Below are 57,253 nucleotides of genomic sequence, written 5' to 3' on the forward strand. Positions count from 1 at the left end.
AGGAAGGGAAGTCCACCGTGCATTCCAGCAAGTTCTTCAAATTCGGCATCAGCCTGCTGCTCGGTGCCAGCTGCACCCTCGCGGCGGCCCAGGAAACCAGGATCAAGTTCCAGCTCGACTGGCGTTTCGAGGGTCCGTCGGCCCTGTTCCTGGTGGCCAAGTCCAAGGGTTACTTCGCCCAGGAAAAACTGGATGTCACCATCGATGCCGGCAATGGATCGGGCAATGCGGTCAACCGTGTGGCCTCGGGGACCTATGACATGGGCTTCGCCGACATGGCCGCGCTGATGGAATTCACTGCCAACAATCCGGATGCACCGGGCAAGCCAGTAGGCGTGATGATGGTCTACAACGACACGCCGGCGGCGATCTTCTCGCTGAAGAAAACGGGCATCAAGAAACCAGCCGACCTGGTCGGCAAGAAGCTGGGGTCACCGGTATTCGACGCCGGCCGCCGCGCCTATCCCATCTTCGCCAAGGCCAATGGCCTGGACGCCTCCAAGGCGCAGTGGACCAGCATGGACCCGCCGCTGCGCGAAACCATGCTGGCGCGGGGCGACGTGGATGCCATCACCGGTTTCTACTTCACCTCGCTGCTGAACCTCAATGCCCGCGGCATCAAGGATGAAGACGTCAACGTGATGATGTATCCGGACTATGGCGTGCGCCTGTACGGCAATGCCATCATCGCCTCCGATACCATGGTCAAGCAGAAGCCGGAAGCCATCAAGGGCTTCCTGCGCGCCTTCGCCAAGGCCAGCCGGGACGTGATGGCCAATCCGGACGCCGCCATCAAGGTACTCAAGGAGCGCGACGGCCTGATCGACGAGAAACTCGAACTGCGTCGCCTCAAGCTGGCCATCGCCAGCGCCATCGCCACGCCGCACGCCAAGTCGGAAGGCTATGGCCAGGTCTACGGTCCGCGCCTGACGCTGATGGCCTCGCAGGTCTCGGATGCCTACGGCACCAAGACCCGGGTCAACGCGGACAAGATCTGGAATGCCAGCTTCCTGCCTTCCAAGGCCGAACTGGACGTGTTCCCCAAGTAAATCATTTATATTTTTTCCGGTCCCGCCCCTGACTGCCCGCAATGGGCCGGTCAGGATCAAGGCCCCCTTAGCAGACCGTTTCCATGAGCGAACCCTTCGTCGATTTCCGCCACGTCTACCTGGCCTATGATGGCGCCACCGAATTCGCGGTGGAAGACATCGACCTGCAGACCCGCGCGGGCGAATTCATCGCCATCGTCGGCCCCTCCGGCTGCGGCAAGTCGACCTTCATGAAGCTGGCCACGGGCCTCAAGCAGCCCAATCGCGGCAGCGTCGTCATCGATGGCCAGCCGGTGACCGGGCCGCTGAAGTTCGTGGGCATGGCCTTCCAGGCGCCGACCTTGTTGCCGTGGCGCACTACCCTGGATAACGTGCTGTTGCCGCTGGAGATCGTTGAACCCTACCGGCGTGCCTTCAAACAGAAGAAGGCCGAATACACCGAGCGCGCCCTGAAACTGCTCAAGACCGTGGGCCTGGAGGGCTATGCCGACAAGTTTCCCTGGCAACTGTCGGGGGGCATGCAGCAGCGCGCCTCGATCTGTCGGGCATTGATCCACGAACCCAAGATGCTGTTGCTGGACGAGCCCTTCGGCGCGCTTGATGCCTTCACCCGCGAGGAACTGTGGTGCGTGCTGCGCGACCTGTGGGCCGAGCGCCGTTTCAATGTCATCCTGGTCACGCATGACCTGCGCGAGGCAGCCTTCCTGGCCGACACCATCTACGTGATGAGCAAGCGCCCGGGACGCATCGTGGTCCGCCGCGAAAACCCGCTGCCGCGCCCTTGCGAGCTGGAAACCACCTATACCGACGGCTTCAACGCGCTGGTGCATGAACTGCGCGAGCACATCGGCCATGTGCGCAACACCTGACCCTGATCGACCGGCCAAGGACCGACCATGAAAACACCGTTCAACGGCAAGCTCAACAAGGCCGCCACCACCCTCGCGCCGTGGTTCCTGCTGATCGTCATCCTCGGCATCTGGCAGTTCATCTGCAGTGTCTGGCAGGTCTCGGACTTCATCTTCCCCAGTCCGGCATCGATCCTGCAGGCCATGGTGGACTATGCCGGGCCGATCACCGAGCATGCGCTCTCGACCTTCTGGGTCACCATGGTGGGCTTTGCCATTGCGGTGTTCGTAGGAGTGACGCTGGGTCTCCTGATCGGCTCCTCGCCCATGCTGTATGCCGCCGCCTATCCCCTGATGACGGCCTTCAATGCCTTGCCCAAGGCCGCTTTCGTGCCGGTGCTGGTGGTCTGGTTCGGGATCGGGGCGGGGCCGGCGATCCTGACGGCCTTCCTGATTTCCTTCTTCCCCATCATGGTCAACATCGCCACCGGACTGGCCACGCTGGAGCCTGAACTGGAGGACGTGTTGCGCGTGCTGGGCGCGCGCCGCATGGATATCCTGCTGAAGGTGGGCCTGCCGCGCTCGATGCCCTACTTCTTTGCCTCGCTGAAGGTGGCCATCACGCTGGCCTTCGTGGGCTCCACGGTGTCCGAGATGAATGCCTCCAACCAGGGCATCGGCTATCTGCTGGTATCGGCCGGATCGTCGATGAAGATGCCGCTGGCCTTTGCCGGGCTGGTGGTGATCGGTGCCATGGCCATGGCGATGTACGAACTGTTTGCGATCATCGAACGGCGCACCACCGGCTGGGCGCATCGCGGAAAATGAGGCAAATCGGGCTTTGCGCCACGGCGCCGGGGCCAACGCGGCGAAAGCGGTATGCGGCGCGGCCCAATTTGTCTATGATGTCGCGCGTGCGCGCCGGCAGACCGCCGCAGCAGGCAGCTGAAGAAACCGGGGCAGAGGGGCTGCCCGCGACCATCGATGCAACAACGATACGAAACCACAGGGAAATCACGTGAGCGCAGTTCCACTCCGTCTTGAAATCAGCCATGTGCGCAAGTCCTATCCGGGCGTGCTGGCCAACGACGATGTCAGCCTGGCGGTCGCGCCCGGCGAGATCCACGCCGTGCTCGGCGAGAACGGCGCGGGCAAGTCCACCTTGATGAAGATCATCTTCGGCGCGGTCAAGCCCGATGCCGGCGAACTCCGCTGGAACGGCGAGACCGTGCAGATCGCCAATCCGCAGGTGGCGCGCAAGCTGGGCATCGCCATGGTATTCCAGCACTTCTCGCTGTTCGATACGCTCACCGTGACCGAGAACATCGCCCTGGGCCTGGATGCCAAGACCGATCTGAAGGAACTGGCCGAGCGCATCACCCGTACCGGCGACAAATATGGCCTGGAACTGGAACCACAACGCCATGTGCACACCCTGTCGGTGGGCGAGCGCCAGCGCGTGGAAATCGTGCGCGCCCTGCTGACGGAGCCGCAACTGCTGATCCTGGACGAACCGACCTCGGTGCTGACGCCACAGGCGGTGGAAAAACTCTTCGTCACCCTGCGTCGCCTGGCCGACGAGGGTTGCAGCATCCTCTACATCAGCCACAAGCTCGACGAAATCCGCGCCCTGTGCCATAGCGCCACGGTGATGCGCGGCGGTCGCGTGACCGGCAACTGCGATCCGCGCAATGAAAGCAGCGCCAGTCTCTCGCGCATGATGATCGGCGACGAACTGGTACGCCTGCAGCGCGAACGCAATCCCGATTCGCAGCGCAATGAGCGCAAGCTGCACGTCAATCGCCTGTCGCTGCCCAAGGCCCACCTGTTCGCCACCGAACTGAAGGACATCGAATGCGAAGTGCGGGCTGGCGAGATCGTCGGCATCGCCGGGGTGTCCGGCAACGGCCAGCAGGAATTGCTGGCGGCGCTCTCGGGCGAGGACCAGCGCGCCGCACCCAACATGATCATGCTGGGCGGCAAGGCGGTCGGTGATCTGTCGCCCAACCCGCGCCGCGCCGCCGGGCTCGGCCTGGTGCCAGAAGAACGCCTGGGACGCGGTGCCGTCCCCACGCTCTCGCTGACGGCCAACATGCTGCTGTCACACCAGAAGGCGCCTTACGTGAAGCGCGGCATGATCGATTTCGCCTTCACGCGCCGCGCTGCGGCCTCCATCATCGAACGCTTCAAGGTCAAGGCGGCCGGTCCTGATGCGCCGGCCAAGAGCCTCTCGGGCGGCAACCTGCAGAAATTCATCGTCGGCCGCGAGATGGAGCGCAAGCCCGCCGTCTTCGTAGTGGCACAGCCGACCTGGGGCGTGGACGTGGGCGCGGCGGCACAGATCCACGGCGAAATCTTGAAACTGAAACAGGAAGGGTGTGCGGTGCTGGTGATCTCGGAAGAACTGGACGAATTGTTCGCATTATGTGACCGCCTGCACGTCATCGCCAAGGGTCGGCTGTCGCCCTCCATTCCCATCGAGCAGGCCACCCGCGAGCAGGTCGGCGTGTGGATGAGCGGCCTGTGGGATGCCCCCGCCGCCACGGAGGTGGGCCATGGCTGAGCGCATGCGTTTCCCGCTGCGCCTGGAATTGCGCGGCACACCGTCGAAGACGATGACCTACCTCTCGCCGGTGATCGCCATCGTCGCCACGCTGCTGCTGGGCGCGCTGCTGTTCCTGGCGCTGGGCAAGGACCCGTTGGCCGGGTTGAAGGTGTTCCTGATCGATCCCTTCAGTGGCAAGCGCGCCATCAGCGAACTGTTGCTCAAATCGATACCGCTGATCCTGTGCGCACTGGGACTGGCGGTGTGCTTCCGCGCCAGCATCTGGAACATCGGCGCGGAAGGCCAGTTCACCGTCGGCGCGCTGTGCTCGGGCGCCATGCTGGTCTGGCTGGATGTGCCGGGACATGGTATCTCCGGCGGCATGGGTCTGGTCCTCATGATCCTGGCCGGCGTGGTCGGCGGGGCGCTGTGGGCGGCGGTGACGGCCTACCTGCGCGACCAGTTCAATGCCAATGAAATCCTGGTCTCGCTGATGCTGACCTATGTGGCGCAGCTGTTGCTGATGTGGGCCGTCAATGGTCCGCTGAAGGACCCCAATGGCATGAACTTCCCGCAATCGAAGGTGTTTTCCAGCGAGTTCATGCTGCCCATGCTGCTCTCCGGCACACGCCTGCATGTGGGCTTTGCGGTGACCATCGTGCTGGCAGTGCTGATGGCCATCTTCATGATGCGCAGCCTGCGCGGCTTTTCGCTGATGGTGGGCGGGGTGGCGCCGCATGCGGCGCGTTACGCGGGTTTCTCGGCACGCTCGGCGCTGTGGGTGTCGCTCTTGATCTCGGGGGCCTTCGCCGGCCTGGCCGGGGCGTTCGAGATCGCCGGGCCGATCGGCCAGTTGCTGCCGTCGGTATCGCCGGGCTATGGCTTCGCGGCCATCATCGTGGCCTTCATCGGGCGCCTGCATCCGATCGGCGCGATCCTGGGCGGGCTGATCATGTCGCTGCTGTATCTGGGCGGCGAGCTGGCGCAGTCGCGTCTGGGCCTGCCATCGGCCATCACCGGGGTCTTCCAGGGCATGCTGCTGTTCCTGCTGCTGGCCTGCGATACCCTGATCGATTACCGCCTGGCGTGGAACAAGAAAGTCTAAGGAATCAGGACAGGACATGGAACAACTCGCTCCTCTCATCGCAGCCTCCATCAATGCCGGCACACCCTTGCTGCTGGCGGCCATCGGGCTGTTGATCAATGAACGCTCCGGCGTGCTCAACCTGGGCGCCGAGGGCATGATGCTGGTGGCGGCCATCGCCGGCTTCGCTGTCGGCTATGCCACCAAGAGCCCGCTGCTGGGCTTCATGGCCGGGGCCGTGTGCGGCATGCTGATGGCCACGCTGTTCGCCTGGCTGGCGCTGCGCCTGGCCACCAACCAGGTGGCCACCGGCCTGGCACTGTCGATCTTCGGCGCGGGCCTGTCGGCGTTCGTCGGTCAGCGCTTCGTGGGACTGGCGCTGCCGGCCCAACCCAATTCGATTCCCCTGCTGGCAGACATTCCCTTCCTGGGCAAGGCGCTGTTCCACCAGCACTGGATGAGTTACGTGGCACTGGCCCTGTGCCTGGCCAGCATCTGGTTCCTGTATCGCACGCGTGCCGGGCTGGTGCTGCGCGCGGTGGGCGAGTCGCCGGAGTCGGCCCATGCGCTGGGCTATTCGGTACGCGGCATCCGCTATCTGGCGCTGCTGTTCGGCGGTGCGTGCTGCGGACTGGCCGGGGCCTATATGTCGCTGGTCTACACCCCGATGTGGGTGGAGGGCCTGGTGGCCGGACGCGGCTGGATCGCGCTGGCCCTGACCGCATTCGCCACCTGGCGCCCGGCGCGGGTGTTGCTGGGTTCGCTGCTGTTCGGTGGCGTCACCATCGCCCAGTTCTACCTGCAGGGCATGGGTGTGACGGTGCCGTCGCAGATCCTGTCGATGGCGCCCTACCTGGCCACCATCGTGGTGCTGGCGCTGATCTCGCGCAACCCCGACTGGATCCGCCTGAACATGCCGGCCTCCCTGGGCAAGCCCTTCCGTCCGGGGGCGTCCTGATCCACGCCTGTCGTCTTTCCGTCTTTCGCTTTTTCGTTCCGTTTCTGTAGCAGCACCTGTATTTATCCACTGACCTTGAGGGAGAACACAATGAAGATTTCGCGCAGGGCATCCTTGACGATGCTCGCCACCCTGGCGGCAGCAACCCTGATCGGTTGCGGCAAGAAGGAAGAACCCGCTGCCGCCGCGCCCGCTGCTGCGCCGGCCGCCGCCGCTCCCGCCGCCGATCCGCTGAAGGTAGCCTTCGTCTACATCGGCCCGGTGGGCGATGCCGGCTGGACCTTCGCCCACGACAAGGGTCGCAAGGCCGTCGAGGAAAAGTTCGGCGACAAGGTCAAGACCACCTTCGTGGAAAACATTCCCGAATCCGCAGCCGACGCCGAGCGCGTGTTCCGCCAGCTGGCCACCGATGGCAACAAGCTGATCTTCGGCACCACCTTCGGCTACATGGAAGCCATGCTGAAGGTCGCCAAGGAATTCCCGGACGTCAAGTTCGAACACGCCACCGGCTTCAAGACCGCCGACAACCTGGCGCAATACGACGTGCGTACCTATGAAGGTGCTTACCTGGCCGGCGTGGTCGCGGGCAAGATGAGCAAGTCCGGCAAGCTGGGCGTGGTGGCTTCGGTGCCGATCCCGGAAGTGATCCGCAATATCGATTCCTTCACCCTGGGTGCGCGCTCGGTGAACCCCAAGGCGACCACCGCCGTGGTCTGGGTGAACAAGTGGTTCGATCCGGGCAAGGAACGTGAAGCTGCGACCACCCTGATCGGCCAGGGCGTGGACGTGCTGATGCAGAACACCGACTCCGCCGCCGTGGTCCAGACCGCGCAGGAAAAAGGCGTCTATGCCTTCGGTTGGGACAGCGACATGACCAGCTTCGGCCCCAAGGCCCACCTGGCCGCCTCGATGATCAACTGGGGCGTGTACTACACCGCCCGCGTGCAGGCAGTGCTGGATGGTTCGTGGAAGAGCAGCACCAGCTGGATCGGTCTGAAGGAAAACGGCATCGACCTGGCCGCCTTCAATCCGGAACTGCCAGCCGACGTGAAGACCCTGGTGGAAGAGCGCAAGAAGGGCATCGTCGATGGCTCCGCGCCGATCTGGAAGGGTCCGATCAAGGACAACGCCGGCAAGGAAGTGCTGGGCAAGGACGCCGTAGCTGACGACGGCTTCCTGCATGGCATCAAGTTCTACGTCGAAGGCGTGGACGGCAAGGTTCCGGGCTGATCGTCACGGGCGCCACCACTGCGCCCTCTCTGGAATGACCGCAAAAGACCGCTGGCACCGCGAGGTGTCGGCGGCTTTTTTTTGGCAAAGCGGGATTCCACGGGGGCGCTTTCCCGCATATACATTGCTTTCATGCAATTTTTTGATGCGTGATTTCGGCTTCCGGGCGGTCCGGCGGATATCCGCTGAAAGCCGCGATCCACCGCTATCGCAGCCGCATCCTGCCTGTATAATGCACAGCCAGCCCGGGCGGAAAGCTGGCTTTTTCCTTCACTTTCTGCCGCATTGAACTACAGGATTTATGCAAAAAGCCCGCAAACCGATCGAAATCAAAATTTCCACTGTGGTTGCCATTTCGGCAATCCTGCATGAAACTGATCCGACTTCGCTGGAATCCGCTTTGAAGGAAATGACCGGTGGCGTGGCCGACTTCTTCGAGGACGAGTTCGCGGTCCTCGATATCGGCTCCCTGGACGCCGATGCGGCTGCCGGCATCGACTGGAGCGCCGTGGTGGCGCTGTTCAAGCGCTTCCGCCTGAACACGGTGGCGGTGCGCAATGCGCCCGAGCAATTGCACGCCGGCATCGTCGGCCACGGACTGGCCATCGATACCTCGGCGGTGTCTGGCGCCGGCGCGGCCAATGCCCGCGCCCAGGAAGCCGTGGCTGCCCCCGCACCCGCACCTGTCGCTGCTGCACCGGCACCCGCCTCCCCCGCACCGGCCGCCGCGCCTGAAGCGCCCGCCGCTCCCCAGGCCCGTACCGTCGTCATCGATACCCCGGTGCGTGCCGGCCAGCGCATCTATGCGCGTGGCGCCGACCTGGTGGTGCTGGCCGCGGTCAACAACGGCGCCGAACTGATCGCCGACGGCTGCATCCACGTCTACGCGCCGTTGCGCGGACGGGCGCTGGCCGGTGCGTCGGGCAATACCGAAGCGCGCATCTTCGCCGCGTCACTGGAAGCGGAACTGGTTTCCATTGCCGGAGTCTATCGAACCTTCGAGAACGGTCACGCACCGGAGCTCGCGGGCAAGCAGGTGCAGGTGCGCCTGCAGGGCGAACGCATCGACGTGCTGCAGATGTCAGCGTCCTGAGCCGGACTCCGGTGCCCCCCATTTAAACGAATAATCGGGCCGGACCCCACCGGCGTACTGTTCTTCTTAAGGAGTTTTTCGTGGCAAAAATCATCGTTGTGACTTCGGGTAAGGGCGGCGTCGGCAAAACGACGTCCAGCGCCAGTTTCGCATCGGGCCTGGCCATGCGTGGCCACAAGACGGCCGTGATCGACTTCGACGTCGGTCTGCGCAACCTGGACCTGATCATGGGCTGCGAACGCCGCGTGGTCTACGACCTGATCAACGTGATCAACAAGGAAGCCACGCTGAACCAGGCCCTGATCAAGGACAAGCACTGCGACAACCTGTTCATCCTGCCGGCCTCGCAGACCCGCGACAAGGACGCCCTCTCCGAAGAAGGCGTGGAACGCGTCTTGAACGATCTGTCGAAGATGGACTTCGACTACATCATCTGCGATTCGCCGGCCGGCATCGAGCATGGCGCAGTGATGGCGCTGACCTTCGCCGACGAGGCGATCGTGGTGTCCAACCCGGAAGTGTCGTCGGTGCGCGATTCGGACCGCATCCTGGGCATCATCCAGGCCAAGTCGCGTCGTGCTTCCAGCGGCGGCGAGCCGGTCAAGGAACACCTGCTGATCACCCGCTATTCGCCCAAGCGCGTGGAAGATGGCGAGATGCTGTCCTATACCGATGTGCAGGAAATCCTGCGCATCCCCCTGATCGGCATCATCCCCGAGTCGGAATCCGTGCTGCAGGCCTCCAACCAGGGCTCCCCGGCGATTCACCTGAAGGACTCCGACGTGGCGCAGGCCTACCAGGACGTGGTGTCGCGCTTCCTCGGCGAGACCGTCGAGCTGCGTTTCACCACCTACGAAAAGCCGGGTCTGCTGCAGCGCATCTTCGGAGGTAAGTGACATGTCCCTGCTTTCTTTCCTGTTCCCCAACAAGCCCAAGAGCGCGGTGGCGGCGAAGGAGCGGCTGCAGATCATCATCGCCCGCGAGCGCTCCAACGGTCGCCAGGGGCCGGATTTCCTGCCGGCACTGCACAAGGAACTGATCGAGGTCATCTCCAAGTACACCAAGGTCAATGCCGACGACATCAAGATCTCGCTGGACCGCCAGGGCAACCTGGAAGTGCTGGACGTGAACGTGGTGCTGCCCGATAGCGACGTTCCTGCGGCCTGACCTGGTGGTCGCCGCAAGTGCAAGGGCAGCTCCGGCTGCCCTTTCGTCCATCTGATTACCCTTGTCGATATGCTGCCCAACGCCAGCCTGATGCCATGAAGATCGGGATCATTTCCTCCGACGCCGATACCGTCACCCTGGTGACGCAACTGGCCGAACGCCACGACGCCACCGTCTATAGTGGCGCCGACGGCTTTGCCGCGGCCTGCGACGATGGCGCGCAACTGGTCGTGCTGGACATGGACGACGTGCAACGGCAATTCCAGGCCATCACGGTCCTGGTGCAACGCCATCGGCCGCCAGCCGCCGCCAAGGCCCGACCGGTACTGCTGCTGCTGTGCACGCCGGCCCACCAGGCCTGGCTGCGCACCCTGCTGCTGGCCGGCGCCGACGATTTCCTGGTCAAGCCGGTGCGACGCCAGGAGCTGGCCTTGCGGCTGGATCTGCTGTTGCTGGCGGCGCACCCTTACGAAGTGCCGCCCAGCATCATCGAGGCCGGCGGCTTCATGGTCGACCTGGCACGTCTGCGCGTGACCCATCCGGGGCTGCCGCATCTGGATGCCACGCTGACCCGCAAGGAAGCCGAGCTGGCCCTGCTGTTCATGCAGCACCTGGGACGGCCGCTGTCGCGCGCCTTCCTGCAGGAACGCATCTGGGGCAATGAGCCGGAAACCCCGACCCGCACCATCGATACCCACGTCTCGCGCATCCGGACCAAGCTGGGACTGCAACCGGCCAATGGCTACCAGTTGGCGACCGTGTATGGCTACGGCTACCAGCTGGAGCGGCTGGAGTAGCGCAAGCAGCGCGAACCGCAAGCGCGTCTGGCTGCTCGCCCTGTTGTTTTGTCGTTTGCAGTGAACGCCAAACCTGATCCATGTCACAGACATATACCGATTATCCGGGACCGTCCCAACCCGATATTGGCCGAAGAGTATAATTATTCCCAAAACCGGGGCCGAAACTGTTCGAAATTGTCCGTTTCGGGACTCATAGATCGCACCATCCCAGCTCATCGGCACTGCTGCCGCGCTCTCCATGCATTTGCTCGCTGTCGGACTCAACCACACTACCGCGCCTGTCTCGCTGCGCGAGAAAGTGGCCTTCCCCGCTGACCAGATCGGTCAGGCGGTGTCGTCCGCGCGTGCCTGGTTTGGCGGCAATGACAGGATCATCGCGTCTGGCGAAGCGGCCATCCTCTCCACCTGCAACCGCACCGAGCTGTATGCCGCGGCGGCGGCCGGGCGCGACGGGGTGGAGTTCGCCATCGACCGCACCGCGCAGTTCCTGGCCGATTACCATCACATCCCATACGCCGACCTGCGTCCCTATCTGTATTCGCTGCCGCAGGACAATGCCGTACGCCACGCCTTCCGCGTCGCTTCCGGCCTGGATTCCATGGTCCTGGGCGAGCCGCAGATCCTGGGCCAGATGAAGGATGCGGTGCGCCAGGCTGATGCCGCCGGCGGCCTGGGCACCTACCTGCACCAGCTGTTCCAGCGCACCTTTGCAGTGGCCAAGGAAGTGCGCACCACCACCGAGATCGGCGCCCATAGCGTATCGATGGCGGCAGCGGCGGTGCGACTGTCGCAGCGCATCTTCGATTCGATCTCCGGCCAGAACGTGCTCTTCATCGGCGCCGGCGAGATGATCGAACTGTGCGCCACCCACTTCGCCGCACAGAATCCCAAGACCCTGACGGTGGCCAACCGCACCATGGAGCGCGGCGAAACCCTGGCCCATCGCTTCAGCGGCCGCGCCATCCGCCTGGCCGACCTGCCAGCGCAGCTGGCCAGCTTCGACATCGTGGTGTCCTGTACCGCCTCGCAACTGCCCATCATCGGCCTGGGGCTGGTGGAACGGGCCGTCAAGGCGCGCCGCCACAAACCCATCTTCATGGTCGACCTGGCCGTGCCACGCGACATCGAAGCCGAAGTCGGCCGCCTGGATGACGTCTTCCTCTACACCGTGGACGACCTGGCTTCGGTGGTCCAGAGCGGCGTCGAGAACCGCCAGGCGGCGGTGGCGCAGGCCGAGGCCATCATCGAGACCCGCGTGCAGTCCTTCATGCACTGGATCGACAGCCGCGCCATGGTGCCGCTGATCCAGGACCTGCAGGAAACCGGCGAGGCCCTGCGCCTGGCCGAACTGGATCGCGCCCGCCGCATGCTGGCCAAGGGCGACGATGTGGAAGCCGTGCTGGAAGCCCTCTCCAAGGGCCTGACCGCCAAGTTCCTGCACGGCCCGCAACAGGCCCTGCACCACGCCCAGGGCGAACAGCGCAGCCAGCTGGCTTCGCTGCTGCCGCAACTGTTCCGCGCCAAGCGTTAGCGTTCCCCTCTCCCGCCGTCTGCGTCCTTGTCTGATGCAGTCGGCTGATCGTGCTGCCTTTCCCCGGCCGCCGATATCTCCTTCTTCCCCTGTTTTACGTTACCGGATTCGACACCCATGAAACCATCGATGCTCGCCAAACTCGACCAGCTTGCCGAACGGCTGGAAGAGCTCAACAGCCTGCTGGCCCAGGAAGATGCCACCGCCAACATGGACAACTTCCGCAAGATGACCCGCGAACACGCCGAACTGGGGCCGCTGGTGGCGCTGTATCACGACTACGTGCAAGCCGGTGACGACATCCGCACCGCCCAGGAACTGCTGTCGGACCCTGACATGAAGGCCTTCGCCCAGGAAGAGATCGATGGCGCCAAGGCGCGCATGGAAGCACTGGAGCTGGACCTGCAAAAGATGCTGCTGCCGCGTGACCCCAACGACGAGCGCAACATCTTCCTGGAAATCCGCGCCGGCACCGGCGGCGATGAATCAGCCCTGTTTGCCGGCGATCTGCTGCGCATGTACACCCGCTATGCCGAACGCCAGCGCTGGCAGGTGGAGATCGTCTCGTCGTCCGAATCGGAACTGGGCGGCTACAAGGAAGTGATTGCCCGCATCGTCGGCTTCGGCGCCTATTCGCGCCTGAAGTTCGAATCGGGCGGCCACCGCGTGCAGCGTGTGCCAGCCACCGAAACCCAGGGCCGCATCCACACCTCGGCCTGCACGGTGGCGGTGATGCCCGAGGCCGACGAGGTCGAGGATGTGGACATCAACCCGGCCGATATCCGCATCGACACCTACCGGGCCTCCGGTGCCGGCGGCCAGCACATCAACAAGACCGATTCGGCCGTGCGCATCACCCACCTGCCCACCGGCATCGTGGTGGAGTGCCAGGACGACCGCAGCCAGCACAAGAACAAGGCCCAGGCCATGAAGGTGTTGGCCGCGCGCATCAAGGACGTGCAATTGCGGGAACAGCAGTCCAAGGAAGCCGCCACCCGCAAGTCCCTGATCGGCTCGGGCGACCGCAGCGAGCGCATCCGCACCTACAATTTCCCGCAGGGGCGCATGACCGACCATCGCATCAATCTCACGCTCTACAAGCTGGACTTCATCATGGATGGCGACCTGGACGAACTGACCAATGCGCTCATCACCGAACACCAGGCCGAGCTGCTGGCACAGTTGGGGGACGATTGAGCGGAGCGGGAACCAGGTTGCCCCGTACCGGTCCCAGGCTGACCTTGCGTACTGTTCGGGGGAACAGAGTGCAGGGTCCCCGGGATGTCTCTACAATCGCGTCATGGCCGGATCGCCGCAGCCATGAAAATCCCACCAACCAAGACATTTTCGAACAATAACCATGAAATCATCCAAACCGGTTTTCCTGTTGGTGGCGCTGGTGTGCGCCGGCCTGCTGGCCTTTGCCATGTATCTGCAGATCGTCGAGGAAATGCAGCCCTGCCCGCTGTGCGTGATCCAGCGCTACATGTTCGTGCTGGTAGGGGTCTTCGCGCTGATCGGCGCCAGCCTGCCGGCCGGAGCGCGCCGCGGTAGCGCGGCACTGGGCCTGCTGGCCGCACTGGGCGGTGCCGGCACGGCGATCTGGCATCTGTATGTGAAGGCGCATCCGGGCGTCTCCTGCACCACCGACCCGCTGGAAACGGCCCTGAACCAACTGCCCACCGCCAAGCTGCTGCCGCAGATGTTCACCGCCGACGGCTTCTGTTCGGCTCCGTGGCCGCCGGTATTCGGGCTGCAGATCCCGACCTGGTCACTGATCTGGTTCGCCGTGCTGGCCGTGATGCTGGCCGTGCAGGCCTTCAAACGCGCACCACGCACCACGATCTGGAAATGATGGAACCGCTGTCCAGCTACGCCGGCTGCACGCTGGCCACCGTATTGAAGACGGCGCCGCTGGACCCGCTGGAAAACCGTATCCTGCTCTGCCATGCCCTGCGCCTGACGCGGGTGCAACTGATCACGCAATCGGAACGGCGCCTGGACGAGGCCGAGTCCGATGCGCTCAAGACCCTCTACGCACGGCGTCTCCGGGGCGAGCCGATCGCCTACATCGTGGGCCTGCGCGAGTTCTATGGACTGGATTTCCGGGTGACGCCGGATGTACTGATCCCGCGCCCGGATACCGAACTGCTGGTGGAACTGGCCATGGAAAGATTGCCCTCGGGCGGTGCCTTGCTGGACATGGGCACTGGATCGGGTGCGATTGCCGTCTCCATCGCCCATAGCCGGCCCGATGCCCTGGTCACGGCGCTCGACGCCAGCGCGGCGGCGCTCGCCATCGCAGGCGAGAACGCCGCAGCCCACCAGACCCGCGTGACCCTGCTGGAGAGCGACTGGTACAGTGCCCTGGCGAGGGACCAGCGTTTTGCCGTGATCGCCTCCAACCCGCCCTACATCGTCGAAGGTGACCTCCACCTTTCGCAAGGCGACCTGCGCTTCGAGCCGGTCGATGCCCTCACCGACCACGGCGATGGCCTGTCCGACCTGCGCACCATCATCGATGGCGCCCCGGCGCACCTGGTATCGGGAGGCTGGCTGTTGATGGAACACGGCTACGACCAGGCCGCCGCAGTGCGCGCCCTGCTGACCGGCACCGGTTTTGCGGACGTGCAAAGCTGGCGCGACCTGGCCGGCATCGAACGCGTAAGCGGCGGCCGCCTGGCCTGACGCGCTCCCTCCACACGCTCAGTTCACTCCACAGGGGCCGCTCAGGCCGCCTGTTTTCCTCCACTTTGCGGTGATTGCGGTGCTTGCGACGGCCCCTGGCCCAGTTGAGCCAGCAATGAAGCTTCCTTCAGTTGTGCAGCCTGCAAGTGACGCTCCTTGACATGCCCATAGCCCCGAATCCCTTCTGGGACGCGGGCTACGGCAATCACCTGCTCCAGATTGGCCGGTGTCAGTTGTGCAAAAAGGCGCGTGAGGGTGTCACGATAGGCGCCGATCAAGGCGCGCTCCTGCCTGCGTTCCTCGGTATAGCCGAAAGGATCGAAGGCCGTGCCACGCAGGAAGCGCAACCGGGCCAGCACGCCAAAGGCCGGCATCATCCAGCTGCCGAAGGCCTGCTTGCGCAGGTGGCCCTTTTCATCGCGGCGCGCCAGCAGCGGTGGTGCCAGGTGGAAGCGCAGCTTGTAGTCGCCCTCGAACATACCGGCGATCTTGGCCCGGAAGGCCGGTTCGCTATACAGGCGCGCCACCTCGTATTCATCCTTGTAGGCCATCAGCTTGAAGAGGTAGTTCGCCACTGCCCGGCTCAGCTTGAGGCCGCGACCAGCCTCGCCCAGCGCGCTTTCACGCTGGCGCACCTGCTCGACGAAATCGCGGTAGCTGCGGGCATAGGCGGCGTTCTGGTAATCGGTGAGGAAGGCCACGCGACGCTCCACCAACTCATCCAGCGACGGCGTGCGTTTGAACTCAATCACCTGCGCGCTCATGCCGTTGCGGCCGGCCGCATTGAGGACGAACTCGACATCATGCGCCGCCACCCGGCCCCAGGCAAAGGCTTGCTTGTTGAACTCCACCTGCAGCGCGTTGAGCTCGATGGCGCGCAGCAGGGCTCCCTCCGACAAGGGGACCCAGCCCTTTTGCCAGGCATAGCCCAGCATGAACATATTGGTCGCGATGGCGTCGCCCATCAGAGCGGTGGCAATGCGACCAGCGTCGACCAGCGACAGGTTGTCGCGGCCGCAGGCCTGGGCGATCTCGCCCTCGCTGGAAGCGGTGGGGAATTGCCAGTCGGGATTGCGCACGAAGGCCGCCGTCGGCATCTGCGTGGAATTGACGGCGGCATGGGTACGCCCCTCTCCCATACGCGAGAGGGCGTCGCGGCCCGCCGTGACGATCACGTCGCAACCGATGACCAGATCCGCCATGCCGGTACCGACACGGGTGGAATGGATGTGCGCCGCGTCCTCGGCCACGCGCACGTGCGACATCACCGGCCCGCCCTTCTGTGCCAGGCCGCTCATGTCCAGCACCGAGCAGGCGCGTCCTTCCACGTGCGCAGCCATGGCGATGATCTGGCCGATGGTGATCACGCCGGTGCCACCGACGCCAGTGACCAGGATACCGTAGGGCTGAGCCAGCCCCGGCAGCACGGGCTGCGGCAGCGCCGGCAAGCTCGGACCGGCGGAGGCCTTGGCGCGGGCAGGCTTCTTCAACTGCCCGCCTTCCACGGTCACGAAGCTGGGGCAGAAGCCGTTGACGCAGGAATAATCCTTGTTGCAGGACGACTGGTTGATCTGGCGCTTGCGGCCGAACTCGGTTTCCAGCGGCTCCACCGAGAGACAGTTCGATTGCACGCTGCAATCGCCGCAGCCTTCGCACACGGCTTCGTTGATGACGGCGCGCTTGGCCGGGTCCGGGTAGGCATTGCGTTTGCGACGACGACGCTTTTCCGAGGCGCAGGTCTGGTCGTAGATCATGGCCGAAACACCCGGCATCTCGCGCAGCTCGCGCTGGACCGCATCGAGTTCGCTGCGATGGCGGATGGTCACGCCCTCGGCCCAGCGGGTGCCGGCCGGATACTTGTCCGGTTCGTCGGTGACGACGATGATCGGCCCCACGTTCTCGGCGGCCAGCTGGCGCGAGATCATGGCCGGATCGAGCGGGCCGTCGAACTCCTGGCCGCCGGTCATGGCGACCGCATCGTTGTAGAGAATCTTGTAGGTGATATTGACCTTGGCGGCGACCGAGGCGCGTACTGCCAGCAGACCGGAGTGGAAGTAGGTGCCATCGCCCAGATTGGCGAACACGTGCTTCTCGCTGGTGAAGGGTGCCTGCCCGACCCAGGTCACGCCCTCCCCGCCCATGTGGGTGAAGAGATTGGTTTCACGGTCCATCCAGGTCACCATGTAGTGGCAACCGATACCGGCCAGGCCACGGCTGCCATCGGGCAGTTTGGTGGAGGTATTGTGCGGACAACCTGAACAGAAATGCGGGATGCGGTCCTTATCGGGATCGGGCTTGCTGCTGATGTTGAGTGCGGCTTCCTTGGCTTCCAGATAGGCCACGCGGGTACGCACGCGCTGCTCCACGGGATGGCCGGCAAAGTAGCGCGAGATGCGGGTGGCAATGGCGCGCGCGATCTGCGCCGGGTTCAGTTCATAGGTGGCCGGCAGCAGCCAGTTGCCATGGCCTTCACGCTGCGATCCGCTCCATTCGCCGGTGTCGTCGAACTTGCCGACCACGCGCGGGCGCACATCGTCGCGCCAGTTGTAGAGTTCTTCCTTCAACTGGTATTCGAGGATCTGGCGCTTCTCTTCCACCACCAGGATCTCCTCCAGCCCCTGGGCGAATTCGCGCACGCCTTCGGCTTCCAGCGGCCAGGTCATGCCGACCTTGTAGAGGCGGATGCCGATGTCGGCGGCGACCTGTTCATCGATGCCCAGGTCTTCCAGCGCCTGGCGTGTATCGAGATAGGACTTGCCGGCGGTGATGATGCCGATGCGCGCACGCGGGCTGTCCCAGATGATGCGGTTGAGCTTATTCACGCGGGCGTAGGCCAGCGCGGCGTACCACTTATAGTTGATCATCCGCGCTTCCTGACCCAGCACGGTGTCGGGCTGGCGGATGTTGAGGCCATCAGGTGGCAGTGCGAAGTCTTCCGGCAGCTGGATCTTGATGCGATCGGGATCGATCATCACCGACATCCCGGACTCCACCAGGTCGGTCACGCACTTCATGGCCACCCACAGGCCGGTATAGCGGCTCATGGCCCAGCCATGCAGGCCGTAGTCGAGATACTCCTGCACCGAAGACGGATAGAGCACCGGGATGCCGCAGGCCTTGAGGATGTGTTCGCTCTGGTGCGCAGCCGTGGAGGACTTGGCGGCATGGTCGTCGCCGGCGATCACCAGCACGCCGCCATGCCTGGACGTGCCGGCCATGTTGGCATGCTTGAACACGTCGCCACAGCGGTCCACGCCAGGCCCCTTGCCGTACCACAGCGAGAAGACGCCATCGTATTGCGCGTCCTTGAAGAGATTGACCTGCTGCGTGCCCCACACGCTGGTGGCCGCCAGGTCCTCGTTCATGCCGGGATGGAAGCGGACCTGTTTCGCTTCCAGGTATTTGCGGGCCTTCTCGGCGGTCTGATCGACCGCGCCCAGGGGCGAGCCGCGATAGCCGGTGATGAAGCCGGCGGTGTTGAGCCCGGCGCGTTCATCGTATTGCCGCTGCAGCATCGGCAGGCGCACCAGCGCCTGGATACCGGTCATGAAGACGCGGCCGCGCTCCAGCGCATATTTGTCGTCCAGGGATACATCGTCCAGCAGCAGGCGTTGCCCGGCGGGTAGGGGTGCGTTCATGTGGTCTCCGTGCCAAAAATCTTGTTTTTGCCTGCACATGCTCCCGTCAGCAGAATCAGAATCTCGGAATTCGTCGCGCTGTCGGGAAAAGGGAACACCTCGGCCTTGTGGGCCGGGTTTTCTTAATGTTGTGGTATCAAGTTAGCACAAGGATGATCACCCCGCTACGCACGCTGCAGCAGGGTTTCCGGGCTTTTTTGGCATACCGGAAACACTTTCCGCAGGTCCTGCGGCAATCACGGTTTTGTGGAGGAGAAAATGCCGGAAAGGGGGAAACAACAATATTTCCGGCTGAAAAAAAGGAGGGAGAGAAGTTCAGTTGTTACAAGCAAGACGTGAATGTAACAACCAGTAAAAGCCATTGGACCGGGTCCGGCGCTGACGTTTAATAGACCTCACTTGAACAGCGATTGATTGGTTATCCGTTACTGCGCAAGGTTCCTCCCCTCTAGTGTTGAAAGCACCACTAGCTCGCGGATCCGGCTCCCCCTGCCGGATCCGCTTTTTTTTTGCCGGTGCGCCGAAAGGGCTGCTCCCGGCGCCCCGCAATGGTAGGGCTCAGCGATTCGGTGGCAGGTTGGCCTCGCCCGGCAGCAGGGTGTGCGCGGACAGCGCTTCCTGTTGCTTCAGGCTCTCGTAGATAGGCGTGAAGTCCGGTGCGGTGTCATTGAACAGTTGTTCGAAATCGCGGATGACGAAATAGGTTTCCTGATAGGTATCGATCTTGTAGAGCGTGCGCATGATGCGCTCCACCTGGAACGGCACACGGCGTGGCTGCTCGCTGGAGAGGCAATATTCCACCTCGCCGCCGGAAGACAGGATGCCGGCGCCGTAGATGCGCAAGCCCTGTTCGCTCTGGATCAGGCCAAACTCGATGGTGTACCAGTACAGGCGGGCCAGATAGGCCAGGCCGTCGAGCTTGAGCGCCTTCAGGCCGCCCTTGCCGTATTCCTGCAAATGGTTGGCGAAGACCGGATTGAACAGCAGCGGCACGTGACCGAAGAAGTCGTGGAACACGTCGGGCTCGACGATGTAGTCGAATTCGTGTTCTTCGCGCAGCCAGACGGTGACCGGGAAGCGACGGTTGGCCAGATGCTCGAAGAAGGTGTGATCCGGTACCAGGCCCGGCACGGCCACCAGCTGCCAGCCAGTGGCCTTGAAGAGCGCTTCGGTGGTCTGGTCGAAGCGTGGAATGCCTTGCGAAACATCGAGGGCCTTCAGGCTGTCGATGAAGACGTCGCAGGCACGACCGGGGATCAGGCGGGCCTGGCGTTCGTACAGGCGCCGCCACAGCGCGTGCTGGGCTGGCGTATAGGCTTCCCAGTTCTGGGCCACGACGTAGTTGGCGTCGGCCTGGCTATAGTCGCCGCGCAAGGCGCCGCTGTCGGACTTGGTGGCGACGGTGGCAAAGAAATCGTCGGTGTTGGGATTGGTGCTCATGGCATACCCGTTGTCAAAGTGAGGCGCATATTATGCGCCCCCTTGCCGGGATGGTCATGCGCGGCGGCACAGGAGTGAATCTATGCGCCTGGCGGCGGTGTCTGATCCTTCTTGCCGTTGCCAATACCGGTGACGCGGGCGCCCCATTTCAGCAGGGCTTTGAAGTTGGCTTTGATGATGTAGTCGAGCATGGCGACCTGCTCTTCCACCGCCTCCTGGAACACCGTGGCGGAGTTGGCCGGCTTGATCTTGAGGTAGGCATCGGCTTCGCCGTAGTCACGGTGGATTTCCATGCCGGCCTTCTTGGCGATGTGCATCATGACCTTGTTGGAGGAGAGGCAGTGCATGTACAGCGTATCAACGTCGGCATTGCGGCAGCGCATGGAGGCCCGCATGAACAGACGCGTTCCCACGCCCAGGCCGCGGGCTGCGGCCGTGACGGAGACCCCGAACTCGGCTACCACTGGCTTGATGGTGGCGCCGCTGATGCGCGTGCTTTCCTTGGGCGCGAAGGCCAGGTGCCCCACGCCCAGCAGGCGCAGACGGCGGTCGTAGACGCCGAAGACGGTGTCGCGTTCGAAGTTGATGCCCTCGACATAGCGCGTCACCATCTCGTCGGAGAGCTTGGAGCCGAAGCGCAGCAGGCGGTCCTTTTCTTCCAGCGCCAGGAAATGGCGCAACAGGTGGCGTCGCGAGCGGGGCGACAATTCCTTGACGAAGACATGCGGCTTCTCATGCCGGTCGCCAGCGGCTGCGGAGGCGCCGCGCAGTCGTTGCATCCAGCGGGAGAACGGGTTGCTCATGGTCCGCTCCGGGTTCAGGACGGCATTGGCCGGTACTGCGCGACGAACGCCTCGACCTGTGCGGTACGGGCCGCCAGTATCGCTTCGGGAATGCGTTGCGGCTGCGTCTGTTGGCCGGCGATGGCACCGGCATCGATCTGCTGCGCGGCCTGCAGCGCACCTTCCAGATACGCTGCCTGCGGGAAGGGCTGCAGCTCCAGGCCGGTGCGGCCGCGATGATCACACTCGGCGGCGCGCAGCATGTCGATGAAGCGCTGCGGCTTGCGGAAGGCATCGCAACGAGCGAAGAACTTGACCAGGGTATCGGGGCGCATCTCAAAGGCGCGGCCGACGTTGCCGTGCTCGCGGGCCGTCATCAGCGCCAGGTCACGGCAGTCGCCCGGCACTTTCAGGCGGGCGCAGACCTGCTCGGCCAGGCGCTCGCTGCGCGCTTCGTGACCGTGATGGCGCGGCCACATCTCGGGCGGCGTGCTGCCCTTGCCGAGGTCGTGCAATAGCGCGGCGAAGCGGATAGGCAAGGAGAAGCCCTGTGACGCTGCCCAGTCCACCACCAGCATGACATGCACGCCGGTATCGATCTCGGGATGCCATTTTTCGGGTTGCGGCACGCCCCACAGCGCAGCCAGCTCGGGCAGGATGCGCTGCAATGCGCCGCAGCTGCGCAACACCTCGAACATGCGTGAGGGCTTGCGCTCCATCAGGCCACGTGCAAGCTCCTGCCATACGCGTTCGGGCACCAGGGCATCGACTTCGCCCTCTTCGACCATGCGCTGCATGAGCGCCTGGGTCTCGGGGGCCACGCTGAAATCGGCGAAGCGCGCCGCAAAGCGCGCCAGCCGCAGGATGCGTACCGGGTCCTCGATGAAGGCATCGGAGACATGGCGGAACACGCGGCGCTCGATATCGGCGCGGCCGTGATAGGGATCGACCAGGGTGCCATCCTCGTCCTGGGCGATGGCATTGATGGTCAGGTCGCGGCGCGCCAGGTCCTCTTCCAGCGTGACGTCAGGCGCGGCGTGGAAGGCGAAACCCTTGTAGCCGGGCGCAGTCTTGCGCTCGGTGCGGGCCAGGGCGTATTCCTCGTGGGTATCAGGATGCAGGAACACGGGGAAATCCTTGCCCACCGGGCGAAAGCCGCGCTCCAGCAACTGCTGCGGGGTGGCGCCGACCACCACATGGTCGCGGTCCTTCACCGGCAGGCCCAGCAAGCCGTCGCGCACTGCGCCGCCGACGGTGTAGGTCTTCATCTTTGCTGCCTCACTTGTGACCGGGAAGGATTTCCTTCTCGGCCAGCGCCTCGGCAATCCAGCGCGCCACGGCCGGATGCGCGCGCACGCGGTCAGCATAGGCTTGCAGGGCCGGTGCCAGCGGCACCTGGTAGCTGATGAAGCGCATCACCACCGGCGCGTAGAAGGCGTCGGCGATGGAAAAGTCGCCGAACAGGAAATCGTGGTGGCCGAACTGCGACAGGCATTCTTCCCAGATTTCACAGACGCGGCCGATATCGGCCTGTGCCTCGGGCGTGCGGCCCTGGCCGGGATAACGACCACGGATGTCCATGCTCATGGCGCTGCGCAGGCCGGTGAAGCCGGAATGCATCTCGGCGCAGATGCTGCGGGCGATGGCACGGGCGTCGGTGCGCGCCGGCCACAGGCCACGGTCGGGGAATTGCTCGGCCAGGTATTCGCAGATGGACAGCGAATCCCAGATCGCGATGTCGCCATCCAGCAGCACCGGCACCCGGCCGGAGCCGGTATAGCGGGCAATCTCACCGGCAGTCTCGGGCTGGTCGAGCAGCACGCGCACTTCCTTGAAAGGAATGTCGAAGGCGACCATGGCCACCCACGGTCGCATCGACCAGGACGAATAATTCTTGTTGGCGATCACCAGCGTGGGCATGTGGCGGCCAGCCTTTTTCAGGGCTTCGGACAGTACCGGATCAAGTTCAGTGTCTTGCATGTGGGCTCGTTTCTTGGAAATCGAAAAGCGCGGTGAGCGACAGGCTCAGCGCCGTGCGGTGCTGCGGAAAAAATCGAATCGCTGCTGCGGACTGCGCGGCGACAGATAGCCGGGGACGACTTCCTCGACCGACTTCGGGACCAGCTGCAGTTCGGCGGCAAGCGGGCCATGCAGCACGTTGTCCACCTGCATGGAGGCAACGTTGTCGCGGCTCATCAGCTTGCCGGGCAGATGTTCCAGGGCGAAGGCCTGCAACCAGCCCAGGGCATCCGGCAGGGCCACCACCGGACGCGGATGGCCACTGTACCAGCCGGACAGGCGCACCAGTTCGCGCAAGGCGTATTGCTTCGGTCCGCCCAGCTCAAACACCCTGCCACCCAGGCGCGGCAGCGCCAGCGCGTTGGCGAAGGCCTGTGCCACATCCCCCACATACACCGGCTGGAAGCGCGCCTCGGCGCTGCCCAGCGGGATCAGCGGGAACATCCGGTTCAGGCCGGCAAACATGTTGAGGAAGTGGTCGTCCTCGCCAAACACCACCGAGGGCCGGAAGATGGCCACGTCCAGCGCCGGTGAGGCCAGTGCCTCCTGTTCGCCGGCCGCCTTGGAGCGCAGGTACATCGATGGCCCCTGGGCATCGGCGCACAGGGCGCTCATGTGCAGATAGCGTGGCACACCCTGCCGCACACAGGCGGCGACGATGCGACGCGGCAGCAGGACATGCTGGCGTTCGAAATCCGGGCCATAGGCTGCGCCGCCACGTGCCGGGCGCGACTGCAGGATGCCGACCAGATTGATGACCACATCGGCCTCGTCCACCAGCCGCGCCAGCACGGCGTCGTCATGGATATCGGCCTGCACCACGCTGACCACCGGCGACACCAGCAGATGCTTGGCGCGCTCGTAGCGGCGCGTGGGGACCATGATGCGATAACCGGTGCTGCTGCCCAGCAGCTCCACCAGCCGCGTGCCGATGAAGCCGGATCCGCCGATGACAAGGATCTTCTTGACTGCCATTTGTCACTCTCCGATTTCCTGTTGGCCACCGGCAGTTGCCGGCGGCGCGGGCGATGGGATCAGGGCAGGTCGGTGGCGACGTTGGAATTGGGCGCCACCGTGCCCATGCGCTGCTTCAGCGATTGCGGGCGATTCTCGAACATGGCCGCATAGTAGGTCGCATTGGACATCACGTTCTTGACATAGCCCCGGGTTTCATTGAAAGGGATGATCTCGGCGAAGATCGCCCCTTCCACCGGACGCGGCAAGCTCGCACGCCAGGTACGGGGACGACCGGGGCCGGCGTTGTAGCCGGCGGTGGCCAGGGTTTCCGAACCTTCCATGTTGTTGAGCACCATGTCGAGATAGCTGGTGCCCAGCAGCAGGTTGGTGTTGATGTCGTTGACCTGGTCAGCGGTGAATTCACTCATGCCGATCTTCTTGGCGACGAACTTGGCGGTGGCCGGCATCAGCTGCATCAGGCCGGAGGCCCCCACATGGGAACGGGCCGACTTGATGAAGCGCGATTCCTGGCGGATCAGGCCGTAGACCCAGGCATTCTCCATGCCCAGCGGCTTGGTGGCGGCGTTCATCTCGGGCAGGTGCGGGGCCGGGAAGCGTTGGGTGAAATCGAATTCACCGCGGGTGCGATCAGAGGTATTGACCATGCGGTCCAGCACGTCGCTCTGGCGCGCGTACTCGGCGGCGGCCAGCAGCTGGCGGTCGCTCATGTTGCGCAATTCCCAGTTCCATTCGCGGATGGCTTCGAAGCGCAGGTTGAGCTGATAGAACTTGAGCGAACGCTTGAAGCCGGCATTCTGCGAATACAGCGCCACTTCGCCGGCGCCGGGCGGGGTCGGGCCGGGCGGGATGCTGATCTTCTGACCCAGCTCTTCCAGTGCCAGTTGGCCGTAGAAGCTGAAGTTGGGAGCGATCGATTCGAACAGGCGGCGCGCGGCGTCGGTCTGCCCTTCTTCCTTCAGGGCACGGCCCAGCCAGTAGACCCAGGCGGTGTCACTGCGCAGGGGAGCCGGCATGGCTTCGATGGTCTTGCGCACGGTCTTCCAGTCGCCATCGCGCAGGGCCATGCGGACCTTCCACTGCATGGCATCCTGGCTCAAGCTGGCATCCTTGGCGCGGCGCCAGTAATCGGAGGCTTCCGGGGCCAGCTTGTAGGACGCCGCCAGCGCGATCTGCGCCCAGCCCTGGGTCACTTCCTGCGCACTCATGTTGCGCCCGGCATCGTTGAGATAGGTGGCGGCCTGGGTCGGGTTGCTCTTGGCGATACGGCCCAGCGCGATGATGTAGAGCTGGTGGTTGGCGGCACCCTTGCCCGGGCCCTTGGCCAGCATGAGCGCCGGGCGGTCCATCACCTGGGTGACGGCGACGTCGCCGCTATCGACCAGCACGGCGGCACGGCGGGCGACGGTGGCATTGCCGTTCTCGGCCGCCTGGCGGATCTGGAACCAGACATCAGCCTGGCTGAACTGGCCGTTCTGGGCCAGCGTGGAGATCAGGTCGCTGCAGCCCTGGCCAAAGTCCTTGGGGTTGCTCAGCAGGGTACGCGCTTCCTCGGCCACGTTCTCGCCCTTCAGGGCGCGCGAGTTCAGGGCGAAACACTTGACCTGGACATCGTCGTTGAGCACGAACTTGGGGTATTGCTCATCGAAGACGGTCCAGTTGCCAGTCTTGCCCAGTGCCAGCAGCCAGTCGTTGCGCAGGCGGTCGACGATGGCCTGGCCCTCCCAACGTGCCAGGAAATCGCGGATTTCCTGTTCGCTGGCGCTATAGTCGCGCACACGCGGCTTGAGGCGGTAGTAGTCAACGTAGGAGGCCAGTTCGTAACCGGACAGGCGCGCGGCCAGGTCCTGTGCCAGCGCAGCGTTGTCGCTGGCGGCGGCCTGGCGCAGGGCGAGGAAGAGATCGTCGGGCGCGGCGTCTGGGGCCAGGCGTTTCTGGGCGTGGGCCGCTGGCGCCACGATCAGGACGGTGCCGGTCGCCACGACCAGGGGCAGCGCCAACGAGGTAGCCAATGAGGCGGCCAGCGCGCGCAGGCGCTGGTTGAACGGATGTTTCTTCGGACGCATACTCATGCAAGCTTCTTCATGCAGATTGATGGAACAAATAATGAACCCAAGCATAGCACGCGATCCGCTCGCGCCGGAGACCGAACAAGCCCGCGCCGTGCTGCGCAAGACCGAGTTGCGCACTGAACTGCTGGCACGCCGCAAGGCCATGGCGGACGTGGACAGGCGACACGCCGATGCGCACATTGGCCAGCAGGTGCTGGATTGGTGTGTTGACTCAGGTATCGCCAGTCTGGCGGTATATCAGCCGATACGGCGCGAACCCGACCTGGCTGACGCCTATGACGCGCTGGCAGCGCGTGGCGTGGACCTGTGCCTGCCGGTGGTAGTGGGGCGGGAGATGCCGCTGGAGTTTCGCCGCTGGCACCCGGGAGATGTCCTGGAAAAGGATGCCATGGGGACCAGGGTGCCGCCGGCGGGGACCGCAGTGGTCCAGCCCCAGGCCCTGTTGATTCCCTGCGTCGGTTTCAACGAAGCCGGGTTCCGGCTGGGTTATGGGGGCGGCTTCTATGACCGTACGCTGGCCGGCACAGCCCGGCCGCTGGCGGTGGGCGTGTGCTATGGCTTTGGCCTGGTGGCATTCGAGGCGCAACCGCATGACGTGCCACTGGATGCCATCCTCACCGATGCCCACTGATATTCACCCACCATTCGCCATTGTCGATTGAGCAATGGCTGATTGAGCAATGAAAAAGCCGGGCCACGACCCGGCTTTACGGCTGGCATCCGCTTGCCGGGTGCTGCGCTATTTCACCAGTTGTCGCCAGATCGCTTCGGTGGGTACGGCCTGGTTCAGTGAATAGAAATGCAGGCCCGGTGCGCCACCGGCCAGCAGACGCTCGCACAGTTGCGTCACCACGTCCTGGCCGAAGGCGCGGATCGACTCCGTATCGTCGCCATAGCTGGCCAGCTTGAGGCGGATCCAGCGCGGGATTTCGGTGCCGCACATGTCCGAGAAACGCATCAGCTGCGAGTAGTTGGTGATGGGCATGATGCCGGCGATCACCGGTACGGTCGCGCCCAGGCGCGCTGCCTCATCCACGAAGCGGAAATAGGCATCGGCGTTGTAGAAATACTGGGTGATGGCCGCATTGGCACCGGCCTTGACCTTGCGCGCGAAATTCTGGACATCGTCCTGCGGAGAGCGGGCCTGGGGATGCATTTCCGGGTAGGCGGCCACTTCGATGTGGAACCAGTCGCCGGTCTCGGCGCGGACGAACTCGACCAGTTCGTTGGCGTGGCGGAATTCGCTGGATGCCTGGTCCATGGCGCCATAACCGCTGGGCAGGTCGCCCCGCAGCGCCACCAGGCGCTTGATGCCATGGGCGCGATAGTCGTCCAGGATGGCGCGCAGGCTGGTGCGTGAGCTGCCGATGCAGGACAGGTGCGGCGCGGCCTGGTGGCCTTCACCGATGATTTCCAGCACCGTGTCGCGGGTACCCTGCTGGGTGGAGCCACCGGCGCCGAAGGTCACCGAGAAATACTTGGGTTCGAGCGCGGCCAGCCTGGCACGGGTGGCGCGCAGTTTTTCCGCGCCTTCGGCGGTCTTGGGCGGGAAGAATTCGATACTGAAATTATGTGTGCTCATTGATTCGATCCGGATTTCAGCAACAGCGTCGAGAGTGCCCAGGAGACGATGCTATACAGCAGCGCACCACCCACGGCCGACCAGAATCCGGCCACGTGGAAGCCCCCTACCAGTTGCGCCACCACCCAGAACATCAGGCCGTTGATGACCAGGATGAACAGGCCCAGGGTCAGCATGGTCACCGGCAGGGTCAGCACGACCAGTACCGGGCGCACGATGGTATTGACGAAACCCAGGATGAGCGCGGCCAGCAGGGCCGAGCCGAAGCTGTCGACCTGCACCGAGTGCATCAGATAGGGAACGGCCAGCAAGGCCAGGGCATTGATGAGCCAGGTCAGCAGCAGGCGCACGGTGATTCCTTTCGACCCCGTCAGGGGAGTGATGAAGACAACAGCGGCCCCTGTGAGTGCGGCGCCCCTCGGGACGCCGCACAGGCCGCTGGATCAGACGTTGCCGACCATGCCGGGCCGGCGCGAGGCCGGCCACTGGCATGGATCAGTAGCGATAGTGTTCCGGCTTGTACGGACCTTCCAGCTTCACGCCGATGTAGGCGGCCTGCTCTGGCGTGAGTTCGCTCAACTGGGCGTTGAGCTTCTTCAGTTGCAGGCGGGCGACCTTCTCGTCGAGGTGCTTGGGCAGGGTGTACACGCCGACCGGGTAGGCCTTGGTGTTGACGAACAGTTCGATCTGGGCAATGGTCTGGTTGGCGAACGACGAGCTCATCACGTAGGACGGGTGGCCGGTGGCGCAACCCAGGTTGACCAGACGACCTTCGGCCAGCAGGATGATGCGCTTGCCGTCCGGGAAGATCACGTGATCGACCTGCGGCTTGATGTTTTCCCAGGTGTACTGCTTCAGGGCGGCGACTTCGATTTCGTTGTCGAAGTGGCCGATGTTGCAGACGATGGCCTGGTCCTTCATCTTCTTCATGTGCTCATGGGTGATCACATGGTAGTTGCCGGTGCAGGTGACGAAGATGTCGCCGTGTTCGGCGGCGTAGTCCATGGTCACCACGCGGTAGCCTTCCATGGCGGCCTGCAGGGCGCAGATCGGGTCGATCTCGGTGACCCAGACCTGCGCCGACAGCGCGCGCAGGGCCTGGGCCGAGCCCTTGCCGACGTCACCGTAACCGGCCACGATGGCGACCTTGCCGGCGATCATCACGTCGGTGGCGCGCTTGATGCCGTCCACCAGCGATTCGCGGCAGCCGTACAGGTTGTCGAACTTGGACTTGGTGACCGAGTCGTTGACGTTGATGGCCGGGAAGGCCAGCTTGCCCTCTTTGTGCATCTGGTACAGGCGATGCACGCCGGTGGTGGTCTCTTCGGTGACGCCCTTGATTTCCTTGAGGCGCTTGGAGTACCAGTTGGCATCCTTGGCCAGGTAACGCTTGATGGCGTTGAAGAGGCAGACCGCTTCTTCGGAATCCGGCTTGGCCAGGACCGAGATGTCGGTCTCGGCACGGGCACCCAGGTGCAGCAACAGGGTGGCGTCGCCGCCATCGTCCAGGATCATGTTGGAATAGCCACCATCGGTCCATTCGAAGATGCGGTGGGTGTATTCCCAGTATTCGTCCAGGTTCTCGCCCTTGACGGCGAACACCGGGGTGCCGTTGGCAGCAATCGCGGCCGCAGCGTGGTCCTGGGTCGAGTAGATGTTGCAGGAAGCCCAACGCACCTGCGCGCCCAGCGCTTCCAGGGTCTGGATCAGCACGGCGGTCTGGATGGTCATGTGCAGCGAACCGGTGATGCGGGCGCCCTTGAGCGGCTGGGCGGCGGCGAATTCATCGCGGATCGCCATCAGGCCCGGCATTTCGGTCTCGGCGATCCTGATTTCCTTGTGGCCCCAGTCGGCCAGGTTGATGTCGGCGACGATGTAGTCTTGTTGCGTGGATTGAGTAGTCATGGCAATGGCGCTGTTCACGCCCTCCTTTCATGAAAAAGCCAGAAAAAAAGTAACGTGAGCGCGGTTGCCAGGCGCATGGCGCCTGTTCATCGCTGCAAGCCTGGCAGGGGATGTCCCTGTCGCAACGCTCCTTGCGGCGGTGAGGCATTGTGAGGATTGACGTACCGGACGCAATGCCGACATCGGTACGGGGAGCGGATGAAGCTGTTCATCCGCGGGAACAGCATTGTAGCGCGGGCCGGGCGTTAGTCAATGCCCGGTCCGCGCCGTCAGGCTGCGTATTACAGGCCGGCCGAAGCGCGCAGGGCTGCGACCTTGTCGGTGCGCTCCCAGGTGAATTCCGGCTCTTCGCGGCCGAAGTGACCATAGGCGGCGGTCTTGGCGTAGATCGGGCGCAGCAGGTCCAGCATCTGCACGATGCCCTTGGGGCGCAGGTCGAAGTGTTCCATCACCAGTTGCGCCAGCTTTTCGTCGCTGATCTTGCCGGTGCCGAAGGTGGTCACCATCACCGAGGTCGGCTTGGCGATACCGATGGCGTAGGACACCTGGATCTGGCAACGCTCGGCCAGGCCGGCAGCGACGATGTTCTTGGCCACATAGCGACCGGCGTAGGCAGCCGAGCGGTCGACCTTGGACGGGTCCTTGCCGGAGAAGGCGCCACCGCCGTGGGGTGCTGCACCGCCGTAGGTATCGACGATGATCTTGCGGCCGGTCAGGCCGCAGTCACCCTGCGGGCCACCGATGACGAAGCGGCCGGTGGGGTTGATCAGGTAACGGGTGTTCTTGAGCCATTCGGCCGGCAGCACCGGCTTGATGATTTCCTCGATGGCGGCTTCGTGGATGTCCTTCTGGTCCATCTCGGGCGAATGCTGGGTCGACAGCACCACGGTATCGATGGCGACCGGCTTGCCGTCCACGTACTTCAGGGTGACCTGGGACTTGGCATCCGGACGCAGCCAGGGCAGGCGGCCGTCCTTGCGCAGTTGCGACTGGCGTTCCACGATGCGATGCGCATAGTAGATGGCGGCCGGCATCAGTTCGGGAGTTTCGTTGCAGGCGTAGCCGAACATCAGGCCCTGGTCGCCGGCACCCTGCTCCAGGTCGACGCCACGGCCTTCGTCGACGCCCTGGGCGATGTCGGGGGATTGCTTGTCGTAAGCGACCAGCACGGCGCAGCTCTTGTAGTCGATGCCGAAGTCGGCATTGTCGTAGCCGATGCGCTTGATGGTGTCGCGGGCCACATCGATGTAGTCGACGTTGGCGCGGGTGGTGATTTCACCGGCCAGCACCACCAGACCGGTGTTGCACAGCGTTTCGGCGGCGACGCGCGATTGCGGGTCCTGCGTGAGGATGGCATCCAGAATGGCATCCGAGATCTGGTCAGCGACCTTGTCGGGATGGCCTTCGGAGACGGATTCGGAAGTGAAGAGATATTCGTTGGACATGCAAGCCTCTGACTGGAAACGATTTAGCAATGTCGCGGCCCATCGTTAGTCGTGCCTGCGACGCTTTAGCGAAATTTATACCCCGTCTCGCAAGTTGTCATTAACTCGACGGCTTGTGCTATTTTACGCCTCTTGCAATTTTATGCAATTTGGCGGCGGAAGCACCCCGCCCAACCGTTATCGGCACGTATGCTCGTTTCTTTATTCCGCCTGCTGTCCTTCCTGCCCTTGCCTGTCTTGCATGCCATCGGCGTGATGGTGGGCTGGCTGGTGTTCCTGCTCTCGCCATCCTATCGCCGTCGTCTGCGCGACAACATTGCCCTGGCCGGACATCGCGCCAGCCTGTTCAAAGCGGTCGGCGAGGCGGGCAAAGGCATGTTCGAACTGCCGTTCATCTGGTGTGGCGCGCCCAGCCGGGTATTACGTTCGGCGCGCCTGCTCAACTGGGATTTGGCGGAACGGGCCCTGGCAGCCAAGTCCGGTGTGATCTTTCTGACGCCTCACCTGGGCTGCTTCGAAATCTGCGCCCAGGTGATAGCGCACCGGACCAGTCTCAGCGTGCTGTATCGACCGCCGCGCAAGGCGGCCTTGAAACCCTTGATCGAAGGCGCGCGCGCCCGCGCCAACCTGCATCTGGCCCCAGCCAACCTGGCAGGCGTGCGAATCCTGCTGAAGGCGCTGAAGAACGGCCAGGCCATCGGCCTGCTGCCGGACCAGGTGCCGCAAAACGGCGAAGGCATCTGGGCCGACTTCTTCGGCAAACCGGCCTACACCATGACCCTGCCCGCCAAGCTGCAGCGGATGAGTGGCGCCCCCTTGCTGCTGGTCTACGCCGAGCGGCTGTCCTGGGGACGGGGCTTTGCCGTGCGCTTCGTTCCCTTTGACGGCGAACTGCCTGATTCACCGGTACAACAGGCCCGCGCCATCAACGCCGCCATGGAAAAACTGATCGCGCACTGCCCCGCCCAATATATCTGGAGCTACAACCGCTACAAGACACCGCCCGGTGTGACCAGACCCGGGGAGGCATCGATATGAGGCTGCTCCTGGCCATCATGTGGCTGCTGCACTGGTTGCCCCTGCCCATCCTCGGGCGCCTGGGGGAAGGCATCGGCGCGCTGCTCTATATCTATATGCGCCCCCGGCGCCATATCACGCTGACCAATCTGCGCCTGTGCTTCCCCGAGAAGACCGAAGAAGAACGCGTGCGCATTGCCCGCGAGCATTTCCGCCTGTTCGCCCGCAGTGCGCTGGAACGCGGCATCCTCTGGTGGGCTCCGGTATCACGCCTGCGCCGGCTGATCCAGGTCGAACCGGGCATGCCGTTGGAGACGTTCGCCAAGGGTCCGACCATCCTGTTGGCACCGCACTTCGTCTGCCTGGAGATTCCCGGTGCGACCCTGGGCGTGTTCTCCGAATATTCGGCTTGTACCATCTATACAAAGCAACGCAATGACGTCATCGACCGCGCCCTGCTGAAGGGTCGGCTGCGTTTCCGACCAGCAACCCTGCTGGCGCGCGAGCAGGGCGTCAAACCCATCATCCGTGCCATGCGCAAGGGCCTGCCCTTCCTGATGCTGCCGGATATGGACTTCGGCATCCGCGACGCCGAATTCGTGCCTTTCTTCGGCGTGCCGGCCGCAACCCTCACGGCCACCGCCCGCATTGCCGCCGCCACCGGTGCCGCCGTGGTACCGGTGGTCTGCACCTTCCTGCCTAACTACAAGGGCTGGAAAGCCACCTACTATCCTGCCTGGACCGACTATCCGGGTGACGACATCGTAGCGGCCACGCGTCGCATGAATGCCTTCATCGAAGAGCGCGTGCGCGAGCACCCGGCTGAATATTTCTGGGCTCACAAGCGCTTCAAGACGCGTCCGCCGGGCGAGCCCGACGTCTACGGCCGCAACCAGGACTGAAGGCTGAGCGCGACCGGCCGGGGCCATCCTATAATGTGTCCATGAAAATCAAATTTACCAAGATGCATGGCGCCGGCAACGATTTCGTCGTCCTCGACGCCGTCAACCAGGCCATTTCGCTCACCCCCGCCCAATGGCAATTCCTCGCCGATCGTCGTTTCGGCATCGGTGCCGACCAGATGCTGGTGGTGGAAAAGGCAAGCAGCGCCGGCATCGATTTCCGTTATCGCATCTATAACGCCGATGGCGGCGAGGTCGAGCAATGCGGCAACGGCGCCCGTGCCTTCGTGCGCTTCGTCACCGAAAAGGGCCTCACCGACAAGCGCGCCATCCGTGTGGAAACCATGTCCGGCGTGATCGAACCGCGCCTGGAAGAGGACGGCCAGATCACCGTGGACATGGGCGCCCCCATCCTGACCCCGGCCGATGTCCCCTTCGACAGCCATGGCCTGCAGCATCGCAGCGAGGCCGAAGACAATCTGTGGCCGCTGGACGTGGCCGGCAAGACCACCTGGATCTCGGTGGTGTCGATGGGTAATCCGCACGCGGTGCAACGGGTCGATGACAGCGAAGCAGCGCCGGTATTGGTTGACGGTCCGCTGATCGAACATCACCCGCGCTTCCCCAAGCGCGTCAATGCGGGTTTCATGCAGGTAGTCGATCGTCACCGCATCAATCTGCGCGTCTACGAACGCGGTGCCGGTGAGACGCTGGCTTGCGGCACTGGCGCCTGTGCGGCGGTGGTAGCGGGCATCCGGCGCGGCTTGCTGGATTCACCGGTGGCGGTGCAGACCCATGGCGGCGTGCTCAACATTGCCTGGGCTGGCCCGGGCGAGCCGGTAATGATGACCGGGCCGGCCGTGACGGTATTCGAGGGCGAGATCGATTTGCCAGATCCGCTCTGACGCAATCGCAGCCCGCAGCCGAGCTACCAAGGCTGGTACGGCTGCAAGACAGGTGATGCGCCTATGAAAACGGCTTGCTGACGAAATCAGCAAGCCGCTTTTTTTGGAGTTTGCCCGCAGGCAGAAGGCCGGGCGAGTGGGTCAGGCAGCCAGATCCTGCTCTTCCACCTCGTCGTCCTCCTGCACCTGCGGCAACATGCTCTTGAGACGGTACAGCCGCTGACGGTAATTGCCCTCCGGACCGGCGGGACCACAATCCATGTCTTCGAACAGACGTCCGATGCGATTGAGCGTACCGCGCTGCTCACCGGTCTCGACCAGGATCAGGCGCCGCTTGCTGCGCGCATACTGGCTGCGGATGTCCACCATCAGGCAGTGGCCGCAATCAGCCTGCTTCAGGTCGATCAGCAGCGCTTCCGGCCGGGTCAATCCGAACAGCGCCGCCAGCTCGATGCGTGCAGCCAGGAAAGGATGCGCATTGATCTGCTCGCGACTGAGCTGCAGGCGCGCCTGCACCGCCCATTCCGCAGCCATGGGGCGGTCGGCAGCCTTGTCCAGCAGGGCGCGCGCCTGCTGCGCCCCCTGCGCGGCAGCCTTCTGCAACCAGTACAGGGCGCGCACGTCATTGCCGGGATCATCGCGGCGATTGCGCCAGGCGCCCACGCCGCATTCGAGCTGGGCTTCCACATGGCCCATCTCGGCCGCACGCTCCAGGTAATGCTGTACATCGGCCAGATTGCGCTGCGAAAACTCGGGCTTCAGATAGATACGCGACAAAACATACCAGGCCGCTGCCATGCCCTGCTCCCCGGCCAGGGTGAGCCAGCGGATGGCCTTCTTGTAGTTGGCCGAACCCTGTCCGGCGAAGCGCCGCACGCCGGCCTGGTCCAGGCGTCCATACAAGAGACCCAGAGCCAGTTGCGCATCGCGGTCGCAGGCCAGCGCGGCCAGTTCCAGCAACTGCTGGGCGTGCAACAGGTCGGGGCGCTTGTCTGCCATATGCACTTGGGCCAGACGGTGCAGCAACTGGATGTTCTGCGCGCCCAGCGCCGCTGCCAATGCCTCGGAAGGTGCATTGAATTGCGTCACCGTGGCCTCGTGCTGACGCAACAGGGTGTCGACCAGAGGCTGTGCCCGCTGACGGAAGGTCGCAAAGTCGGATTGGTGCCAGGCGGCATCGGCCAGTGCGTGCTGTGCCTGTTCGACGCCGGCGTCAGCGGCCTTTCTGGTCCATTGATGCAGATCCTCGGGCTTGACCACCGGCTCGGCCGCCTGCACTTCGGCGGTAACCGAGGTCGGTGCGGCTACCGCTGCGGACGCCAGCATGCGTTCGCCCTGCCGGGCCAGCAACCACTGCGCGTCCGCATCCCCTTCGTGAGCGACGACCTCAAGGGCGCGGATGGCTTTGCGCCTGATGTCGGCGCCAAGCACGGCGGTGACCGCAGGGTTATCCAGCACCAGGCGCGCAAACACCAGGCCGGCCTGGGTCAGGCCGGCGTCGAATGCGCGTTCGTACCACTGTGCAGCCTCCTGCGGCTTGGCCAGCGGTACCACGACTTCATAAGGAATATGCTGGGCGATCAGCATCCAGGCGTCAGCCAGTCCCTGGCGCGCGGCCCGCTCCAGCCAATGAAAGGCAGTGCCCGCACTTTGCGGCAAACCATTGCCACCAAACAGGTAACGCTTGCCTAGCGTCAATTGCGCCTGTGCCTCTCCAGCACGCGCGGCGCGGATGATTGCAAGATCCTCGCGATTGGCCATCAGACCTCCACGTCCGGTCAGAAAGCCAAAATTATGACCCACAATCGACATTTTTTTAAAAATGACTCGAAAAACTATCAGAATGCATCTTTTTGACAACAAGCATATTGACGAGACGATGCGGATCAAGTTTACGCAATACTTGCCGTTAATCAGTGACAGGCTGAGTACCAAAATTTGCTTGTCATGCATTGACGAGCAGGAAAGCGTTTGAAAAAAACAACACTCATCCAGCACTTTGGGGCTTTCAACCAAAATTCCTCCCTCCACGTGACCAATCTGCGGCCACGCCAAATGAGAACCCTTAATGTCTCACCATCCGACCAGAAGTACGGATCCTCAAGACTATTTTTATAGAAGGATGTCAAATGAAAAAATCTCTGCTGGCACTGGCCGTCCTCGGCGCGTTCGCAGGTGCTGCTCAAGCACAAAGCTCCGTTACTATCTACGGTATCGTTGATACCGGTATCGCATACTCCAGCAAGGTTGCCACCGGCACCGGCACCAACACCGGCTCCAAGTTCGGCCTGAACTCCGGCGTGATCCAAGGTTCCCGTATCGGTTTCAAGGGCGTTGAAGATCTGGGCGGCGGTCTGTCCGCAGTCTTCAACCTGGAAGCCGGCTTCACCAACGACGACGGCGGCCTGCAAGGCTCCGACGCCGTGACCTCCTCCAACCTGTTCCGCCGCAAGTCGGTGGTCGGTCTGGCTGGTGGCTTCGGTACCGTGCTGCTGGGTCGTCAAACCGACTTCTCGGACACCATCTCCGCTTACACCGCTGTTAACGACTTCGGCGGCGTGGTCTCCAACTCGGGTTCGGGCCTGAACCGCCTGCAAGGTGTTCGTACCAACAACTCGATCAGCTACACCACCACCAACCTGAGCGGCTTCACCGGCAACCTGATCTACGGCTTCGGCGAAACCGCTGGCAAGACCTCCGCTGGTCAAGCCTACGGCATCGGTGGTAAGTACGACAACGGTCCTCTGGGTCTGGGTATCAACTACTACCAGTCCAAGGCTGGCACCACCCCGTCGGATACTTCGCTGATCCAAGGCGTGGCTCCTAGCGCCACCGCAACGGCTGCTGCCGTCGCCGCCTACAATGCCGCAGCAGCCGCCAACGCCGCTAACGCAGGCAGCACCGCTCTGAAGGCACTGAACGTCGTGGCTTCCTACCAGTTCGGCCCGGCACGCGTGTACGGTAACTACTCGCGCGTCAAGCAAGATCTGAAGAGCGCCCCGACTTCGGTCGCTGGCCTGACCCTGGCAGGTGCACAGAAGGTTGATACCTATGAACTGGGTACCGCCTACACCCTGTCGCCTTCCCTGAAGCTGCTGGCAGCTGTTGACCATTCCCGTGCGACCTTCAACGGCGTCACCGGCAAGGGCAAGCTGACCCAGATCAGCCTGGGTGCTGACTACTGGCTGTCCAAGCGTACCGACCTGTACGCCTTCGTGTCGAACATGCGCGCAAGCGACATGCAAAACCCGGGCGTGACCGGCGGCGCAACCGGTTCCGATGCCAGCCAAACCGCTGTCATCACCGGTATCCGTCACAAGTTCTAATTCATGGATCTGAAACCGGTATGAACTTACCGGTTTCAACCTGAATTGAGCCTGAGCTGGAACGAAAAAGGCCTGCATGAGCAATCATGCAGGCCTTTTTCTTTTCTTTTTTTTCCTTTTTTTTCCTTTTTCTTATTGCGCTGACATGCTTTGCACACCATTGCAGGCAAGGCCGCCCGGCCGCGCCGGCGATGATTGTCAGCATGTCCGATAGCGAGGATAATCTCGCGATATTTCCGGCACGCCATCTTTTGCCTGCCTCTGGTACCTTACTCACAGACCCTCGACGATGACCTCCGAACTGGACTCCAACCTGATTGCCGACTACCTGCTGGAACATCCTCATTTCTTCGAGGAGCATGCAGAGCTGCTTGCGACCATCAAGTTGACCAGCCCGGTGATGGGCCGTGCTGTCTCGCTGCAGGAGCGACAGATGGAGATCCTGCGCGAGAAGATCCGTGTCCAGGAATTGCGCATGGCCGACCTCATGCGCATCGCCCAGGAAAACGACGAGATCACCAACAAGTTCCAGGCCTGGAGCCGCGCCCTGCTGTTGACGCGCGATGCCGCCGACCTGCCGCGCGCGCTGGTGACCCAATTGCAGGAGATATTCCACGTCCCGCAAGTGACCGTGCGCCTGTGGAACCTGGGCCTGGACCATGCAGACAACTGGGCCACCCAGGAAGTCTCGGACGATGCCCGGATTTTCGCCAACGGTCTGTCGGCCCCCTTCTGCGGTCCCAACAAGGAGTTCGAGGCCGCCACCTGGCTCGATGATGCCGATGCGGTGAAGTCGGTCGCCATCCTGCCGCTGCGCGTGGGCGCCGCGCCGGAAGCCTTCGGCCTGCTGGTGCTGGGCTCGCCAGACCCAAGCCGCTTCAGCTCGGACATGGGTACCGATTTCCTGACCCGTATCGGCGAAACCGGCAGCGCCGCGCTGGCTTGCCTGTTGCGCTGATGCATTGATGCATCGCGTGGCGGAACCACCCCGTTCCGCTCTGCTTGCGCCGCCAATGTGAAGGATGACGCCATGGATGGCACCGCCTCCTCCCTGATCGGCCACTATCTCTCTTTCCTGCGTGCCCAGCGCAAGCTGTCGCCGCATACGCTGGACCACTACGGCCGCGACTTGCAGGAATTGCGCACGCTGCTGGCCCCGGCCGGCGAGGCAGCCTCCACTGCCGACATCGACCTGCGCGGCGTGACCCAGGTGCAGATCCGCAAATGCGCCGCCCGACTGCATGCCCGTGGCCTGAATGCACGCTCGATCTCGCGCAAGCTGTCGGCCTGGCGTGGCTTCTTCGGCTGGTTGTCGATGGACATCGAACTCCCGACCAACCCGGTCGATGGCGTCAAGCCCCCCAAGAAAAGCAAACCCCTGCCCAAGGCGCTGGCCGCCGATGATGCGGTCCGCCTGGTCGCCCAGAGCGATCCGGGGCGTGATCCCGACTCCACCCTGGCAGCCTGCAATCGCGCCATGTTCGAGTTGCTCTATTCGAGTGGATTGCGGGTCTCCGAACTGGTAGGCATCGATGTGGCCGATATCCGTGAAGGCAACCATGAGTCGGCTGGCTGGATCGACCTGACCGAGGCAGAGGTCACCGTTACCGGCAAGGGCGGCAAGAAGCGCAAGGTGCCGGTGGGACGGGCCGCCGTACAGGCCATTGGCGACTGGTTGCCGATGCGGGCCGCCCTGGTGCGGGCCGATGGCGGCGCCGACCGCCACGCGCTGTTTCTCAACGAACGCGGCGCCCGCATGTCACCCCGGGTCACGCAATTGCGCCTGAAGGCGCATGGCAAGGGCCTGGAAATGGCTTCCGACGTGCATCCCCACATGTTGCGTCACTCCTTTGCTTCGCATGTCCTGCAAAGTTCGGGCGACCTGCGTGCGGTACAGGAAATGCTGGGCCATGCCTCCATCACCGCCACCCAGGTCTATACCGCGCTGGACTTCCAGCGCCTGGCCCAGGTCTACGACCAGGCCCACCCGCGCGCGCGCAAGAGCGGCAACAAAGAGTCGAAATAGCCGCCGGCACTTTCCACGCCGGAGTGCTGCGGCCGCATGGGCTAAAATAGGCGACCGGCGCTAGCTGCGCCGCCGTGTTTCTTTGCCAGTACCCTGGCTCCCTGAACGTTCCAGCAGATGCCGACCATGAAAGCCAAAGCCGCCGACCACTCCTCCGCCAGCACCAGCGCCCAAGCCGCGACCGTGACGGCGCTGGCCGAGGCGCAACTGCGCGAGGCCGGTGTACGGGTGACGCAAGCACGCGTCAATGTGCTGGGCGCATTGCTGGAGACCCGCAGTGCTGCCTCGCACCAGGATATCCAGGATCGTTTCGCCGACATGGACCGGGTCACGCTCTACCGCGCCCTCGATTGCCTGACCGAGGCCGGCCTGGCACACAAGATTTCCAGCGACGATCGCATCTTCCGCTACAGCGCCGGCGCCGATCATGCCGAGCACGGCCTGCACGATCACTCCCATGGCAAGCAGCATCAGCATGGTCATTTCAAATGCACCCGGTGCCACCGCGTGTTCTGTCTGGATGCCAGCGATGGCACCGATTTTCTGGCCACCGTCCTGCCCGATGCCGATCGTCATCGCTCCACCGCCGCGCAATTGCAGTCTGCCCTGCGCAAGACACTGGGCAAGGGTTTCCAGAGTCACGAAGTGGAGCTGACCATCAAGGGCTGGTGCGCCGATTGCGCCGACTAAGGCCACCCCGGCAACCCCATCCTCGCCTAGCGCAAGGCTCCCAGCGCCGCCAGCCGGCGCGGCAATTGCCGCACTGAACGAACCTTCACATCAACAAAACCCGGTAAACGGCTCAAGGCGCGCTGTCCCCCCATATGTCCCAGGAGCGCCTGGCTGCCGCGCAGGTACTGGGTCACCCAGGCAGTACGCACGCCAAGTTCACGGGCACTTTTCAGGTTATCCACGGTGTCCTCGACCAGGATGCAGCGCCGCGGCGCGATCTTGTGACGCGCCAGCAGCTTGCGCAACATCAGCCGCGAAGGTTTGGGCCGCAACTGGCGATGCACGTGCATGCTCTCGATGGAAATGTGGTGCGAGAAATGCCGGTGCAGCCCGAGATGCCGCACCAGTTCCCGCGAATAACGGCGGGGAGCATTGGTGAGCAGGATCTTGCGACCCGGCAATTGCTGCAACCAGCGACCGATGCCACGTTCGGCGCGCACCATGCCGGGCAAGTCATCGAAGAGGTGTGCCTCGTGCAGGAACTCGTCGATATCCATGCCGTGATGTCGCACCAGGCCCAGCAGGGTGGCACCGTACAGTTTCCAGTAATGCCGGCGCAGATAGTTCACCGCCGCCTCGTCGCTGGGCTGACCATCAGTCTCCAGCACGCGCTGGATGATGCGGTTCATGTTGGTATTGATCGCCGGGAAGATCGCGTGCGAGGCGTTGTGCAGCGTATTGTCGAGGTCGAACAGCCAGAGCGGTGTAGTATTGGACGCCATAAATCGGACGGGCGCGCCTCACGGCAAGCGGGGACGCACCTTCAGCAAAGAAAGGCCAGCAGTGAACGGATTGATGCAACGGGTGATTATAGTGAGTTTGACCTGGCTGTCCTGCTTTAACTTTACCCTTCCAGCCCACGCGGCCGCCACAGCCAATGCCGCCGGCGCGGTCCCACCCCGCGGGGCGCTATACCAGGTCTCCGATGGTCACCATACCTTGCTGCTGTTCGGCACCATCCACGTCGGCGCCCCCGATTTCTACCCGCTGGAACAGCGCCTGACCCAGGCCCTGGCCGCCGCACCCGTGCTGGCGCTGGAACTGGACCCGGACAATGGCGCCGCGATGCAGAGCGCCGTGCAACGCTATGCCCTTTACCCTGACGGTCAGCGCATCCAGGACCACCTCGATCCCGCACTGGCGCAGCGCACGCTTGCCACGCTGGCGCGTGCTGGCCTGCCGCTCCAGGCCGTGCAGCACATGCGCCCATGGATGCTGGCCATGGCCCTGACGGTGCAAGAATACGGGCACCACGGTTACCGCACCGACCTGGCCGTGGATAGCCATCTGGCGAGCACCGTACGCGCCCACGGTGGCCAGGTGGTCGAACTGGAAAGCGCAGACCGCCAGATGAGCCTCTTCAGCCAGCTCACCGAAGCGGAACAGGCCGAGTTCCTCGCCGATACGCTGCGCGAACTGGATGACGCTGCCTTGAGCCGCAAGCTCGACCTGCTGGTGAACGCCTGGCGCCATGCCGACAGCACCGGCTTCGCCACCGCCCTCGCGGACATGCGACAGGATGACAGCTTCGCCACCCGCTTCACGCTCAAGACCCTGCTGCAGCAACGCAACCCCGGCCTGGCCAATGGCGTGGCCGACCTGCTGCGCCAGCATGACCGGGCCGTGGCGGCGATCGGCATCCTGCACCTGGTGGGACCGGACAGCGTGCCGCACTTGCTGAAGAAAAAGGGATTGCAGGTCAAACAACTCTATTGACCTGCGCCAGACCCTGGCCGCCGGGCATAAAAAATGGATGAGCATGCTCATCCATTTCTTGTCTTGCCACTGCTCGAAAGCGGTATCAGTGCGAGCGGATCATGGTCCCGAAGGCCTGCTCGGTCAGCACTTCCAGCAGCAGCGAGTGTTCGATGCGACCGTCGATGATGTGCACCGTGTTCACACCCGACTTGGCCGCATCCAGGGCCGAGGAAATCTTCGGGAGCATGCCACCCGAAATGGTGCCGTCGGCAAACATCTCGTCGATCTCGCGGGCCGAGAGGTCGGTCAGCAGATTGCCGGCCTTGTCCTGGACGCCGGCAATGTTGGTCATCATGATCAGCTTTTCGGCGTGCAGGATTTCGGCGATCTTGCCGGCTACCACGTCGGCGTTGATGTTATAGGCCTGGCCGTCGTCACCGAAACCGATGGGCGAAATAATGGGGATGAAGGCATCATCCTGCAGCGCCTTGACCACCGCCGGATTGATCGCCTCGATCTCGCCGACGTAGCCGATATCGACGAACTGGCCCGGATGCTCCTTGTCCGGCATCTGCATCTTGCGCGCGCGGATCAGGCCGCCGTCCTTGCCGGTCAGGCCCACTGCCTGGCCGCCATAGTGATTGATCAACATCACGATGTCCTGCTGTACTTCGCCGCCCAGCACCCATTCCACCACTTCCATGGTCTCTTCGTCGGTAATGCGCATGCCCTGCACGAAGGTCCCCTGCTTGCCGATCTTCTTGAGCGCCGCATCGATCTGCGGACCGCCACCGTGAACCACCACCGGGTTCATGCCGACCAGCTTCAACAGGATCACGTCACGGGCGAAGCCGTGCTTGAGGCTTTCCTCGGTCATTGCATTGCCACCGTACTTGACCACGATGGTCTTGCCGTGGAACTTACGGATATACGGCAGCGCCTCGGCCAGGATTTCGGCTTTGATCTGGGGAGCTACGTTGGTCAGGTCGGTGGTCATGGCAATGTCCTGTCGATGCGATGAGGGATGGGTGACGGTAAAGCTTAGGGACGGGATTTTACATGGAAAGCCGCCCGGCTTCGCAGCGCAACATGCGGCGTGTCCGATCCTGACAACGCCGCCGTGTTCAGGCGCTGCAGCCGCGGATTTCCTGGTCCGGGAAAGCGCTCTTGATGTTCTCCAGGGCAGTGCGCGCTTCCGGGCTCAGGTCACGCAACTGGAACACCTGCTTGCCAGCCCCGGAGCGGCGGGCAATGATGCGGGCGCTGCGCACCCCGCGCGAGATCAACTGGCCGACATAGGCCTTGGCCGCGTCCTCGGTGCGGAAGATGCCCAGCGAAACGCCATAGCGCAATGCCGGATTGGGGAAACTGTCAGGAATGACGTAGAAGTCCCCGATACCCAGGCGACGCAGCTCGGCAATGCGCCGGTCGGCGCCGTCGCGGCCATCCTGCGGCGGAATATAGACCATGTGGCTGGTGACGTCCTGGGTCAGTTTCTGGACCACCTTGTCACCCAGGTTGAGGCTGGCCAGCTGGGCCGAGAAGCGACGGGCGTCGTTGGCCGTGAAATTGCCGACCTCGGTACAGGAGGGGGGGACGGCAGCGACCTGGGTGGCCGCCGTGGCTGGCGCCGCCGGCGTCGGCTGTGCGGCGGAGGCCGCAGCATCAGCTGCACTGGCGCCCGCGGGCGCAGTAGCGGCGGGCGGGGATTCCGCACCGGCGGGTGCGCTAGCGGCCGGCTGCGCACGCAGCTGGGACGCCAGCTTTTCGCTATTGGCCGGCAGCACGCTCAACAGCTCGGGATGCAATTGCTCGGCCAGGCGCTGTGGCTCGTGCCGTTCGGTGGCGCTGGCACCGAAATAGCCACGCGTCAAACCGAACAGGACCACGTTACCGACCAGCAATAGCCAAAAAAGCAGTTTCAGCTTCATCCGTGCCTTGTCTTTCCTTGCCTTTGTTGATTTGCCTGACGCGATGGACTGGCTTCAGCGCCCATGGTTCATGGCCGTCTGCAGGCCAAGCAGGACCAGATTATCCACTTTTTCCAGGGGCGTAGCGCCCAGGTTCAGATAAGGCGCCAGCAGCCTTCCGGCTCCTCCGGCCAGCAGACAGCGCAACTTCGCCTGCGGCCGCGCCAGTCGCCGTTGCATCAGCGCATGTTCAATGGCCCCGACCTGGGCAGCGATGCAACCGGAAACAATGGCATCCACCGTATTGTCCGCAAACACCTGCTCCGGCGGCGCCGCGCCATCGATGCGCGGCAGTTGCGCGGTGTTCAGCGCCAGCGAAGTGGCCATGGTGCCGAAACCGGGCAGGATCATGCCGCCCTCGAAGACGCCGGCAGCGCTGAGTACGTCAATGGTGGTGGCCGTGCCACAGGTGGCGACCAGCAATTCCTCGTCCGGGAACAAGGCACGCGCACCGATGGCAGCAGCGAAGCGGTCGCAGCCGAGTTGGCCAGGATGACGATAGCCGTTACGCACACCGGCGCGCTCTGCAGTGGAGGCAAACCATTCGACAATGACACGTGGTCCGAACGCCTCCTGCAGGACAGCCTGAAGGCTTGCCCGCAATGCCGGACCCGCCACGTTGGACACGCACACCTGCATTCCCGCCGCCGGTGCCACCACTGCGGACCAGGCCTGCAACAGCGTGGCCACCTCGGCGCGCTCGACTGCGCCCTGTTGCAGCCAGCCGCCTGGCAAGGCGCTATCCGGACCAGACAAGGCCCATTTGATGCGGGTATTGCCGGCATCGACCAGCAGCATCATCCGTCCTGCAGCCGCAACGACAGGTCACCGGCCAGCACCGCGACCTGGCCCTGCTCGGTATCCATCAGGAAGCGGCCCATCATGTCCACGCCGACGGCGGTCCCTTCATGGACCACGCGGCCATGATCGACAATCTTGACGGCCTGTCCGGCGTAGGCGTGGAAGGCTTCCCACCGTTTGACGAAGGCCCCGAAGCCGCGTTGTTCGAATTCCTCCAGCACACTGGCCAGGGCGCTGGCGATGATGGCCAGCACCGTCTCCCGGGGCGCCTTCTGCAACTCGGAAGCCGCACCAATCGGGCGCTGCAGTTCATCGGCCAGGCCGGCCGGCACGACCAGATTGATGCCGATGCCGATCACCGCCCAGGTGGCGTCGCCACGACCACCATCGGAGGCGGTCTCGATGAGGATGCCGGCCAGCTTGGCGCCATCGCGCAGCACGTCATTGGGCCATTTCAGTTGCGGTCGCACACCGAAGACTTCCAGCGCCTCGGCCAGTGCCACGCCGATGGCCAGTGGCAGGCCCAGCAAAGCGTGCATCGGGCGCTGCAGCCGCCAGGCCAGAGAGAAGGTCAGCGAATCCTCGGGCACGGCGCGCCACGGCCGGCCGGCCCGACCACGACCGGCGCTCTGGCGGTCTGCCACCAGCAGCAGCGGGCGCTGCAGGCTGCTCAGGCGCTGCATCAGGTCGACGTTGGTGGAACCGGTCAGGGCCACCGCCTCGACATCGATGCGTTGCTGGCCTTCGCTGTCGGAGCCGGCCAACAGCATGCCGATGCGCTCGGGGCGCACCAGCGGTGCCGATTCGAATTCGGCAGGCATGGGAAAAGTCAAAGTCATAGCGCACATTGTACCGGCAGACAGTGCCGGCGCGGCGGGCCGGCCCGGTGGACGCCGAAATCGGTTACCCTCTGCCGCATGCCAGCCCCGTCCGATCCTGCCGCCAACCGCGCCTGCGCTCCTGCTGCCTCCGCTGCTGCGCCGGCCGCGTCTTCCTTTGCGCGGGTCAGCCTGCTGGTCTATACGTTGCTGATCATCTATGCCAGCTGGTATCCGTTTACCGGCTGGCGCGACATGGGCATCAAACCCTTCGATTACCTGGGCGCGCGGCTGCCCTATTACTGGACCGCCTTCGACGTCTGGACCAATGTCGCCGGCTATGCGCCACTGGGCGCCCTGCTGGTGCTGGCGATGTATCCGCGTCTGCGCCCCTGGTGGGCCATATGGCCCGCCATGCTGGGCGGGGTCCTGCTGTCGGCCTGCATGGAGGCGGTGCAGACCTACCTGCCGACCCGCGTGCCGTCCAACCTTGACCTCTTGACCAACTCCGCCGGTGCCGCCCTGGGCGCCGTGCTGGGTGCGCTCTGCAGTCGCTATTTCCTGCACGAGAGCCGCTTCCTGCTGGTGCGGCGGCGCTGGTTCTCGGGTGAAGCCAGCCGGGGACTGGCGGTGGCGGGCCTGTGGCCGCTGGCGCTGATCTATCCGCAGAACCACCTGTTCGGCCTGGGCCATCTGGTGCCACCGTTGTCGGCCTTCTTTTCAGACCTGCTGGACACCCCCATCGACCTGGCCACCAGCTGGCTCAACAGCGCCCAGCTCAGCGCCGAGCAATACTGGCTGGCCGACGTCATCGTCACCGCCTGCGGCCTGACCGGCGCGGCCTTGCTGTTCCTGCTGCTGCTGCGCCGGCAGGCACCACGGCGACGACTGGTGGCGCTGTACCTGCTGGCCTGCATCGCTGCCAAGTCGCTGGCCTGCGCGCTGTTCTTCGCGCCGCAGAATGCCTTCATCTGGATTTCGCCCAGCGCCGTGGGCGGGATCATGCTGGGTACCCTGATGATTGCCGGCCTGACCTGGGCGCCACCCACGGCACAGCGACGCATCGCCGCACTGGCGCTGATCCTGAGCCTGGTGGTGACCAATGCCGTACCGGCCAACCCCTACTACCTCTCCACGCTGGAGACCTGGGTACAGGGCAAGTTCCTCAACTTCGACGGCGCCGCCCAGTTCCTGTCGGTGCTGTGGCCGTTCCTGGCGATCTGGTTCCTGTTCCACCCGGTGCACCGCAGGCAAGTCTGAGCGGGGTGTATCATTGACGCTTTGCCGGCCCAGGCCGGCAGCGTCGCCACTGTCCACAGGTCTTTATCCCATGAGCGATCAACCCTATTACGAACACCACGTCTTCTTCTGCCTGAACCAGCGCAAGCCCGGCGAGCGCACCTGCTGTGCCGACAAGGGCGCCCAGGCAGCCCAGGAACATGCCAAGAAACGCATCAAGCAACTGGGCCTGTCGGCCCCCGGCAAAGTACGCATCAACAAGGCCGGCTGCCTGGAGCGCTGCGAAGAAGGCCCGGTGGTGGTGATCTACCCGCAGGGCACCTGGTACACCTACGTCGACAACGAAGACATCGACGAGATCATCGACAGCCACATCGTCGGTGGCAAGGTGGTCGACCGCCTCAAGATCTAGCAGCACGCTCCATCACAGTTTTCAGCAAGCCATGAACGCACATACCCAGAATTTCATGATCGCAGGCGCCGTCGGCCAGCTCGAATGCGCACTCGACCTGCCCGATCCCGAACTCTTCGCCGCCCCGGTCGGCCTGGCCCTGGTGGCCCACCCCCACCCGCTCTATGGCGGGACCATGGACAACAAGGTCGCGCAAACCCTGGCCCGCACCTTCCTGGCCCTGGGCTATGTGGCGGTGCGCATGAATTTCCGTGGCGTGGGCAAGTCCGAAGGCGTGCATGACCATGGTGCCGGCGAGACCGACGACATGGCCCTGCTGCTGCAACACATGCGCAGCCAGTATCCGGACCTGCCGCTGGCGCTGGGTGGATTCTCCTTTGGTACCTTCGTCCAGGCACAACTGCAGCAACGCCTGCTGCAACAGGATGCTGCCTCGGCCGCTGAGCGCCTGGTGCTGGTCGGCACCGCCGCCGGCAAGTGGCCCATGCCGCCCGCTCCGGCCAACACCATCCTGATCCACGGCGAGCAGGACGACACCATTCCCCTCTCCGCCGTGCTGGACTGGGCGCGCCCGCAGGAACTGCCGGTGGTGGTGATTCCGGGATCGGATCACTTTTTTCACCGCAAGCTGCAACATATCAAGAACGTCGTGGTCGAAAGCTGGCATCGCCGCCCGGCGCAGCTTCAGGCCTGAGCGTTTTCACCGACGGCCCGAAGGCATGGCGGCGCTGTGAAGCACAGGGCGCCATGCCGGTTTCGCGAGGGGATTTTCGGGGTGAAGATCCATTCAATTGGGAACGAAGCCACATGACGTTTATAATTCAGTGGGTGCAGCCGGCCCGGTCTCTTCGACGCCTACGCCACGCTGCCACCTCACACTGAGCCTGCTCTGCCTTACTCTCTTTTCAAACCAACAGCTACGATGTTCCCCCGTGCTGGCAATTTTTCTTAGGCACCGATGAAAAAGCTTCTCGCGGCGCTCGCCGCAACCGTCCTTTCCGTTTCCGCCCTTACCGCTTCCGCCCAGAGTCTGCCGCCGCCTACCGTGGCTGCCAAGAGCTGGCTGCTGCTGGATGCCTCGGCCAACCAGGTGATCGCCTCTGCCGATCCGGACACCCGCGTGGAGCCGGCTTCGCTGACCAAGCTGATGACCGCCTACCTGGCCTTTGCCGCCCTGCGCGACAAGCGCCTGAGCCTGGAACAGGAAGTCAACGTCTCCGTCAACGCCTGGAAGGTCGATCCGAGCAGCTCCAAGATGTTCATCGAGCCCAACAAGCCGGTTTCCATCGACAACCTGCTGTATGGCCTGATCTCGGTCTCCGGCAATGACGCCGCCGTGGCCGTGGCCGAAGCGGTCTCCGGCACCGAAGACGCCTTCGTGCAGCTGATGAACCGCGAAGCCCAGCGCCAGGGCCTGACCAATACCCACTTCAGCAACCCGCACGGCCTGCCCAGCGCGGACACCTATACCACCGCGCGTGACCTGGCGATCCTGTGCCGCAACCTGATCAACGACTTCCCCGACTATTACAAGCGCTACTACTCGGTCAAGAAGTTCACCTACAACAACATCACCCAGCCCAACCGCAACCGCCTGCTGTGGCTGGACCCGACGGTGGACGGCATGAAGACCGGTCACACCTCCAGCGCCGGCTATTCGCTGATCACCTCGGCCCATCGCCCGGTGCCCAACGGCGAGCGCCGCCTGATCTCGGTGGTGATCGGTACCGTCTCCGACCAGGTCCGTACGCAGGAAAGCCAGAAGCTGCTGAACTGGGGCTTCCAGAACTTCGACGCCGTCAAGCTGTACGCCAAGGGCCAGCCGGTCGATACGCCTGACGTATGGAAGGGTTCGCAGGGCAAGATCAAGGTCGGCTTCAAGAACGATGTCTACATCACCATCCCCAAGGGCAGCGCCGACAAGGTCAAGACCAAGCTGGATCGCAACGATCCGCTGATTGCCCCGATCTCGGAAAACGCCAAGGTCGGTACCCTGAAGGTGACCATCGATGACAAGACCGTGGCCGAACTGCCGGTGGTGGCACTGGAATCGGTGGGTCCGGCCGGCTTCATCGGCCGCGCCTGGGATTCGCTGCGCCTGATGTTCAAGTAAGCAGGTCTTCCGGCCGCTTCGGCATCCAGCAAAACGCCATCGAGCAATCGATGGCGTTTTTTTATGCCACCTGGGTAGGCATGCGATGCGTGAAATGCGTGAGATGCCGATTCCGATGCAGGCATCCCACAAACAAAAACGCCACCGGCGTCAAACCGGTGGCGTTTTGTTCAGGACTGCGATGAGGCTCAGGCAGCCACGGCTTCCTTGGCCACCGCCGGTGCGACGTCGTCGGCCGAAGAGCGGATCAAGTGATCGAAGGCCGACAGGGCTGCGGTAGCGCCAGCACCCACGGCGATGACGATCTGCTTGAACGGCACGGTGGTCACGTCACCCGCTGCAAACACCCCGGGAATCGAAGTCTGGCCACGGGCATCAATCTCGATCTCGCCGTGCTTGGACAGCGCCAGCGTTCCCTTCAGCCATTCGGTATTGGGCACCAGACCGATCTGGACGAACACGCCTTCCAGTTCCACGTGCTTGACCTCGCCGGTGTCACGCTCCTTGTAGCTGATGCCGTTGACGCGCTGGCCGTCGCCGGTGATCTCGGTAGTCTGCGCCGAGGTCACGATGGTGACATTGGGCAGGCTCTTCAACTTGCGCACCAGCACCGCATCGGCCTTCAGTTCAGCAGCGAACTCGATCAGGGTCACATGGGCGACGATACCGGCCAGGTCGATGGCCGCTTCCACGCCGGAATTGCCACCGCCGATCACCGACACGCGCTTGCCCTTGAACAGCGGACCATCGCAGTGCGGGCAATAGGCGACGCCCTTGTTCTTGTATTCCTGCTCGCCTGGCACGTTCACATTGCGCCAGCGGGCGCCGGTGGACAGGATCACGGTCTTGCCCCTCAACACGCCGCCATTGGCCAGCTTCACTTCGATCAGCTTGTCGCCCGGCACCAGGGCCTCGGCGCGCTGCACGTTCATGATGTCGACGTCATAGGCCTTGACGTGCTGTTCCAGCGCGGTGGCGAATTGCGGACCTTCGGTTTCCTTCACCGAGATGAAGTTTTCGATCGCCAGCGTATCGAGCACCTGGCCGCCGAAACGCTCGGCCACCACGCCGGTGCGGATACCCTTGCGGGCGGCGTAGATTGCAGCAGCTGCACCAGCAGGACCACCGCCGACGATGAGCACGTCGTAGGCTTCCTTGGCACTCAATTCCTCACCCTTGCGGGCGGCGGCGCCGGTGTCCAGACGGGCGAGGATTTCTTCCACTCCGGTACGGCCCTGGCCGAACACTTCACCGTTCATGTACACGGTCGGCACGGCCATGATCTGGCGTTGCTCGACTTCACCCTGGAACAGCGCGCCATCGATGGTCACCGAGCGGATGCGCGGGTTGATGATGGACATCACGTTCAGGGCCTGCACGACTTCCGGGCAGTTCTGGCAAGTCAGCGAGACATAGGTCTCGAAGCTGTAGTCGCCATCCAGGTTCTTGATCTGCTCGATGACCTTGTCGTCGAGCTTGATCGGGTGCCCGCCCACTTGCAGCAGGGCCAGTACCAGGGAGGTAAATTCGTGGCCCATCGGGATCGCGGCGAATTCGACGCTGATATTGGTCCCGGGGCGGTTCAGTGTGAACGACGGGGTACGTGCGTCCTTGCTGGTGCCGCGATGTTCGACCAGGTTGATACGGTCGGACAGCAGCACGATTTCTTGCAGGAGTTCCTGCATCTCACGGGACTTGGCGCCATCATCGAGCGACGCGACGATCTCGATCGGGTGGCTGACCTTTTCCAGATAGGCCTTCAATTGGGTCTTGAGATTGGCATCAAGCATGATGATTACTTCCTAGTTGGGAGATTCGAGTCTTCTGGAGCACGGCTTAGCCCTTGTGGGGATCCGCCGCTGGCCCAAACGGGCCGCTCCAGACAGGTACTACAGGATAATTTCTAGCTGAATTTAATTGCCGAGTGGGCGTAGCGAGCGGCCCGAGGTCTGCGAGAGAAGCGCAACCGTACTTCAGTACGGTGAGCATCGCAGCGCAGAGATCGGGCCGCGCAGTAGCCCAATCGGTAATTAAATCTTGCCGACCAGATCCAGGGACGGCTTCAGGGTAGCAGCGCCTTCTTCCCACTTGGCGGGGCAGACTTCACCCGGGTGCGAGGCGACGTATTGAGCAGCCTTGACCTTGCGCAGCAGTTCCGAAGCGTCACGGCCGATGCCGTTGTCATGCACTTCCATGACCTTGATTTCGCCTTCCGGATTGATCACGAAGGTGCCGCGCAGTGCCAGGCCTTCTTCTTCGATCAACACTTCGAAGTTGCGTGCCAGGGTCGCGGTCGGGTCACCCACCAGCGGGTACTGGACCTTCTTGATGGCGTCGGAGGTGTCGTGCCATGCCTTGTGGGCGAAGTGGGTGTCGGTGGACACGCCATAGACTTCAACGCCCAGCTTCTTGAATTCAGCGTAGTTGTCGGCCAGATCTTCCAGTTCGGTCGGGCACACGAAGGTGAAGTCCGCCGGGTAGAACACGAACACGGACCACTTGCCCTTCAGGGTGGCTTCGGTGATGTCGACGAACTTGCCATCGTGGTAAGCAGTTGCCTTGAACGGTTTGATAGTGGTGTTGATCAGGGACATGTCGATTTCCTTTTAAGGGGGGGTTGAGTGAAGCGATGGGATGAATAGTAGAACGCCAAGCAAAATAGATCAATTTTATTTAATCAATACTTTTGATTGGATTTAACTATCAATCTTGAAGGTGAAGCTATCGGCGCAGTCAGCAACCGGCAAACTGCCCGGCCACCGGCATTACATGGCGGCATGGCCTGCGGATGCAAGCGCGGCGCTGACCAACATCCGCCAACATCCGATATCAATCGCTTAAGATGGAGCACTTTCGACGCCCCGCGCATGCGTGAATCGGGGACAGCGAAAGTGGGAGCAATGTTACTGCAAGCATGCCGTTCTTGTGCAGCCGCACAAGCCGACCAATCCTGACACCCTGCCCGAGATGAGTGATTCCCGACCGCAAGCCGGCCACCGCGCCGATTTCCCGCATCTTCACCCGATCCAGACGCGCTGGATGGATAACGACGTCTATGGTCACGTCAACAATGTCGTCTACTACAGCTGGTTCGATACCGCCGTAAACCACTACCTGGTGCAACAGGGGGTACTGGATATCGAACGCGGGGAAGTCATCGGACTGGTCATCGAGACCCATTGCAACTATTTCGCGTCGGTCGCCTTCCCGGATGCAATCGAGGTCGGCGTGCGGGTGGCGCACATGGGACGCAGCAGCGTGCGCTACGAACTGGGCATCTTCAAGGCCGGGGAAGAGCTGACCGCCGCACGAGGCCATTTCGTACACGTCTATGTAGACCGCGCTACCCGTCGGCCGGTGGAATTGCCGGCCACGCTGCGCCATGCGCTGGCCGGGCTGATCCGCGGCTGATCTGCGGCTGATCCGCAAAAGAAAACGCCTGCCGCATCACTGCGGCAGGCGCTTCCCGTCTTCTCCGTGCCGGTCAGCTTAGGCTGCCAGCTTCTTCTCCAGCTTGTCCTTTACGCCTTGCAGTTCGCTGGGCAGCTTGTGCTTGAGCTTGTCGAACAGTTCCGCATGCAGCTCCAGTTCCTTGACCCAGGCGGCCTTGTCGATGGAGGTGATGGTCGTGAACTGCTCGGCGCTGAAGTCCAGGCCATCCCATTGCAGATCGGCGAAGCGCGGGGTGACACCGAACAGGTGCTCGACACCACCGGTCTTGACACCTTGCGGGTCCTCGATGCGCTCCAGCATCCACTTCAGCACGCGCATGTTGTCACCAAAGCCCGGCCAGACGAACTTGCCATCGGCATCGGTGCGGAACCAGTTGACGCAGTAGATCTTGGGCAACTCGGCCGGGGAGGCGGCGATCTTCTTGCCGATGTCCAGCCAGTGCTGGAAGTATTCGCTCATGTTGTAGCCGGCGAAAGGCAGCATGGCGAACGGGTCGCGACGCACCACACCTTGCTGGCCAACAGCGGCGGCGGTGGTTTCCGAACCCATGGTGGCGGCCATGTAGACGCCTTCCACCCAGTTGCGGGCTTCGGTCACCAGCGGCACGGTGGTGGAGCGACGACCACCGAAGATGAAGGCCGAGATCGGCACGCCGGCCGGATCATCCCAGGCCGGGTCGATCACCGGGTTCTGGGTGGCGGCGACCGTGAAGCGGGCGTTCGGGTGGGCCGCCTTGCGGCCGGTTTCCTTGCCGATTTCCGGTGTCCAGTCCTTGCCCTGCCAGTCGATCAGGTGGGCCGGGGCTTCCTTGCTCATGCCTTCCCACCAGACATCGCCGTCATCGGTCAGCGCGACGTTGGTGAAGATGGTGTTGGACGCCACCGAGGCCATGCAGTTGTAGTTGCTCTTCTCGTTGGTGCCAGGGGCCACGCCGAAGTAACCGGCTTCGGGGTTGATCGCATACAGGCGACCATCGGCACCGGGCTTGATCCAGGCGATGTCGTCACCGATGGTGCTGACCTTCCAGCCACCGAAGGCCTTGGGCGGGATCAGCATGGCGAAGTTGGTCTTGCCGCAGGCCGAGGGGAAGGCCGCTGCGACGTAATGCTTCTTGCCCTCCGGCGACTCCACGCCCAGGATCAGCATGTGCTCGGCCAGCCAGCCCTGGGCACGACCCATGGTGGAGGCGATGCGCAGCGCGAAGCACTTCTTGCCCAGCAGGGCGTTGCCACCGTAGCCGGAGCCGAAGGACCAGATTTCGCGGGTTTCCGGGTAGTGCACGATGTACTTGGTGGCGTTGCAGGGCCAGGCCACGTCCTTCTGGCCGGCGGCCAGCGGTGCACCCACGCTGTGCACGCAAGGCACGAACTCGCCATCGCTGCCCAGCACGTCGTACACAGCCTTGCCCATGCGGGTCATGATGCGCATGTTCACCGCCACATAGGGCGAATCCGACAGTTCCACGCCGATATGCGCGATGGGCGAACCCAGCGGGCCCATCGAGAACGGCACCACGTACAGGGTGCGACCGGCCATGCAGCCGTCGAACAGGCCGTTCAGGGTCTGGCGCATCTCGGCCGGGTCGGTCCAGTTGTTGGTCGGGCCGGCGTCTTCCTTGTTCTTGGAGCAGATGAAGGTGCGATCTTCCACGCGCGCCACGTCCGACGGGTCGGAGCAGGCCAGGTAGCTGTTGGGACGCTTTTCGGCGTTCAACTTCTTCATGGTGCCGGCGGCGACCATTTCGCCGCACAGGCGGTCGTATTCTTCCTGGGAGCCATCGCACCAGTAAATGCGAGCTGGCTTGGTCAGCGCGGCGATTTCGGCGACCCAGTTGATCAGTTTCTGATGTTTGACGTAGGCGGGGGCGTTCACTGCGGGAATGCCTGCCATGAGGGGTTGGTTCATATGCTACCTCCAATGCCACTAAGTTGATGAATTCGGTTGGCACGGCAGGATCGACGTTTCCAGGCCGATGGGATATTCACATCAGGCCGCGATACGGCGGTCTTGTCGATGGCGACCGCCTCGCCGAGGCCGGCCACCTTGCCCGTCGCCGTGGATGGCGGCGGGTTTTGCTCACTCTTCGACAGTCAAGAGTGCAGGAAAGTGGCAGCGATTGTACCCCGATCAAAAAGAATTTACGCAAATTTGTAGCGGAAAATACCCGACTTATGTAGTAGGTAATTACAAATCAAAAAATTTCTGTTTTTTCATTACTGTGACGCATAACATCGATTTCGTTAAAAACCGCGTGAAGACTGGATTTGCGAGGGATTGCGGGCGATTTGTCATTCATGATGTGAATATCTCTCGGAGAAATTCGACGAAAACTTTCACCTTGGCGGTTTCGCGACGCGTGGGCTGGTAGAGCGCAACGATATCGGGACCAGGCGCCTGCCACGCCGGCAGGACCGGCAGCAGACTGCCCTCCTGCAAGGCCGGTGCAAGGGTCACCGACATCTGCTGGATGATGCCGCAACCAGCCTGGGCGGCCGCCACCATCGATTCCACGTGGTCCATCGTTACCAGGCCCCGGGGAATATGCGAGCTTTCCTTACCCTCATGACTGAAGCGCCAGGGCCGGACCATACGCGTACGCGGATTGAGAAAGCCCAGGCAGGCAAACTGGTCCAGCGCCTCGGGTGTCTCCGGCCAGCCATATTGCTGCAGGAAGGCCGGCGCGGCGCAACACAGGTAGCAGGTGCCGGCCAGCTTGCGCGCCACCAGCCCCGAGTCCCCAAGGGCGCCGATGCGCACCAGCACGTCCACGCCCTCTTCCACCATGTCGACCATGCGATCGCTCACGGTGATGCGCAGTTCCAGCTCCGGATACTGGCGCAGGAAGCGCGGCAGCGCGGGGGCGACATAGCGGCGGCTGATGACGCTGGGCAGGTCGACCCGCAGCACACCGGCCGGGCGGGTGTCGGAGGCGCGCAGGCCGGCCTCCAGCTCGCCCATGTCCGCCAGCAGTCGCAGCGCCTGCTGGTGGCAGTGCCGGCCTTCTTCTGTCAGCGACATGCTGCGCGTGGTGCGATTGAGCAGCCGCACCTTGAAATGCGCTTCCAGGGCGGCGACGTGGGTGGTCACCGAGGAGGTCGACATCGACAGTTTCTCGGCCGCCCGACTGAACGCGCCGACCTCGACCACGGTACAGAACACCTTGAGCATGTCCAGCCTGTCCATCTTTTTCTCCCCGATTTGGTTGTCGTCATCCGTTGGCGAGATTCTAGGCTATGGCAGCGCGGCAATTATCCGCAAACCCGCAATTCTGACTTCGGTCGCGCCCGGTTTTTCCGCTGGTCCGGGCTGCCTAGACTGCGTGCATCGACCTCACCGCCACCTGGCGCATGGCGATATCCCCCCGTCCACCCAGTCTCAAGGAAGCCATCATGACCCACGCCATCCCTGCCACCATGCAAGCCGCCGTCCTCACCCGCTTCGGCGCACCACTCGACATCACCGACATCGAAACGCCCAGCCTGCGCCCCGGCCAGGTGCTGGTGCGCATCGCTGCCAGCGGCGTCAATCCCCTCGATACCAAGATCCAGGCCGGCAATGCCGCCCACGCCCAGACCCGCCTGCCGGCCATCCTCGGCATGGACATGGCCGGCGTGGTCGAAGCGGTGGCGTCCGGTGAAACGCGCTTTTCTCCCGGCGACGAAGTCTTCGGCATGAGCGGCGGCATCGGTGGCGTCCCCGGTTCGCTGGCGCAGTTCGCCGCCTTCGATGCCGATCTGCTGGCCCACAAGCCCCGCACGGCATCCATGCGCGAAGCCGCCGCCCTGCCACTGATCTTCATCACCGCCTGGGAAGGCCTGGTCGACCGCGCCCACGTGCAGCCGGGGCAGAAGGTATTGATCCACGGCGGTGCCGGTGGCGTGGGCCACATGGCCGTGCAGATCGCCGTCGCCCTGGGTGCCGAGGTCTATGCCACCGGCAGCGCCGACCAGAAGACCGTGATCGAGAGCCTGGGCGCCACTGCCATCGACTACCGCGCCCAGGAGGTGGAGCAGTATGTGCAGCAGTACACCGACGGCGAGGGCTTCGATGTCATCTACGACACCGTCGGCGGCGCCACCTTGGATGCCTCGTTCGCCGCCGCCCGGCGTTATCTCGGCCATGTCGTCAGCTGCCTGGGCTGGGGCGTGCACAAGCTGGCGCCGCTGTCGTTCCGGGCGGCCAGCTATTCGGGCGTCTTCACCCTGCTGCCGCTGCTGACCGGCCAGGAGCGGGCCCGCCACGGCCGGATCATGGCCGAGGCCGCGCGCATGGTCGATGCCGGGCAGCTACGTGTGCTCACCGATACCCATCGCTTTACGCTGGAGCAGGTCAACCAGGCCCACGCGCGGGTCAGCGAAGGTCAGGCTCGGGGCAAGGTGGTCATCGATATCCCCCGCTAGGGTCAGGTCGTGCCGAATCCTGGCAATCGCTTTATGATGGACGCCCACGCCGGCCACCCACCTGGCCGGCGCAGCCCCGCAAGACTGCCACGGAGACCCCCATGAAGATCGCCATCCTCGACGACTACCAGGATGTAGTGCGCCACCTTGATTGCTTCAGCCTGCTCGACGGCCACGACGTCAAGGTGTTCACCAATACCATACGCGGCACCGGCCAGTTGGTGGCGCGCCTGTCGTCCTTCGACGCCGTGGTGCTGATCCGTGAACGCACCGCCCTGACCCGACCGGTGCTGGAAAAGCTGCCCCTGCTCAAGCTGATTTCCCAGACCGGCAAGGTCAGCGGCCATGTCGATGTGACCGCCGCCACCGAACGCGGCATCGCCATCGTCGAAGGCGTTGGTGATCCGACCGCGCCGGCCGAACTGACCTGGGCGTTGATCATGGCGGCCATGCGCCGCGTACCGCAGTACTGCAGCGCGCTGCGCGCCGGCGCCTGGCAACAGGTCTCGCCCACCCCCCACCTGAACCTGCTGGGCAGCGCCCTCAAGGGCCGCACGCTGGGTATCTGGGGCTACGGCAAGATCGGTCGC

53 protein-coding genes and 1 riboswitch (1 of these 54 running past the window's edge) are annotated in these 57,253 nt (G+C 63.6%); of the genes, 31 read left to right on the forward strand and 22 right to left on the reverse strand.

All coding sequences use genetic code 11. The annotated features are described in order from the left end of the window. Nucleotides 1-17: 17 nt before the first annotated feature. The 15 genes from I5R65_RS15360 to prmC all read left to right on the forward strand — a co-directional run bounded on the left by I5R65_RS15360 (nt 18) and on the right by prmC (nt 14,993). Nucleotides 18-1,049: an ABC transporter substrate-binding protein gene (locus I5R65_RS15360; RefSeq protein ID WP_180668485.1), complete on the forward strand. Its 1,032-nt coding sequence runs from the start codon at nt 18-20 to the stop codon at nt 1,047-1,049. An 83-nt stretch (nt 1,050-1,132) separates the two neighbouring features. Further along, on the forward strand, nt 1,133-1,918 hold the full coding sequence (locus I5R65_RS15365; protein ID WP_180668486.1) for an ABC transporter ATP-binding protein: 786 nt from the start codon (nt 1,133-1,135) through the stop codon (nt 1,916-1,918). A 27-nt stretch (nt 1,919-1,945) separates the two neighbouring features. Then, a complete protein-coding gene (locus I5R65_RS15370) occupies nt 1,946-2,725 on the forward strand; it encodes an ABC transporter permease (protein WP_180668487.1) in 780 nt (259 codons plus the stop codon). 190 nt (nt 2,726-2,915) lie between these two features. After that, the gene (locus tag I5R65_RS15375) at nt 2,916-4,460 is read left to right on the forward strand and encodes an ABC transporter ATP-binding protein (RefSeq protein WP_180668488.1); all 1,545 of its coding nucleotides are present in this window, start codon (nt 2,916-2,918) and stop codon (nt 4,458-4,460) included. Beyond that, the gene (locus I5R65_RS15380; protein ID WP_180668489.1) at nt 4,453-5,547 is read left to right on the forward strand and encodes an ABC transporter permease; all 1,095 of its coding nucleotides are present in this window, start codon (nt 4,453-4,455) and stop codon (nt 5,545-5,547) included. The genes I5R65_RS15375 and I5R65_RS15380 overlap by 8 nt, the downstream gene beginning before the upstream one ends. 16 nt (nt 5,548-5,563) lie before the next feature. Next, on the forward strand, nt 5,564-6,484 hold the full coding sequence (locus tag I5R65_RS15385) for an ABC transporter permease (RefSeq protein ID WP_077236177.1): 921 nt from the start codon (nt 5,564-5,566) through the stop codon (nt 6,482-6,484). Between the two features lie 90 nt (nt 6,485-6,574). Then, complete coding sequence (locus tag I5R65_RS15390) at nt 6,575-7,714, forward strand: BMP family ABC transporter substrate-binding protein (RefSeq protein ID WP_077236178.1); 1,140 nt, start codon at nt 6,575-6,577, stop codon at nt 7,712-7,714. 301 nt (nt 7,715-8,015) lie between these two features. After that, nucleotides 8,016-8,807 (forward strand): septum site-determining protein MinC, encoded by a 792-nt coding sequence (minC, locus tag I5R65_RS15395; protein ID WP_180668490.1) that lies wholly within the window; start codon nt 8,016-8,018, stop codon nt 8,805-8,807. Between the two features lie 80 nt (nt 8,808-8,887). Next, nucleotides 8,888-9,703, forward strand: a complete 816-nt coding sequence (minD, locus tag I5R65_RS15400) for a septum site-determining protein MinD (RefSeq protein WP_180668491.1) — start codon at nt 8,888-8,890, stop codon at nt 9,701-9,703. 1 nt (nt 9,704) lies between these two features. Then, entirely contained in the window at nt 9,705-9,974 is a 270-nt protein-coding gene (gene minE / locus I5R65_RS15405; protein ID WP_180668492.1) for a cell division topological specificity factor MinE, read from the forward strand. A gap of 95 nt (nt 9,975-10,069) precedes the next feature. Next, on the forward strand, nt 10,070-10,771 hold the full coding sequence (locus I5R65_RS15410) for a response regulator transcription factor (RefSeq protein WP_180668493.1): 702 nt from the start codon (nt 10,070-10,072) through the stop codon (nt 10,769-10,771). A 241-nt stretch (nt 10,772-11,012) separates the two neighbouring features. Next, nucleotides 11,013-12,305, forward strand: coding sequence for a glutamyl-tRNA reductase (gene hemA / locus I5R65_RS15415; RefSeq protein ID WP_180668494.1), 1,293 nt, complete (start codon nt 11,013-11,015; stop codon nt 12,303-12,305). Between the two features lie 117 nt (nt 12,306-12,422). Further along, complete coding sequence (prfA, locus tag I5R65_RS15420; protein ID WP_006465134.1) at nt 12,423-13,502, forward strand: peptide chain release factor 1; 1,080 nt, start codon at nt 12,423-12,425, stop codon at nt 13,500-13,502. Nucleotides 13,503-13,665: 163 nt separating this feature from the next. Beyond that, the gene (locus I5R65_RS15425; protein WP_180668495.1) at nt 13,666-14,160 is read left to right on the forward strand and encodes a disulfide bond formation protein B; all 495 of its coding nucleotides are present in this window, start codon (nt 13,666-13,668) and stop codon (nt 14,158-14,160) included. Continuing rightward, nucleotides 14,160-14,993, forward strand: coding sequence for a peptide chain release factor N(5)-glutamine methyltransferase (prmC, locus tag I5R65_RS15430; protein ID WP_180668632.1), 834 nt, complete (start codon nt 14,160-14,162; stop codon nt 14,991-14,993). Before I5R65_RS15425 ends, prmC begins: the two co-directional genes overlap by 1 nt. 41 nt (nt 14,994-15,034) lie before the next feature. Here prmC and I5R65_RS15435 read toward each other — a convergent pair whose 3' ends face one another. The 7 genes from I5R65_RS15435 to I5R65_RS15465 form a co-directional block, all read right to left on the reverse strand. Next, entirely contained in the window at nt 15,035-18,631 is a 3,597-nt protein-coding gene (locus I5R65_RS15435; protein WP_180668496.1) for an indolepyruvate ferredoxin oxidoreductase family protein, read from the reverse strand. Between the two features lie 558 nt (nt 18,632-19,189). Next, on the reverse strand, nt 19,190-20,071 hold the full coding sequence (gene phhA, locus I5R65_RS15440; RefSeq protein WP_180668497.1) for a phenylalanine 4-monooxygenase: 882 nt from the start codon (nt 20,069-20,071) through the stop codon (nt 19,190-19,192). 80 nt (nt 20,072-20,151) lie between these two features. Continuing rightward, nucleotides 20,152-20,874 carry a GNAT family N-acetyltransferase gene (locus I5R65_RS15445; protein WP_180668498.1) on the reverse strand — a complete coding sequence of 241 codons (723 nt, stop codon included), beginning with the start codon at nt 20,872-20,874 and terminating at the stop codon, nt 20,152-20,154. A 14-nt stretch (nt 20,875-20,888) separates the two neighbouring features. Beyond that, nucleotides 20,889-22,121, reverse strand: coding sequence for a multifunctional CCA addition/repair protein (locus tag I5R65_RS15450; RefSeq protein ID WP_180668499.1), 1,233 nt, complete (start codon nt 22,119-22,121; stop codon nt 20,889-20,891). 10 nt (nt 22,122-22,131) lie between these two features. Beyond that, nucleotides 22,132-22,833, reverse strand: coding sequence for a glutathione S-transferase family protein (locus I5R65_RS15455; protein ID WP_180668500.1), 702 nt, complete (start codon nt 22,831-22,833; stop codon nt 22,132-22,134). A gap of 45 nt (nt 22,834-22,878) precedes the next feature. Then, complete coding sequence (locus I5R65_RS15460) at nt 22,879-23,847, reverse strand: complex I NDUFA9 subunit family protein (protein ID WP_180668501.1); 969 nt, start codon at nt 23,845-23,847, stop codon at nt 22,879-22,881. A 59-nt stretch (nt 23,848-23,906) separates the two neighbouring features. After that, nucleotides 23,907-25,919 carry a lytic transglycosylase domain-containing protein gene (locus I5R65_RS15465; RefSeq protein WP_180668502.1) on the reverse strand — a complete coding sequence of 671 codons (2,013 nt, stop codon included), beginning with the start codon at nt 25,917-25,919 and terminating at the stop codon, nt 23,907-23,909. A 34-nt stretch (nt 25,920-25,953) separates the two neighbouring features. On the opposite strand from I5R65_RS15465, the gene I5R65_RS15470 reads away from it, so the two are divergent. Next, complete coding sequence (locus I5R65_RS15470; RefSeq protein WP_231395188.1) at nt 25,954-26,550, forward strand: 5-formyltetrahydrofolate cyclo-ligase; 597 nt, start codon at nt 25,954-25,956, stop codon at nt 26,548-26,550. A 108-nt stretch (nt 26,551-26,658) separates the two neighbouring features. Here I5R65_RS15470 and metF read toward each other — a convergent pair whose 3' ends face one another. The 4 genes from metF to metK form a co-directional block, all read right to left on the reverse strand. Continuing rightward, entirely contained in the window at nt 26,659-27,501 is an 843-nt protein-coding gene (gene metF, locus I5R65_RS15475; protein WP_180668504.1) for a methylenetetrahydrofolate reductase [NAD(P)H], read from the reverse strand. Next, nucleotides 27,498-27,851, reverse strand: a complete 354-nt coding sequence (locus tag I5R65_RS15480; protein ID WP_008332818.1) for a phage holin family protein — start codon at nt 27,849-27,851, stop codon at nt 27,498-27,500. The genes metF and I5R65_RS15480 overlap by 4 nt, the downstream gene beginning before the upstream one ends. 145 nt (nt 27,852-27,996) lie before the next feature. Continuing rightward, the gene (gene ahcY / locus I5R65_RS15485) at nt 27,997-29,406 is read right to left on the reverse strand and encodes an adenosylhomocysteinase (RefSeq protein WP_219341816.1); all 1,410 of its coding nucleotides are present in this window, start codon (nt 29,404-29,406) and stop codon (nt 27,997-27,999) included. Nucleotides 29,407-29,455: 49 nt separating this feature from the next. After that, nucleotides 29,456-29,545: riboswitch (S-adenosyl-L-homocysteine riboswitch) on the reverse strand. A gap of 142 nt (nt 29,546-29,687) precedes the next feature. Next, the gene (gene metK, locus I5R65_RS15490) at nt 29,688-30,851 is read right to left on the reverse strand and encodes a methionine adenosyltransferase (protein WP_180668506.1); all 1,164 of its coding nucleotides are present in this window, start codon (nt 30,849-30,851) and stop codon (nt 29,688-29,690) included. A gap of 189 nt (nt 30,852-31,040) precedes the next feature. Between metK and I5R65_RS15495 the strand changes: the two genes are divergently transcribed. The 3 genes from I5R65_RS15495 to dapF are packed head-to-tail and all read left to right on the forward strand — an operon-like array spanning nt 31,041 to nt 33,675. After that, nucleotides 31,041-31,889 (forward strand): lysophospholipid acyltransferase family protein, encoded by an 849-nt coding sequence (locus tag I5R65_RS15495; RefSeq protein WP_180668507.1) that lies wholly within the window; start codon nt 31,041-31,043, stop codon nt 31,887-31,889. Next, on the forward strand, nt 31,886-32,770 hold the full coding sequence (locus I5R65_RS15500) for a lipid A biosynthesis acyltransferase (RefSeq protein ID WP_180668508.1): 885 nt from the start codon (nt 31,886-31,888) through the stop codon (nt 32,768-32,770). Before I5R65_RS15495 ends, I5R65_RS15500 begins: the two co-directional genes overlap by 4 nt. A gap of 41 nt (nt 32,771-32,811) precedes the next feature. Further along, a complete protein-coding gene (gene dapF, locus I5R65_RS15505) occupies nt 32,812-33,675 on the forward strand; it encodes a diaminopimelate epimerase (RefSeq protein WP_180668509.1) in 864 nt (287 codons plus the stop codon). A 141-nt stretch (nt 33,676-33,816) separates the two neighbouring features. Here the strand turns inward: dapF and I5R65_RS15510 are convergent, their stop codons facing one another. After that, a complete protein-coding gene (locus I5R65_RS15510) occupies nt 33,817-35,436 on the reverse strand; it encodes an SEL1-like repeat protein (protein ID WP_180668510.1) in 1,620 nt (539 codons plus the stop codon). Between the two features lie 368 nt (nt 35,437-35,804). On the opposite strand from I5R65_RS15510, the gene I5R65_RS15515 reads away from it, so the two are divergent. After that, nucleotides 35,805-37,001 (forward strand): porin, encoded by a 1,197-nt coding sequence (locus I5R65_RS15515; protein ID WP_180668511.1) that lies wholly within the window; start codon nt 35,805-35,807, stop codon nt 36,999-37,001. A gap of 1 nt (nt 37,002) precedes the next feature. On the opposite strand, the gene I5R65_RS15520 is transcribed toward I5R65_RS15515, so the two are convergent. After that, on the reverse strand, nt 37,003-37,206 hold the full coding sequence (locus tag I5R65_RS15520; RefSeq protein ID WP_180668512.1) for a hypothetical protein: 204 nt from the start codon (nt 37,204-37,206) through the stop codon (nt 37,003-37,005). Between the two features lie 84 nt (nt 37,207-37,290). Here I5R65_RS15520 and I5R65_RS15525 point away from each other — a divergent pair, with 84 nt between their 5' ends. From I5R65_RS15525 to I5R65_RS15535, 3 genes are all read left to right on the forward strand, one after another. Further along, nucleotides 37,291-37,959 (forward strand): DUF484 family protein, encoded by a 669-nt coding sequence (locus I5R65_RS15525; RefSeq protein WP_180668513.1) that lies wholly within the window; start codon nt 37,291-37,293, stop codon nt 37,957-37,959. 72 nt (nt 37,960-38,031) lie between these two features. Continuing rightward, on the forward strand, nt 38,032-39,027 hold the full coding sequence (locus I5R65_RS15530) for a tyrosine recombinase XerC (protein WP_180668514.1): 996 nt from the start codon (nt 38,032-38,034) through the stop codon (nt 39,025-39,027). Between the two features lie 117 nt (nt 39,028-39,144). After that, nucleotides 39,145-39,717, forward strand: coding sequence for a Fur family transcriptional regulator (locus I5R65_RS15535; protein ID WP_180668515.1), 573 nt, complete (start codon nt 39,145-39,147; stop codon nt 39,715-39,717). Between the two features lie 26 nt (nt 39,718-39,743). Here I5R65_RS15535 and I5R65_RS15540 read toward each other — a convergent pair whose 3' ends face one another. Next, the gene (locus I5R65_RS15540; RefSeq protein ID WP_180668516.1) at nt 39,744-40,481 is read right to left on the reverse strand and encodes an HAD-IA family hydrolase; all 738 of its coding nucleotides are present in this window, start codon (nt 40,479-40,481) and stop codon (nt 39,744-39,746) included. Between the two features lie 73 nt (nt 40,482-40,554). On the opposite strand from I5R65_RS15540, the gene I5R65_RS15545 reads away from it, so the two are divergent. Then, nucleotides 40,555-41,475, forward strand: coding sequence for a TraB/GumN family protein (locus tag I5R65_RS15545; protein ID WP_180668633.1), 921 nt, complete (start codon nt 40,555-40,557; stop codon nt 41,473-41,475). A gap of 85 nt (nt 41,476-41,560) precedes the next feature. Here the strand turns inward: I5R65_RS15545 and argB are convergent, their stop codons facing one another. The 4 genes from argB to I5R65_RS15565 form a co-directional block, all read right to left on the reverse strand. After that, on the reverse strand, nt 41,561-42,454 hold the full coding sequence (argB, locus tag I5R65_RS15550) for an acetylglutamate kinase (protein WP_180668517.1): 894 nt from the start codon (nt 42,452-42,454) through the stop codon (nt 41,561-41,563). A gap of 127 nt (nt 42,455-42,581) precedes the next feature. Continuing rightward, nucleotides 42,582-43,388, reverse strand: a complete 807-nt coding sequence (locus tag I5R65_RS15555) for a hypothetical protein (protein ID WP_180668518.1) — start codon at nt 43,386-43,388, stop codon at nt 42,582-42,584. A 54-nt stretch (nt 43,389-43,442) separates the two neighbouring features. Beyond that, the gene (locus I5R65_RS15560) at nt 43,443-44,228 is read right to left on the reverse strand and encodes a type III pantothenate kinase (RefSeq protein WP_180668519.1); all 786 of its coding nucleotides are present in this window, start codon (nt 44,226-44,228) and stop codon (nt 43,443-43,445) included. After that, nucleotides 44,225-45,049, reverse strand: a complete 825-nt coding sequence (locus I5R65_RS15565; protein ID WP_231395189.1) for a biotin--[acetyl-CoA-carboxylase] ligase — start codon at nt 45,047-45,049, stop codon at nt 44,225-44,227. Before I5R65_RS15565 ends, I5R65_RS15560 begins: the two co-directional genes overlap by 4 nt. 96 nt (nt 45,050-45,145) lie before the next feature. Between I5R65_RS15565 and I5R65_RS15570 the strand changes: the two genes are divergently transcribed. The 4 genes from I5R65_RS15570 (at nt 45,146) to I5R65_RS15585 (ending at nt 48,810) form a co-directional block, all read left to right on the forward strand. Beyond that, complete coding sequence (locus I5R65_RS15570; RefSeq protein WP_180668521.1) at nt 45,146-46,306, forward strand: VanZ family protein; 1,161 nt, start codon at nt 45,146-45,148, stop codon at nt 46,304-46,306. Nucleotides 46,307-46,376: 70 nt separating this feature from the next. Next, nucleotides 46,377-46,697, forward strand: a complete 321-nt coding sequence (locus I5R65_RS15575) for a ferredoxin (protein ID WP_006461409.1) — start codon at nt 46,377-46,379, stop codon at nt 46,695-46,697. Between the two features lie 31 nt (nt 46,698-46,728). Beyond that, entirely contained in the window at nt 46,729-47,391 is a 663-nt protein-coding gene (locus I5R65_RS15580; protein WP_180668522.1) for an alpha/beta hydrolase, read from the forward strand. A 264-nt stretch (nt 47,392-47,655) separates the two neighbouring features. Beyond that, on the forward strand, nt 47,656-48,810 hold the full coding sequence (locus I5R65_RS15585; protein WP_180668523.1) for a D-alanyl-D-alanine carboxypeptidase family protein: 1,155 nt from the start codon (nt 47,656-47,658) through the stop codon (nt 48,808-48,810). Between the two features lie 188 nt (nt 48,811-48,998). Here the strand turns inward: I5R65_RS15585 and ahpF are convergent, their stop codons facing one another. Both ahpF and ahpC read right to left on the reverse strand, forming a co-directional pair. Then, a complete protein-coding gene (gene ahpF / locus I5R65_RS15590; RefSeq protein WP_180668524.1) occupies nt 48,999-50,600 on the reverse strand; it encodes an alkyl hydroperoxide reductase subunit F in 1,602 nt (533 codons plus the stop codon). 240 nt (nt 50,601-50,840) lie between these two features. Continuing rightward, complete coding sequence (ahpC, locus tag I5R65_RS15595) at nt 50,841-51,404, reverse strand: alkyl hydroperoxide reductase subunit C (RefSeq protein ID WP_006461404.1); 564 nt, start codon at nt 51,402-51,404, stop codon at nt 50,841-50,843. Between the two features lie 373 nt (nt 51,405-51,777). On the opposite strand from ahpC, the gene I5R65_RS15600 reads away from it, so the two are divergent. Next, nucleotides 51,778-52,221 carry a thioesterase family protein gene (locus I5R65_RS15600; protein ID WP_180668525.1) on the forward strand — a complete coding sequence of 148 codons (444 nt, stop codon included), beginning with the start codon at nt 51,778-51,780 and terminating at the stop codon, nt 52,219-52,221. A 78-nt stretch (nt 52,222-52,299) separates the two neighbouring features. On the opposite strand, the gene I5R65_RS15605 is transcribed toward I5R65_RS15600, so the two are convergent. Continuing rightward, nucleotides 52,300-54,168, reverse strand: a complete 1,869-nt coding sequence (locus I5R65_RS15605) for a phosphoenolpyruvate carboxykinase (GTP) (protein WP_180668526.1) — start codon at nt 54,166-54,168, stop codon at nt 52,300-52,302. Between the two features lie 387 nt (nt 54,169-54,555). Then, complete coding sequence (locus I5R65_RS15610) at nt 54,556-55,446, reverse strand: LysR family transcriptional regulator (protein ID WP_180668527.1); 891 nt, start codon at nt 55,444-55,446, stop codon at nt 54,556-54,558. Between the two features lie 206 nt (nt 55,447-55,652). Between I5R65_RS15610 and I5R65_RS15615 the strand changes: the two genes are divergently transcribed. Further along, nucleotides 55,653-56,663, forward strand: coding sequence for a zinc-dependent alcohol dehydrogenase family protein (locus I5R65_RS15615; RefSeq protein WP_180668528.1), 1,011 nt, complete (start codon nt 55,653-55,655; stop codon nt 56,661-56,663). A 101-nt stretch (nt 56,664-56,764) separates the two neighbouring features. Then, nucleotides 56,765-57,253, forward strand: the 5' end (the start) of a protein-coding gene (locus I5R65_RS15620) for a D-2-hydroxyacid dehydrogenase family protein (protein WP_180668529.1). 498 nt of this gene lie beyond the right edge of the window; 489 of the gene's 987 nt are visible here — the first part of the coding sequence; its start codon is at nt 56,765-56,767; the stop codon falls past the right edge of the window.

Origin of the sequence: Herbaspirillum sp. AP02 (assembly GCF_015767275.1) — a bacterium.
Classification (GTDB): domain Bacteria; phylum Pseudomonadota; class Gammaproteobacteria; order Burkholderiales; family Burkholderiaceae_D; genus Herbaspirillum.

Coding starts and splice junctions, on each gene's coding strand:
- I5R65_RS15365 (WP_180668486.1), top strand. CDS start 1,133: ATGAGCGAACCCTTCGTCGATTTCCGCCACGTCTACCTGGCCTATGAT.
- I5R65_RS15370 (WP_180668487.1), top strand. CDS start 1,946: ATGAAAACACCGTTCAACGGCAAGCTCAACAAGGCCGCCACCACCCTC.
- I5R65_RS15380 (WP_180668489.1), top strand. CDS start 4,453: ATGGCTGAGCGCATGCGTTTCCCGCTGCGCCTGGAATTGCGCGGCACA.
- I5R65_RS15385 (WP_077236177.1), top strand. CDS start 5,564: ATGGAACAACTCGCTCCTCTCATCGCAGCCTCCATCAATGCCGGCACA.
- I5R65_RS15390 (WP_077236178.1), top strand. CDS start 6,575: ATGAAGATTTCGCGCAGGGCATCCTTGACGATGCTCGCCACCCTGGCG.
- minC (WP_180668490.1), top strand. CDS start 8,016: ATGCAAAAAGCCCGCAAACCGATCGAAATCAAAATTTCCACTGTGGTT.
- minE (WP_180668492.1), top strand. CDS start 9,705: ATGTCCCTGCTTTCTTTCCTGTTCCCCAACAAGCCCAAGAGCGCGGTG.
- I5R65_RS15410 (WP_180668493.1), top strand. CDS start 10,070: ATGAAGATCGGGATCATTTCCTCCGACGCCGATACCGTCACCCTGGTG.
- hemA (WP_180668494.1), top strand. CDS start 11,013: ATGCATTTGCTCGCTGTCGGACTCAACCACACTACCGCGCCTGTCTCG.
- prfA (WP_006465134.1), top strand. CDS start 12,423: ATGAAACCATCGATGCTCGCCAAACTCGACCAGCTTGCCGAACGGCTG.
- I5R65_RS15425 (WP_180668495.1), top strand. CDS start 13,666: ATGAAATCATCCAAACCGGTTTTCCTGTTGGTGGCGCTGGTGTGCGCC.
- prmC (WP_180668632.1), top strand. CDS start 14,160: ATGGAACCGCTGTCCAGCTACGCCGGCTGCACGCTGGCCACCGTATTG.
- I5R65_RS15435 (WP_180668496.1), bottom strand. CDS start 18,631: ATGAACGCACCCCTACCCGCCGGGCAACGCCTGCTGCTGGACGATGTA.
- phhA (WP_180668497.1), bottom strand. CDS start 20,071: ATGAGCACCAATCCCAACACCGACGATTTCTTTGCCACCGTCGCCACC.
- I5R65_RS15445 (WP_180668498.1), bottom strand. CDS start 20,874: ATGAGCAACCCGTTCTCCCGCTGGATGCAACGACTGCGCGGCGCCTCC.
- I5R65_RS15450 (WP_180668499.1), bottom strand. CDS start 22,121: ATGAAGACCTACACCGTCGGCGGCGCAGTGCGCGACGGCTTGCTGGGC.
- I5R65_RS15455 (WP_180668500.1), bottom strand. CDS start 22,833: ATGCAAGACACTGAACTTGATCCGGTACTGTCCGAAGCCCTGAAAAAG.
- I5R65_RS15460 (WP_180668501.1), bottom strand. CDS start 23,847: ATGGCAGTCAAGAAGATCCTTGTCATCGGCGGATCCGGCTTCATCGGC.
- I5R65_RS15465 (WP_180668502.1), bottom strand. CDS start 25,919: ATGAGTATGCGTCCGAAGAAACATCCGTTCAACCAGCGCCTGCGCGCG.
- I5R65_RS15470 (WP_231395188.1), top strand. CDS start 25,954: ATGAACCCAAGCATAGCACGCGATCCGCTCGCGCCGGAGACCGAACAA.
- metF (WP_180668504.1), bottom strand. CDS start 27,501: ATGAGCACACATAATTTCAGTATCGAATTCTTCCCGCCCAAGACCGCC.
- ahcY (WP_219341816.1), bottom strand. CDS start 29,406: ATGACTACTCAATCCACGCAACAAGACTACATCGTCGCCGACATCAAC.
- metK (WP_180668506.1), bottom strand. CDS start 30,851: ATGTCCAACGAATATCTCTTCACTTCCGAATCCGTCTCCGAAGGCCAT.
- I5R65_RS15495 (WP_180668507.1), top strand. CDS start 31,041: ATGCTCGTTTCTTTATTCCGCCTGCTGTCCTTCCTGCCCTTGCCTGTC.
- I5R65_RS15500 (WP_180668508.1), top strand. CDS start 31,886: ATGAGGCTGCTCCTGGCCATCATGTGGCTGCTGCACTGGTTGCCCCTG.
- dapF (WP_180668509.1), top strand. CDS start 32,812: ATGAAAATCAAATTTACCAAGATGCATGGCGCCGGCAACGATTTCGTC.
- I5R65_RS15510 (WP_180668510.1), bottom strand. CDS start 35,436: ATGGCCAATCGCGAGGATCTTGCAATCATCCGCGCCGCGCGTGCTGGA.
- I5R65_RS15515 (WP_180668511.1), top strand. CDS start 35,805: ATGAAAAAATCTCTGCTGGCACTGGCCGTCCTCGGCGCGTTCGCAGGT.
- I5R65_RS15520 (WP_180668512.1), bottom strand. CDS start 37,206: ATGCTGACAATCATCGCCGGCGCGGCCGGGCGGCCTTGCCTGCAATGG.
- I5R65_RS15525 (WP_180668513.1), top strand. CDS start 37,291: ATGACCTCCGAACTGGACTCCAACCTGATTGCCGACTACCTGCTGGAA.
- I5R65_RS15530 (WP_180668514.1), top strand. CDS start 38,032: ATGGATGGCACCGCCTCCTCCCTGATCGGCCACTATCTCTCTTTCCTG.
- I5R65_RS15535 (WP_180668515.1), top strand. CDS start 39,145: ATGCCGACCATGAAAGCCAAAGCCGCCGACCACTCCTCCGCCAGCACC.
- I5R65_RS15540 (WP_180668516.1), bottom strand. CDS start 40,481: ATGGCGTCCAATACTACACCGCTCTGGCTGTTCGACCTCGACAATACG.
- I5R65_RS15545 (WP_180668633.1), top strand. CDS start 40,555: ATGCAACGGGTGATTATAGTGAGTTTGACCTGGCTGTCCTGCTTTAAC.
- argB (WP_180668517.1), bottom strand. CDS start 42,454: ATGACCACCGACCTGACCAACGTAGCTCCCCAGATCAAAGCCGAAATC.
- I5R65_RS15555 (WP_180668518.1), bottom strand. CDS start 43,388: ATGAAGCTGAAACTGCTTTTTTGGCTATTGCTGGTCGGTAACGTGGTC.
- I5R65_RS15560 (WP_180668519.1), bottom strand. CDS start 44,228: ATGATGCTGCTGGTCGATGCCGGCAATACCCGCATCAAATGGGCCTTG.
- I5R65_RS15565 (WP_231395189.1), bottom strand. CDS start 45,049: ATGCCTGCCGAATTCGAATCGGCACCGCTGGTGCGCCCCGAGCGCATC.
- I5R65_RS15570 (WP_180668521.1), top strand. CDS start 45,146: ATGCCAGCCCCGTCCGATCCTGCCGCCAACCGCGCCTGCGCTCCTGCT.
- I5R65_RS15575 (WP_006461409.1), top strand. CDS start 46,377: ATGAGCGATCAACCCTATTACGAACACCACGTCTTCTTCTGCCTGAAC.
- I5R65_RS15580 (WP_180668522.1), top strand. CDS start 46,729: ATGAACGCACATACCCAGAATTTCATGATCGCAGGCGCCGTCGGCCAG.
- I5R65_RS15585 (WP_180668523.1), top strand. CDS start 47,656: ATGAAAAAGCTTCTCGCGGCGCTCGCCGCAACCGTCCTTTCCGTTTCC.
- ahpF (WP_180668524.1), bottom strand. CDS start 50,600: ATGCTTGATGCCAATCTCAAGACCCAATTGAAGGCCTATCTGGAAAAG.
- ahpC (WP_006461404.1), bottom strand. CDS start 51,404: ATGTCCCTGATCAACACCACTATCAAACCGTTCAAGGCAACTGCTTAC.
- I5R65_RS15600 (WP_180668525.1), top strand. CDS start 51,778: ATGAGTGATTCCCGACCGCAAGCCGGCCACCGCGCCGATTTCCCGCAT.
- I5R65_RS15605 (WP_180668526.1), bottom strand. CDS start 54,168: ATGAACCAACCCCTCATGGCAGGCATTCCCGCAGTGAACGCCCCCGCC.
- I5R65_RS15610 (WP_180668527.1), bottom strand. CDS start 55,446: ATGGACAGGCTGGACATGCTCAAGGTGTTCTGTACCGTGGTCGAGGTC.
- I5R65_RS15615 (WP_180668528.1), top strand. CDS start 55,653: ATGACCCACGCCATCCCTGCCACCATGCAAGCCGCCGTCCTCACCCGC.